The organism is Ochrobactrum sp. PL_is501, assembly GCF_055816895.1.
In genome coordinates this window covers 169,671-226,201 of the sequence record NZ_JBVPGR010000036.1, presented here as the reverse complement: position 1 = coordinate 226,201, position 56,531 = coordinate 169,671, and the positions used below count along the sequence as shown (strand labels likewise).

General features: G+C 58.5%; 54 protein-coding genes (2 of these 54 cut by a window edge). 29 read left to right on the top strand and 25 right to left on the bottom strand.

Features of this window, described 5'->3' with window-relative positions; genetic code table 11:
• Positions 1-1,187, top strand: the 3' portion of a protein-coding gene (locus AC0TOF_RS14485; protein WP_473768780.1) for an MATE family efflux transporter. 229 nt of this gene lie to the left of the window's left edge; only the last 1,187 of its 1,416 coding nucleotides appear in the window; its start codon lies off the left edge, out of view; it ends in the stop codon at positions 1,185-1,187.
• A gap of 526 nt (positions 1,188-1,713) precedes the next feature.
• On the opposite strand, the gene AC0TOF_RS14480 is transcribed toward AC0TOF_RS14485, so the two are convergent.
• The 3 genes from AC0TOF_RS14480 to AC0TOF_RS14470 form a co-directional block, all read right to left on the bottom strand.
• Entirely contained in the window at positions 1,714-2,490 is a 777-nt protein-coding gene (locus AC0TOF_RS14480; RefSeq protein ID WP_473768779.1) for a hypothetical protein, read from the bottom strand.
• A 595-nt stretch (positions 2,491-3,085) separates the two neighbouring features.
• Entirely contained in the window at positions 3,086-3,604 is a 519-nt protein-coding gene (locus tag AC0TOF_RS14475; RefSeq protein ID WP_473768778.1) for an invasion associated locus B family protein, read from the bottom strand.
• Positions 3,605-4,047: 443 nt separating this feature from the next.
• Positions 4,048-4,584: a cupin domain-containing protein gene (locus AC0TOF_RS14470; protein WP_473768777.1), complete on the bottom strand. Its 537-nt coding sequence runs from the start codon at positions 4,582-4,584 to the stop codon at positions 4,048-4,050.
• A gap of 148 nt (positions 4,585-4,732) precedes the next feature.
• Between AC0TOF_RS14470 and mctS the strand changes: the two genes are divergently transcribed.
• The 6 genes from mctS to AC0TOF_RS14440 all read left to right on the top strand — a co-directional run bounded on the left by mctS (position 4,733) and on the right by AC0TOF_RS14440 (position 11,695).
• Positions 4,733-6,112, top strand: a complete 1,380-nt coding sequence (mctS, locus tag AC0TOF_RS14465; protein WP_473768776.1) for a two-component system sensor histidine kinase MctS — start codon at positions 4,733-4,735, stop codon at positions 6,110-6,112.
• Positions 6,109-6,750: a two-component system response regulator MctR gene (gene mctR, locus AC0TOF_RS14460; RefSeq protein WP_473768775.1), complete on the top strand. Its 642-nt coding sequence runs from the start codon at positions 6,109-6,111 to the stop codon at positions 6,748-6,750. The genes mctS and mctR overlap by 4 nt, the downstream gene beginning before the upstream one ends.
• A 150-nt stretch (positions 6,751-6,900) precedes the next feature.
• Complete coding sequence (locus tag AC0TOF_RS14455; protein WP_122000605.1) at positions 6,901-7,449, top strand: TRAP transporter small permease subunit; 549 nt, start codon at positions 6,901-6,903, stop codon at positions 7,447-7,449.
• A 10-nt stretch (positions 7,450-7,459) separates the two neighbouring features.
• The gene (locus AC0TOF_RS14450; protein WP_473768774.1) at positions 7,460-9,040 is read left to right on the top strand and encodes a TRAP transporter large permease; all 1,581 of its coding nucleotides are present in this window, start codon (positions 7,460-7,462) and stop codon (positions 9,038-9,040) included.
• A gap of 59 nt (positions 9,041-9,099) precedes the next feature.
• On the top strand, positions 9,100-10,218 hold the full coding sequence (locus AC0TOF_RS14445) for a TRAP transporter substrate-binding protein (RefSeq protein WP_473768773.1): 1,119 nt from the start codon (positions 9,100-9,102) through the stop codon (positions 10,216-10,218).
• A gap of 337 nt (positions 10,219-10,555) precedes the next feature.
• Entirely contained in the window at positions 10,556-11,695 is a 1,140-nt protein-coding gene (locus AC0TOF_RS14440; protein WP_473768772.1) for a porin, read from the top strand.
• Between the two features lie 619 nt (positions 11,696-12,314).
• On the opposite strand, the gene AC0TOF_RS14435 is transcribed toward AC0TOF_RS14440, so the two are convergent.
• On the bottom strand, positions 12,315-13,151 hold the full coding sequence (locus AC0TOF_RS14435) for a bifunctional allantoicase/(S)-ureidoglycine aminohydrolase (RefSeq protein WP_473768771.1): 837 nt from the start codon (positions 13,149-13,151) through the stop codon (positions 12,315-12,317).
• 105 nt (positions 13,152-13,256) lie between these two features.
• A complete protein-coding gene (gene puuE, locus AC0TOF_RS14430; RefSeq protein WP_473768770.1) occupies positions 13,257-14,684 on the bottom strand; it encodes an allantoinase PuuE in 1,428 nt (475 codons plus the stop codon).
• Between the two features lie 267 nt (positions 14,685-14,951).
• Here puuE and uraH point away from each other — a divergent pair, with 267 nt between their 5' ends.
• Genes uraH through xdhC form a run of 4 tightly spaced genes read left to right on the top strand, consistent with a single transcriptional unit; the run spans position 14,952 to position 20,025 of the window.
• The gene (gene uraH / locus AC0TOF_RS14425; RefSeq protein WP_122000599.1) at positions 14,952-15,317 is read left to right on the top strand and encodes a hydroxyisourate hydrolase; all 366 of its coding nucleotides are present in this window, start codon (positions 14,952-14,954) and stop codon (positions 15,315-15,317) included.
• A 17-nt stretch (positions 15,318-15,334) separates the two neighbouring features.
• On the top strand, positions 15,335-16,813 hold the full coding sequence (gene xdhA / locus AC0TOF_RS14420) for a xanthine dehydrogenase small subunit (RefSeq protein ID WP_473768966.1): 1,479 nt from the start codon (positions 15,335-15,337) through the stop codon (positions 16,811-16,813).
• Between the two features lie 10 nt (positions 16,814-16,823).
• Positions 16,824-19,178, top strand: a complete 2,355-nt coding sequence (xdhB, locus tag AC0TOF_RS14415; RefSeq protein WP_473768769.1) for a xanthine dehydrogenase molybdopterin binding subunit — start codon at positions 16,824-16,826, stop codon at positions 19,176-19,178.
• A gap of 4 nt (positions 19,179-19,182) precedes the next feature.
• Positions 19,183-20,025, top strand: coding sequence for a xanthine dehydrogenase accessory protein XdhC (gene xdhC / locus AC0TOF_RS14410; RefSeq protein WP_473768768.1), 843 nt, complete (start codon positions 19,183-19,185; stop codon positions 20,023-20,025).
• A gap of 43 nt (positions 20,026-20,068) precedes the next feature.
• On the opposite strand, the gene AC0TOF_RS14405 is transcribed toward xdhC, so the two are convergent.
• Complete coding sequence (locus AC0TOF_RS14405) at positions 20,069-20,983, bottom strand: LysR family transcriptional regulator (protein ID WP_473768767.1); 915 nt, start codon at positions 20,981-20,983, stop codon at positions 20,069-20,071.
• A gap of 136 nt (positions 20,984-21,119) precedes the next feature.
• Between AC0TOF_RS14405 and AC0TOF_RS14400 the strand changes: the two genes are divergently transcribed.
• Positions 21,120-22,355 carry a urate hydroxylase PuuD gene (locus AC0TOF_RS14400; protein WP_121980637.1) on the top strand — a complete coding sequence of 412 codons (1,236 nt, stop codon included), beginning with the start codon at positions 21,120-21,122 and terminating at the stop codon, positions 22,353-22,355.
• A gap of 11 nt (positions 22,356-22,366) precedes the next feature.
• Positions 22,367-23,668 carry a guanine deaminase gene (gene guaD / locus AC0TOF_RS14395; protein WP_473768766.1) on the top strand — a complete coding sequence of 434 codons (1,302 nt, stop codon included), beginning with the start codon at positions 22,367-22,369 and terminating at the stop codon, positions 23,666-23,668.
• A 17-nt stretch (positions 23,669-23,685) separates the two neighbouring features.
• On the opposite strand, the gene AC0TOF_RS14390 is transcribed toward guaD, so the two are convergent.
• Positions 23,686-24,504 carry an IclR family transcriptional regulator gene (locus AC0TOF_RS14390; RefSeq protein WP_473768765.1) on the bottom strand — a complete coding sequence of 273 codons (819 nt, stop codon included), beginning with the start codon at positions 24,502-24,504 and terminating at the stop codon, positions 23,686-23,688.
• A 183-nt stretch (positions 24,505-24,687) separates the two neighbouring features.
• Here AC0TOF_RS14390 and gcl point away from each other — a divergent pair, with 183 nt between their 5' ends.
• The 4 genes from gcl (at position 24,688) to AC0TOF_RS14370 (ending at position 29,826) form a co-directional block, all read left to right on the top strand.
• Entirely contained in the window at positions 24,688-26,472 is a 1,785-nt protein-coding gene (gcl, locus tag AC0TOF_RS14385) for a glyoxylate carboligase (RefSeq protein ID WP_473768764.1), read from the top strand.
• A 239-nt stretch (positions 26,473-26,711) separates the two neighbouring features.
• Positions 26,712-27,506 (top strand): hydroxypyruvate isomerase, encoded by a 795-nt coding sequence (gene hyi / locus AC0TOF_RS14380; protein ID WP_473768763.1) that lies wholly within the window; start codon positions 26,712-26,714, stop codon positions 27,504-27,506.
• A gap of 22 nt (positions 27,507-27,528) precedes the next feature.
• On the top strand, positions 27,529-28,413 hold the full coding sequence (locus AC0TOF_RS14375) for a 2-hydroxy-3-oxopropionate reductase (protein WP_473768762.1): 885 nt from the start codon (positions 27,529-27,531) through the stop codon (positions 28,411-28,413).
• Between the two features lie 126 nt (positions 28,414-28,539).
• Complete coding sequence (locus AC0TOF_RS14370) at positions 28,540-29,826, top strand: glycerate kinase type-2 family protein (protein WP_473768761.1); 1,287 nt, start codon at positions 28,540-28,542, stop codon at positions 29,824-29,826.
• Here the strand turns inward: AC0TOF_RS14370 and ccoS are convergent.
• The 10 genes from ccoS to AC0TOF_RS14320 form a co-directional block, all read right to left on the bottom strand.
• Positions 29,792-29,965 (bottom strand): cbb3-type cytochrome oxidase assembly protein CcoS, encoded by a 174-nt coding sequence (gene ccoS / locus AC0TOF_RS14365; protein WP_473768760.1) that lies wholly within the window; start codon positions 29,963-29,965, stop codon positions 29,792-29,794. The two genes, AC0TOF_RS14370 and ccoS, sit on opposite strands and share 35 nt — an antisense overlap.
• Entirely contained in the window at positions 29,962-32,220 is a 2,259-nt protein-coding gene (locus AC0TOF_RS14360; RefSeq protein WP_473768759.1) for a cation-translocating P-type ATPase, read from the bottom strand. The genes ccoS and AC0TOF_RS14360 overlap by 4 nt, the downstream gene beginning before the upstream one ends.
• Positions 32,217-32,714, bottom strand: coding sequence for a FixH family protein (locus AC0TOF_RS14355; protein WP_473768758.1), 498 nt, complete (start codon positions 32,712-32,714; stop codon positions 32,217-32,219). Before AC0TOF_RS14355 ends, AC0TOF_RS14360 begins: the two co-directional genes overlap by 4 nt.
• Positions 32,714-34,264 carry a cytochrome c oxidase accessory protein CcoG gene (ccoG, locus tag AC0TOF_RS14350; protein ID WP_473768757.1) on the bottom strand — a complete coding sequence of 517 codons (1,551 nt, stop codon included), beginning with the start codon at positions 34,262-34,264 and terminating at the stop codon, positions 32,714-32,716. The genes AC0TOF_RS14355 and ccoG overlap by 1 nt, the downstream gene beginning before the upstream one ends.
• A 150-nt stretch (positions 34,265-34,414) precedes the next feature.
• Positions 34,415-35,278: a cytochrome-c oxidase, cbb3-type subunit III gene (gene ccoP / locus AC0TOF_RS14345; protein ID WP_473768756.1), complete on the bottom strand. Its 864-nt coding sequence runs from the start codon at positions 35,276-35,278 to the stop codon at positions 34,415-34,417.
• Complete coding sequence (locus AC0TOF_RS14340) at positions 35,271-35,429, bottom strand: cbb3-type cytochrome c oxidase subunit 3 (RefSeq protein ID WP_121980627.1); 159 nt, start codon at positions 35,427-35,429, stop codon at positions 35,271-35,273. Before AC0TOF_RS14340 ends, ccoP begins: the two co-directional genes overlap by 8 nt.
• 15 nt (positions 35,430-35,444) lie before the next feature.
• Positions 35,445-36,176 carry a cytochrome-c oxidase, cbb3-type subunit II gene (gene ccoO, locus AC0TOF_RS14335; protein WP_473768755.1) on the bottom strand — a complete coding sequence of 244 codons (732 nt, stop codon included), beginning with the start codon at positions 36,174-36,176 and terminating at the stop codon, positions 35,445-35,447.
• Positions 36,177-36,190: 14 nt separating this feature from the next.
• The gene (ccoN, locus tag AC0TOF_RS14330; RefSeq protein WP_122000583.1) at positions 36,191-37,816 is read right to left on the bottom strand and encodes a cytochrome-c oxidase, cbb3-type subunit I; all 1,626 of its coding nucleotides are present in this window, start codon (positions 37,814-37,816) and stop codon (positions 36,191-36,193) included.
• A gap of 164 nt (positions 37,817-37,980) precedes the next feature.
• A complete protein-coding gene (locus AC0TOF_RS14325; RefSeq protein ID WP_122000582.1) occupies positions 37,981-39,342 on the bottom strand; it encodes an ATP-binding protein in 1,362 nt (453 codons plus the stop codon).
• Positions 39,339-40,004 (bottom strand): response regulator, encoded by a 666-nt coding sequence (locus AC0TOF_RS14320; RefSeq protein ID WP_473768754.1) that lies wholly within the window; start codon positions 40,002-40,004, stop codon positions 39,339-39,341. Before AC0TOF_RS14320 ends, AC0TOF_RS14325 begins: the two co-directional genes overlap by 4 nt.
• 145 nt (positions 40,005-40,149) lie before the next feature.
• On the opposite strand from AC0TOF_RS14320, the gene dsbD reads away from it, so the two are divergent.
• The 8 genes from dsbD (at position 40,150) to ant(9)-Ic (ending at position 46,182) form a co-directional block, all read left to right on the top strand.
• Positions 40,150-41,949 (top strand): protein-disulfide reductase DsbD, encoded by a 1,800-nt coding sequence (gene dsbD, locus AC0TOF_RS14315; RefSeq protein ID WP_473768753.1) that lies wholly within the window; start codon positions 40,150-40,152, stop codon positions 41,947-41,949.
• Positions 41,950-41,983: 34 nt separating this feature from the next.
• Entirely contained in the window at positions 41,984-42,769 is a 786-nt protein-coding gene (locus tag AC0TOF_RS14310) for a L,D-transpeptidase (protein ID WP_473768752.1), read from the top strand.
• Positions 42,766-43,380: a DsbA family protein gene (locus AC0TOF_RS14305; protein WP_473768751.1), complete on the top strand. Its 615-nt coding sequence runs from the start codon at positions 42,766-42,768 to the stop codon at positions 43,378-43,380. Before AC0TOF_RS14310 ends, AC0TOF_RS14305 begins: the two co-directional genes overlap by 4 nt.
• A gap of 114 nt (positions 43,381-43,494) precedes the next feature.
• Complete coding sequence (locus tag AC0TOF_RS14300) at positions 43,495-43,845, top strand: SH3 domain-containing protein (protein ID WP_473768750.1); 351 nt, start codon at positions 43,495-43,497, stop codon at positions 43,843-43,845.
• A 65-nt stretch (positions 43,846-43,910) separates the two neighbouring features.
• Positions 43,911-44,237, top strand: a complete 327-nt coding sequence (locus AC0TOF_RS14295; RefSeq protein ID WP_473768749.1) for an ArsR/SmtB family transcription factor — start codon at positions 43,911-43,913, stop codon at positions 44,235-44,237.
• Positions 44,234-44,593 (top strand): SRPBCC family protein, encoded by a 360-nt coding sequence (locus AC0TOF_RS14290; protein ID WP_473768748.1) that lies wholly within the window; start codon positions 44,234-44,236, stop codon positions 44,591-44,593. Before AC0TOF_RS14295 ends, AC0TOF_RS14290 begins: the two co-directional genes overlap by 4 nt.
• Before the next feature lie 38 nt (positions 44,594-44,631).
• Positions 44,632-45,231, top strand: a complete 600-nt coding sequence (locus AC0TOF_RS14285; RefSeq protein ID WP_112590509.1) for an ATP-dependent Clp protease proteolytic subunit — start codon at positions 44,632-44,634, stop codon at positions 45,229-45,231.
• Positions 45,232-45,402: 171 nt separating this feature from the next.
• Positions 45,403-46,182 carry an aminoglycoside nucleotidyltransferase ANT(9)-Ic gene (gene ant(9)-Ic, locus AC0TOF_RS14280; protein WP_473768747.1) on the top strand — a complete coding sequence of 260 codons (780 nt, stop codon included), beginning with the start codon at positions 45,403-45,405 and terminating at the stop codon, positions 46,180-46,182.
• Between the two features lie 6 nt (positions 46,183-46,188).
• On the opposite strand, the gene AC0TOF_RS14275 is transcribed toward ant(9)-Ic, so the two are convergent.
• The 5 genes from AC0TOF_RS14275 to AC0TOF_RS14255 form a co-directional block, all read right to left on the bottom strand.
• Positions 46,189-47,226 carry an FUSC family protein gene (locus AC0TOF_RS14275; RefSeq protein ID WP_473768746.1) on the bottom strand — a complete coding sequence of 346 codons (1,038 nt, stop codon included), beginning with the start codon at positions 47,224-47,226 and terminating at the stop codon, positions 46,189-46,191.
• Between the two features lie 150 nt (positions 47,227-47,376).
• Complete coding sequence (locus AC0TOF_RS14270; protein WP_473768745.1) at positions 47,377-47,727, bottom strand: ArsC family reductase; 351 nt, start codon at positions 47,725-47,727, stop codon at positions 47,377-47,379.
• Between the two features lie 60 nt (positions 47,728-47,787).
• Entirely contained in the window at positions 47,788-48,486 is a 699-nt protein-coding gene (locus AC0TOF_RS14265) for a 2OG-Fe(II) oxygenase (RefSeq protein ID WP_473768744.1), read from the bottom strand.
• The gene (ada, locus tag AC0TOF_RS14260; protein WP_473768743.1) at positions 48,483-49,568 is read right to left on the bottom strand and encodes a bifunctional DNA-binding transcriptional regulator/O6-methylguanine-DNA methyltransferase Ada; all 1,086 of its coding nucleotides are present in this window, start codon (positions 49,566-49,568) and stop codon (positions 48,483-48,485) included. Before ada ends, AC0TOF_RS14265 begins: the two co-directional genes overlap by 4 nt.
• Positions 49,569-49,602: 34 nt before the next feature.
• The gene (locus tag AC0TOF_RS14255; RefSeq protein ID WP_473768742.1) at positions 49,603-49,887 is read right to left on the bottom strand and encodes a hypothetical protein; all 285 of its coding nucleotides are present in this window, start codon (positions 49,885-49,887) and stop codon (positions 49,603-49,605) included.
• Between AC0TOF_RS14255 and AC0TOF_RS14250 the strand changes: the two genes are divergently transcribed.
• Together AC0TOF_RS14250 and sbmA are read left to right on the top strand one after the other, a co-directional pair.
• Complete coding sequence (locus tag AC0TOF_RS14250; RefSeq protein ID WP_473768741.1) at positions 49,876-51,057, top strand: YbfB/YjiJ family MFS transporter; 1,182 nt, start codon at positions 49,876-49,878, stop codon at positions 51,055-51,057. The genes AC0TOF_RS14255 and AC0TOF_RS14250 overlap by 12 nt on opposite strands.
• 82 nt (positions 51,058-51,139) lie before the next feature.
• Positions 51,140-52,390: a peptide antibiotic transporter SbmA gene (sbmA, locus tag AC0TOF_RS14245; RefSeq protein ID WP_473768740.1), complete on the top strand. Its 1,251-nt coding sequence runs from the start codon at positions 51,140-51,142 to the stop codon at positions 52,388-52,390.
• A 2-nt stretch (positions 52,391-52,392) separates the two neighbouring features.
• Here sbmA and AC0TOF_RS14240 read toward each other — a convergent pair whose 3' ends face one another.
• On the bottom strand, positions 52,393-53,388 hold the full coding sequence (locus tag AC0TOF_RS14240) for a polysaccharide deacetylase family protein (RefSeq protein WP_473768739.1): 996 nt from the start codon (positions 53,386-53,388) through the stop codon (positions 52,393-52,395).
• A gap of 305 nt (positions 53,389-53,693) precedes the next feature.
• Between AC0TOF_RS14240 and AC0TOF_RS14235 the strand changes: the two genes are divergently transcribed.
• Complete coding sequence (locus tag AC0TOF_RS14235) at positions 53,694-54,377, top strand: tetratricopeptide repeat protein (RefSeq protein ID WP_122000567.1); 684 nt, start codon at positions 53,694-53,696, stop codon at positions 54,375-54,377.
• Between the two features lie 30 nt (positions 54,378-54,407).
• A complete protein-coding gene (gene der, locus AC0TOF_RS14230; protein WP_473768738.1) occupies positions 54,408-55,859 on the top strand; it encodes a ribosome biogenesis GTPase Der in 1,452 nt (483 codons plus the stop codon).
• 51 nt (positions 55,860-55,910) lie between these two features.
• On the opposite strand, the gene AC0TOF_RS14225 is transcribed toward der, so the two are convergent.
• Together AC0TOF_RS14225 and AC0TOF_RS14220 are read right to left on the bottom strand one after the other, a co-directional pair.
• Positions 55,911-56,513, bottom strand: a complete 603-nt coding sequence (locus tag AC0TOF_RS14225; protein ID WP_473768737.1) for an OmpA family protein — start codon at positions 56,511-56,513, stop codon at positions 55,911-55,913.
• 9 nt (positions 56,514-56,522) lie between these two features.
• Positions 56,523-56,531: the end of a hypothetical protein gene (locus AC0TOF_RS14220; protein WP_473768736.1), read on the bottom strand. Its footprint extends 465 nt past the window's final position; only the last 9 of its 474 coding nucleotides appear in the window; its start codon lies beyond the right edge, outside the window — the gene reads right to left on this strand; it ends in the stop codon at positions 56,523-56,525.

Here is a 56,531-nt window from a genome sequence, read left to right as displayed (position 1 = left end):
CGATGGGGCTTGTCTCGGCTGTGATGCCGATGATCGCCATCGCGCTGGGCAAGAACCGCCACTCGGTGCGCGATGTGCGGCGCACGGTGCGTCAGGGTTTCTGGACAGCAATCATGATCGCGGTGCCGATCTGGATCGTTCTTTGGTACTGCGAGGAAATTTTTCTTTTCCTCGGCCAGCGGCCTGATATTGCCGCGCGTTCAACGGATTTCATGCACACGCTGCAATGGGCGCTGTTGCCCTATCTTTTCTACATCATCCTGCGGTCTTTCTTCGCCGCCATGGAAAAGCCGATGTGGACCCTGCTGGTTGCCGCGCTCGCCATCGGTTTCAACGCGCTGGCTGGCTGGACGCTCATTTTCGGCCATTTCGGCTTTCCGCGCATGGAGCTGCACGGCGCCGGCATCGCCACGACACTGTCGAGCACAATGATGTTCCTCGGCCTGGCGGTGATCACGCTGCGGCATCGCCGCTTTCGCCGCTATCACCTGTTTGGGCGTTTCTGGCGTCCAGACTGGCCGCGCCTGCTTGAACTCTGGCGCATCGGCATTCCGATGGCGCTGACCTTCGTGTTCGAGACTTCCATCTTTTATGCTGCCGTGGTCATGATGGGCCGCATCGGACCAACGGCGATGGCTGCTCATGCCGTGGCGATCCAGATTGCATCGCTCAGCTTCATGGTGCCGCTCGGTTTCGGACAGGTGGCGACCGTGCGCGTGGGCCGTGCCTATGGTGCGGGAAATCCAAAGGCGATTGCCTATGCGGGCTGGAGCGCCTATTTCCTCGGCGTCGGTTTCATGGCCGTGACGGGGCTCTTGATGATCCTGATTCCGCGCCTGTTCATCGGGGTTTTCCTCGATCTGCACGATCCGCAGAACATCCCGGTGATGGAGCTGGCGGTCAGCTTCCTCGCGCTGGCGGCGTTGTTCCAGACGGTTGACGGTGCCCAAGCCGTCGCGGCGGGCATGTTGCGTGGCCTGCGCGACACGCGCATACCGATGTATCTTGCCCTGCTCGGCTACTGGGGCGTCGGGCTGCCGCTCGGCGCGGTGCTGGCCTTCTATTTCGAAATGGGCGGGCAGGGAATCTGGCTCGGCCTTGCTGCGGGTCTCGGCATCGTTGCAGTGTTGATGACGCTGCGCTGGCGCAAACATCTGGCGCATATTTCGGCCCTGCATTCGGCCTGAATAAGAAAGCCATGCGATCCTGCGATCGCATGGCTTTTTTAACGAGGTATTCCTATCAGAAATAGGAACGAAGTTAGCAATATCAGCGCGAACCAGAGAAATGGGGTAAGCCAGTCAATCAATCTGCGAGGATGCGAACTGTCCAGACTATCTTCGCAAGGCGCTGTAGCCTGCATCTTGTCCCCAAGGGTCATTTGCGTCATGCGCTCGACATGCTGAATAGTATAATCTGAAATTACTTTAAATGTTCTTGTTTCAAGCCCAATATAGTATCCAATTATTCGGTGATAATGGTTGAATCTATAATTGTAGTTAAGTGGACTAATGTCGATATATGAAAATTCATCCAGAACTATCCGGGGAATGGATTTCTGATCCTGAAATAATTCGGCATTTATATAAAAGTTGTGCCGAAGATTGCTCTCCAGTTCAACCAGTCGCATCATGAGGCTGGTATCGATCCATTCTGAGTGTATCGACATGATCGGACGAGACCGCGTCTGCCCTTTCTGTGCATTGTCATACATCAGAGCTCCTTGCGGTAGTTTTCGACCGCCAATGTCTGATGTATCGCTGGAAAGCCCTCGAAATTTAACCGCTGTGTCTTCAACTCATCAAGGATCGTGTTGAAAATACTGACATCGAGAGAAAGGTGAGCGATACGGTTGGCGAGCTCATGTGGAACGCCATATTCGTCAAGTATAACTTCATGACGCGAAAGCTCCAGCTCGTCACTTAAAAGCATGAGGAGCAGCGTCGACAGGCGGTTCATGTTGTTGCTGTTTTCCCTTAGCGGCAACACGCCGTAGAAATCCAGGCCTTCGCGTTGCAGCAGATTTGACGCGAAAAGAACAGAACCAGCCATGGCGGCGATGAAACCGTCCTGAATTTCCGAAACCCGTTCAAATTCATATGGCTCCGTGCAGAGAGTTATAAACTTCCCTCCCGATCGAGCTATCATGGAGGGGGCCATCATCTGCACAATACGCCCGAAGCGGATAACGGTGTCGAAGTAGAGCTTCAACGTATCTGAATTGCCGCTTCTTGGATCGTCTGGCATTTCGAGGCAATTGACTACAAAATCAAAGGGACCCGCTATGTTGAAAATATTACGCAGTCCTCCCATGCCCTTTAATCCGCGCCGCAACAGGCTGGCCCGTGCGGCGGAATCCTCACCGTCCGTCGATGGAAAATGATAGCGAACGACACGATAACCGGCGTTCTGAAATAAGCGGGTCAAACAATCCAGAGACCTATTTGTCTCGTCGCCAATAAGTAGTAATATCTTAGGAATGCGAACCATTAATATTCTTTCAAAATAAATATACATAAATAATGGCACGTCGAATGCATCTGTATTCTTAAACGGATGCATTATTGAAATAAGAATTTCAGATTTCTGCGTAATTATATGGGTTGTGTTTAATTTCAGGTGAGATTTGATGAAGATGTATTATTATTAATTGTATTAATGCGATTTTTATTAAATATTTATTACCGAATATATTATCTCCAGAAAAAATATAGGGCGAAATATATATAAATTCTAAAAATAGACTTGTTGGTGCTCGATAGTGTTTCCAGAAAAGACGCAAAGCGGATTCGCGTGAGATAATGCGAAGTACAAATAGTTGAGCGATTCCATTGGTTCGGTTCGGAGTGATGATCTGATCTGATCGAAGCGGGACCGGAAATCAGTCGATGGACTGATTTCCTTGCGTCGGCATTTCACATTCTTCGGGATGCGTCCTAACCGTGGCCGCTCCGGAGAGGGTTGTTTGCGTCTGTTCCAAAGGCCGTCATGCTGGTCAGCAAACGGCGGCCCCCGGTTTACTGGTGGCTGAAAATCGCTACTTCCGCCGAGGCCCGCGGCTTTTGCCTCAGGCGCTCGGAGCCGATCACTTTGTCAGTGCGGCGATGCGGTCGAGAGCGGCGCCAAAGCCCTTCAGGGAAATCTTGAAGGCGACCGGCTGGCTTGGGCTCAATGCCGTCGTGGTGATGTTGATATTGGTGCCCGACTTGAGAGCCGCGACCTGCTTTGCGTCAAACGCGACCGGCGCCAGGCAGCCTTGCGGCAGGCAGGTGGAGAAAGCGAGATTGGGTCCGGCAGTCTCATCGATCTTGAGCGAAGCGCCCTTGGCGAGATCGAGACCAAACGGCATCAGCAAGACGCCTTCCACCTTTCCTTCAACATTGCGAAGCTCTGCCGTCAGCACGCGCTGGCCGGTCTGGGAACTGCTCTGTTCCTGCCGGATTGCGCAGATGGTGGCTTCCTTCTGCGACTGGCACGAAACGGTCCAGTCCTGATAGGTTTCCTGCAACGTGCTCGCTCCTCCCGGCAGCGGTGCCGCGAGCGCCGATGCGCTGGAAATGGCGGCAAAGGTAAATGCGAGGCAAATTGCGCGGTAGGTTTTCATAAATTGGATCTCTCTAAATTTAATAAAGGCATTCTGTATGTTCTATGTTTTCTTAGGGAAAATCATTTTTGAAATCAATACCATTGTTTTATTGGTTTTATTAAGAATATTCTATAAGTATAATATATTATACAATGATGGTTTCCGGGATGGTTTCCGGGATGGTTTCCGGCCAAGATAGCGCTCGGAAGTTGGTCATCTGGTTCTGGAGCGTGTTTCCATCTGATTGGATCAGATCGGCGCTCTAACTATTTATTTTACCGCCCATTTTTCCGAAAACCATTTCACACTTTTCGGAATGCGCTCCAATATGCAGGAGCCTCCCGAAAGCGGTAATCGCTTTCGGGAGGCTCGCATTAAGACAAATAGTCAAAACGCCGATCTCATTCAGTCGGACGAGGCATCACCTTGCGGCTCCCGTTTCACTTCGGTCAGATCGCGTCCTATTGCTTCAATATGACGTTATTCTTGCCCTTCTCGACCTGATCGATAACGAGCAGTTTTACGGGCTCCGAACCGATATTGGTGCCTTTGTGCCATTGATCGATGGATTCGATGCCGAAGTCTCCGACCTTGAGCGTGGTCGTTTTACCCGTCACTTCATTGAAAACGCTCAGCGTGCCGGAAAACACATAGGCATATCTGGGATAAGGATGCTTGTGCACGGGCAAACTTGCTCCGGGCGCGATTTCGTATTGGGAAACAATGACTTCCACATCGCCTTGCGGCAGGGCAATCTTGCCGCCGCCGAGAGTCCGGTCGGTCTTCAAAATGGGTGTCACTGTTGCAGCCTTGCCGGTGTTCGGTTCTTTTGCCTGAAGCGGGGAGGAAAGCAATGTCAGTGCCGTTGCAATACATGCAATCCTGGCAAGAGTAGCTGTTGATATAGTCCGGTGCTTGGAGTCACCTTTTATCATTATTTGAATATCCTTCGAATTTTTAATATAAAAAACCGAGTAATATGCCTGCGTATTCTTCAATATATCGAATCTTTTGACGTGAATACTCCCAACAAGTCAGGAGCATGTTTATGCCGGGCCTGGCTGGTTGCCTCCGCTCGAAAACGTTTCGCACTTTTTGGCGCGCGCGTTAAAGTCACGGCCAGGGTTGGAGGTTGGAGGTTGGGACTTGACGCTACGCTATCAGATCGTTGCACTGGCAATCGTGCCGCTTATCGTGGCCATTCTGACGGTCACGGCCTTCATTACCTGGCAGTCCGCCAATCTCGTCCAGAGCAGCATTGCCACCTTCGAGAAGAACATGCTCAAGGCGAAGGAAACGGAACTGCTGAATCTCACCAATCTTGCGCTTTCCTCCATCCAGCAGATTTACGATGAGGCCGGTCCCAACGATACCGCTGCCATGGAGAAGGTGCGGGAGGTTCTGACTTCGCTCGATTATGGTCGCGACGGCTATTTCTTTGTCTATGACTATAACGGCAACAATGTCGTTCATCCGCGCCAGACTTTTCGGCCCGGCCACAACTGGCTGGACCTCGTCGATCCCGATGGAGATCGCGTTATCGCCAATCTGATCGGCAAGGCCAAGGAAGGCGGAGGGCTGCACCAGTATAAATGGGAAAAGCCGTCCAGCGGCGAAATGGCTGACAAGCTCTCTTTTGCCGTTGGCCTGGATAAGTGGAAGTGGATGCTGGGAACGGGCGTGTATCTTGACGATGTCTACGCGCAGACTGCCGCCGCAAACGCCGATTTCCGTGCCAATATCCGCACGACGTTTCTGATTGTCAGTCTGATCGCCGTGCCGGCTGTGATGCTTGTCTTTGCCACTTGCATGCTGCTTAACCTGCGTGAGCGGCGCATGGCCGACACCAAGCTGAAGGAACTGGCGCAGCGCATCATCGACACACAGGAAGAAGAAAGAGCGCGTCTGGCACGGGAGCTTCATGACGGTATTTCCCAAAATCTCGTCGGGGTTCGCTATGCTATCGATCTTGCAAGCCGTCAGGTGAGAATGGGCAGCGGAGGCGCGCCGCTTGCGATCGAGAAAGCATCGGATGCGCTTAATGGCGCAATCAAGGAAGTGCGGCGGCTGTCGCATGATCTGCGTCCGCGCATTCTGGACGATCTTGGCCTGACGGTGGCACTCAAGGCCCTGTGCGAGCATTTTTCGGAGCGAACCGGCATTGAAACACGGCTGGAAGCAAATGGGCTGAACGAGACGCTGAAGCCGGAGGCAAGCACCGCGCTTTATCGTGTCGTGCAGGAAGCGCTTACCAATGTGGAGCGGCATTCCGGTGCAAGCCATGTCGAAATCCGGCTCTGGGGTTCCAGTGGCAAGGTTACCATGACGGTCGCCGACAATGGCAATGGCTTCACGGCGCGCGACCTGAAAGATCAGTTATCGGGATTGGGCTTGCGCAATATGCAGGAACGGATGGCACATTTCGGCGGGGTGCTCTTGGTTGAAACCGGCGCAGATGGTACGCAGCTCACCGCGCGCTTGCCAAAATCGGCAACAGAAAGAAAGCGGGAACCGGAAGTCGCATGACGAATGAATGCAAGATTCGCGTATTGCTCGTGGATAATCATCCGCTGGTGCTGGATGGGCTGCGGGCCGTACTCGAAACCTATGACGATATCGAAATAGCCGGGGCGGCTTCCAATGCGCGGAGCGCTCTGGAACTGGCGCTTTCCGTCAATCCCGATGTGGTTCTGATGGATATCAATATGCCGCTTCTCAACGGTATTGACGCTATCGAACTGTTCAAGAAGCAGTTGCCGGGAATTCGCATTCTCATGCTTTCCATGCATGATAGCCGCGAATATATCTCGACCTCCATCATGCGCGGCGCCTCCGGCTATGTGCTGAAGGACGTCTCCACGACTGAAATTGTTGCCGCCATCCATGCGGTGGCGTCGGGCAGCACCTATTTCTCCTCCGGTGTTTCGGAAGCGCTGCTCGACAGCGGCGACAGAAAATCGGAAGGTCTGTCCGTTCGCGAAAACGACGTGCTGGTGCTGGTGGCCGAAGGCGGCAGCAATCGTGAGATTGCAACGCGGCTCGGTATCTCCGAAGCAACCGTTGAAACCCACCGCAAGAACATCAAGAAGAAGCTCGGAATTGCCAGCACAGCCGGGCTGACGCGCTATGCCATCGAAAATCGGCTGCGCCTTTCTTCGCAGTAAAGGATATTCAGCCCGCTTCGCGATATCGGCTTACCCACTAATGGGTAGCGGTTTGTTTCTTGGAACTTTCGTCTGCTTGCGGCGCGGAATCGCCGGTCTTATCATTCGCTCCAAAACCGCTTGAGGAGGCGGAACAGGAGGGGAGGAGCGATGTCAGTTCTGCTGGCGTTGTCGCGCGCTATTGACGCGGCCAATAATTTCATCGGGAAATCCATATCGTGGCTGATACTGGTGGCCGTGCTCATCAGCGCCGTCAATGCGGTTTCGCGCAAGCTGTTCAACGTCAGCTCAAATGCGTGGCTGGAAGCGCAATGGTATCTGTTCTCGGCGGTGTTTCTCATCGCAGCCGGTTACACGCTTCTGCATAGCGAGCATGTGAAGGTCGATCTTCTCTACAGCCGCTATTCGCGTCGTACCCAGCTTCTGGTCGAGATTTTCGGCACGATCTTTTTCCTCCTGCCTTTCTGCCTCATCACGATCTATCTCTCCTGGCCCATCGTGGAAGCCAAGATCGCCAGCGGTGAAACCTCCAACAATACGGGCGGGCTGGTTCTCTGGCCGGTCTGGGTGCTCATCCCCATCGGCTTCGGGCTGCTGGCGTTGCAAGGCGTTTCCGAACTCATCAAGCGCATCGCCATTCTTCAAGGCCGCATACCGGACACGGTCGCTCTTGAAGATGCGGAAGCCAAGGCGCTCTGAGGGGGAAGATATGATTGCTTTTATCGCGGAAAACCTGGCTCCCCTCATGTTTCTGTCGCTGGTGGTCGTGCTGTTGCTCGGCTACCCGGTGGCATTTGCGCTGGCCTTTGTCGGTTTTGGCTTCGGCTTCATCGGCATCGAAATGGGGCTTCTGCCGGTCAACCTGTTCGGTGCCATACCGGACCGCATCTTCGGCCAGATGTCGAATGAGACCTTGCTTGCCATTCCTTTCTTCACCTTCATGGGGCTGATACTGGAGCGAAGCGGCATGGCGGAAGAACTGCTCGATACGATCGGGCAGCTTTTCGGTCCCGTGCGTGGCGGTCTCGCCTTTGCAGTTATCGTGGTCGGTGCGCTTCTTGCCGCGACGACAGGCGTGGTTGCCGCTTCGGTCATTTCCATGGGGCTGATTTCGCTCCCGATCATGCTGCGCTACGGCTATGATCGCAAAGTGGCGAGCGGCACGATTGCCGCCTCCGGCACGCTGGCGCAGATCATCCCTCCAAGCCTCGTTCTGATCGTGCTTGCCGATCAGCTGGGCCGTTCGGTCGGCGATATGTACAAGGGCGCGCTGGTCCCCGGCCTCCTGCTGGTCGGCTTTTATTGCGCCTTCATCATCGGCATGGCGATCATGCGGCCTGATTCAGTGCCAGCCCTGCCGCCGCAAGCCCGCACGCTGAAGGGCTGGAAGCTGCTGCAGCGCGTGGTGATATCGCTCGTGCCGCCGCTAGTCCTGATCTTCCTCGTGCTTGGAACGATTTTCATCGGCGTCGCAACGCCAACGGAAGGCGGCGCCATGGGTGCGGTCGGCGCACTGCTTCTTGCCATCATCAACCGCCGTCTCAACATGACGATGCTGACTTCGGCACTTTATGCAACGGCAAAACTGTCATCCTTCGTCATCTTCATTCTGCTCGGCGCGCGCGTGTTTTCGCTCACCTTTTATGGCGTCAACGGCCACGTCTGGGTCGAGCATCTGATGACGTCGATCCCCGGCGGCGAAGTCGGCTTCCTGATTGTCGCCAATATTCTGGTGTTCTTCCTGGCCTTCTTCCTCGATTATTTCGAGCTGGCCTTCATCATCATCCCGCTTCTGGCGCCGGTGGCCGACAGTCTTGGCATCGATCTGGTCTGGTTCGGCGTCATGCTGGCGGTCAACATGCAGACATCGTTCATGCATCCGCCCTTCGGCTTCTCGCTCTTCTATCTGCGTTCGGTCGCGCCATCCCGGCCTTACAAGGACAAGGTGACGGGTGCTACCATCCAGCCGGTGACGTCCGGGCAGATCTACATGGGATCGATCCCGTTCCTGATAATCCAGCTGGTCATGGTCGGCATCATCATCACCTTCCCGGGCATTGTGACCCATTACAAGAGCGGCCATCCGCAGGCCGATCCGGCGTCCATCCAGATCAATGTGCCAATGCCGGAATTGGGGCCGGATTCTGGCGGCGGCAATCCATTCGGCGCAGCTCCCGCACCTTTTGGGGCGCCAGCGCCATCGAATGAGCCTTTGCCGGCACCATCGTTCGGCTCGCCGCAGCCGAGTTTCGGGCAGGACAAGGATCAGCAGCAAAAACCTGCGCAATGAGGGGAAAACGAGCATTCCGCAGGCCGTAAAATAACCGGAACAATCTCAGGAGGAGAGACATGAAACAGGATTTGAACCGCCGCACATTTCTGACAAAAGGTGCTGCAATCGGCGCCGCTGCAGCGACGAGCGGAGCGGCGCTCGCAACCCCTGCGATCGCGCAGGAATTGCCGACATTGCGCTGGCGTCTGACTTCGGGCTTCCCGAACAATCTGGATACTATCTATGGCGGCGCGGTTTTCATGGCGAATGCCGTGTCGAAAATGACCGACGGCAAGTTCCAGATTCAGGTGTTTCAGGCTGGTGAAATCGTGCCGGGCCCTCAGGCCATCGATGCGGTTCAGGCCAATACGGTCGAAATGGCCCATACATGCGGCTATTATTTCACCGGCAAGAACCCGGCTTTCGCGATCGGTACTGCTATTCCCTTCGGCATGAACACGCGCCTGCAGAATGCCTGGCTTTATCATGGCGGCGGCAACGAACTCTATAACCAGTTCTTGTCGGACTACGGTATCGTCGGCATCGTCGGCGGCAACACCGCTGCACAGATGGGCGGCTGGTATCGCAAGGAAATCAAGAGCCTCGCGGACCTCAAGGGCTTGAAGATGCGTATTGCGGGTGTGGCTGGCGAAGTCATGTCGCGTCTTGGCGTCGTCCCGCAGCAGCTTCCGGGCGGCGACATCTATCCGTCGCTGGAGCGTGGCACGATCGATGCGGCGGAGTGGGTCGGCCCTTACGACGATGAAAAGCTCGGCTTCTATCAGATCGCGCCGTATTACTATTACCCGGCCTTCTGGGAAGGCGGCGCCTCGGTGCATTTCTTCATCAACAAGCAGCAATATGAAAGCCTGCCGGAGGCCTACAAGGTTGCACTGAATTCAGCCGCCGAAGCCGCGACCCAGAACATGATTGCGCTTTACGATGTGAAGAACACCGCTGCCATCCGTTCGCTGGTGTCCAAGGGCGTGAAGCTCCAGCCGCTCCCGCGCGACGTGCTTGACGCCGCCTATAAGGTCGCTTTCGAACTTTACGCGGAATACAACGAGAAAAATCCCGCATGGGCGAAGATCTATCCGTCGTGGAAAAAATTCCGTGACGAGGGCTTCGAATGGTTCCGCGTCGCTGAATATACCTATGACAGCTATGTCTATGCCCAGCAGGCGGCAGGCAAGTAGTCACGTGCGGGATAGGGCGCCGATCTGGTTCAATCGGATCGAAAACGCGCTCGGGATGAGAAACGCTTTTAGACGGGGCCTTCGGGTCCCGTTTTTTGTTTCCCGTCATGCAACAGCATAATAAATTACATAAAAGTTGCTAGCGTGAATATATTACAAATATTAATTGGGAAAAATATTATAAATAGTTTATTGTTACTAAGTAAAGTAATTCATAATTAGTGTCAGAATAGACACATATGCTTTCATAAAGCGCTATTTATTCTAAAATTGGAATTGATGATTTTGAATAATTCATTCTATCACGTCTCGTCTGAAAAATTCTGGAGACAGTGAAATGAAAATCAAGAGCTTGTTGTTCGGCTCGACCGCAGCGCTGGTTGCTACCACGGGGGCATATGCTGCGGATGCTATTGTAGCGCCGGAGCCTGAATCCGTTGAATATGTTCGCGTTTGCGATGCCTATGGCGCGGGATTTTTCTACATTCCGGGCACAGAAACCTGCCTGCGCATATCCGGCTATGTCCGCTACGACTTGAAGGGCGGCGATAATGTCTATGGTCGCGGCTTTGTCGATGATAAGGGTAAGGTCGATACGGGCCGTGATACCTGGGAGAACAAGGCCCGCTTTACGCTGCGTCTCTCCACGGCTTCGGAAACCGAGCTCGGCACCCTGAAGACCTATGCCGAAACCCGATATGATTGGGCCGATGGTGTTGATGGTTCGACCGGTTCTCTGCGCTTTGCCTATATCCAGCTTGGCGGCCTGCGTCTCGGTCTCGATGAATCAGCTTTCGTTACCTTTCCGGGTTATCTCGGCGACGTCAAGAACGATGACGTGATCCTCGCTGGCGGTTATCGCACCAATCTGATCAGCTATACGTTCACCGGCGGCAACGGTTTCTCCGCCATCCTGTCGCTCGAACAGGGCAACAATGAAGATACGGACAATAAATACGGCTTCAACGGCGTCATCAAGGATTACACGCCGCATGTTGTCGGTGGCCTGAAATACGAAGGTGGTTGGGGCAAGATCGCAGGCGTCGCCGCCTATGATGCCCGCAACGAAGAGTGGGCAGGCAAGGTTCGCGCCGACGTGAACATTACGGACCGTTTCTCGGTTTGGGCAATGGGCGGCTACAAGTCCAACAAGGACGAATACATCACGCAGACCGACAGCAGCGGCAACGTGCTTGGCTCGGTTCGCGCGATCAGCAGCTTCTACGGCACCTGGGGCGGCGATTGGGCTGTCTGGGGTGGTGCAGCATTCAAGGCGACCGATAAGGCCGTCATCAATGCGCAGGTCGCCTATGATGGCACCAGCACTTTCGCCGCCAGTGCCAACGTAGCCTATGAAATGGTTCCGGGCTTCACGGTTACGCCGGAAGTTTCCTATACCAAGTGGCAGGACAGCAAGTCCTACCTCAACGGCAAGGATGCCGTTCAGGGCATGGTCCGCTTCCAGCGCTCCTTCTGATGTTGATATGGGAGGCCGGAGTGGCCTCCCATTTTGCCTGAGCATTTCCGAGCCAAAAGTGTGAAACGGTTTGCGTTCGCAAATGCGGAGAAATCCACTAGGTGTGCGGTCCCCACGATTCCGTTAAAACAGGAACCGCTCCAAGCAATAAATTTATCTGCTCGCTCCGATGTGACAGCCTGGGAATACTTTAAAAATTTATTGCCTCGATAAAATATCGAGTTGAATAGAATATTATTGAAAAACGAAATGAAATAACGATCAGGCCATTTTTAGTATGGAAAAATTGTAATTTGCATTTTTATGTTCTTATACTATGTTTGATGAGCCATTCGATAGCGTAGAAGGACTGCGCTGTTTACAATTCTGATCTCCAGTCGGATGAATGGTACGGCGAGCTTCGGCTCGCCGTTTTTGTTTCCGGCGCATTGGAGCACGAGAAATGGAAAAGGCCGGACTGATCCGGCCTTTCCACTGTGTGGCTGCGTTGGAGATACTATGGACTGACTGGCACGTCCTAGAGCATTTCCAGCAAAAGTGTGAAACGGTTTGCGTTCGGAAATGCGGAGAAAAAAATAGATAGAGCGGTTCTGACGATTCCGTTAAAATAGGAACCGCTCTATCGCGAGAGCTTCATATGCCGGTTGACGTCCTTATAGAGCAGGTAGCGGAACTTGCCCGGACCGCCTGCGTAACAGGCCTGCGGACAGAAGGCGCGCAACCACATGAAGTCGCCGGCTTCCACTTCCACCCAGTCCTGATTGAGCCGATAGACCGCCTTGCCTTCCAGCACGTAAAGCCCGTGTTCCATCACATGGGTTTCGGCAAAGGGAATGACGCCGCCCGGCTCGAGCGTGACGATGGTTACATGCATGTCATGGCGCAGATCGTTCGGGTCGACAAAGCGCGTCGTCGCCCACGCACCATTGGTATCCGGCATGGGATTGGGGGCGATGTCCTTTTCGTTGAGGAAGAGCGGCTCTGGAACGTCGAGGCCGTCGACATATTCATACGCCTTGCGCACCCAGTGGAAACGGGCCGTGGCCGCGCCGTTGTTGCGCAACGTCCAGCCGCTCTTCGGCGGCAGATAGGCATAGCCGCCCTCGGTCAGCGTGTGGGTCTTGCCTGCAACCGTTACCGAAACCTCGCCTTCCACCACGAACAGCACGCCTTCCGCGCCTTCATCCAGCTCGGCGCGGTCGCTGCCGCCGCCCGGCTGCACTTCCATGATGTATTGCGAGAAGGTCTCGGCAAAGCCGGAGAGGGGACGCGCGATCACCCAGGCCCGTGTCTTGTCCCAGAAGGGCAGGAAACTGGTCACGATGTCGCTGAACGTACCCTTGGGGATGATCGCATAGGCTTCGGTGAACATGGCGCGATCGGTGAGAAGCTGGGTCTGCGGCGGCAGTCCGCCCGTCGGTGCATAATAGGTGCGAGTGTTCTTGTCGTTGCCCATGGGGAATTCCTTATGTGAGAAGCTGGCATTCGCGGCGCGTCAAAAGGCCAGTCATGAAATCGTAGATTGAAAGCGCCCGGAAGCGAACCTTCCGGGCGGCGGGGATCAGTAGAGCGCTTCAGGCAGAATATCCTTGAGGCGCAGGTGAGCGATGCGTTCCACCTGGGCGCAGGCCGTTTCAAATTCCGTATCGCGGTCATTGGAAACGCGGCGCTGGAACGTGTCGAGGATTTCCTTCTTGTTGCGTCCCCTTACAGCGATAATGAAGGGAAAGCCGAATTTCGCGGTATAGGCGTCGTTCAGTTCGGTGAATGCCTGCTTCTCCGCGTCGGTCAGCGCGTCGAGACCGGCCCCGGCCTGCTCGGCGGTGGATTCCGCAGTCAGCCGCTTTGCCTGCGCCAGCTTGCCCGCAAGGTCGGGGTGCGCTTTCAGCACAGCCAGCCGTTCTTCAGACGTGGCGGCGCGGAACACCTTGGTCATGGCTGCGGCGAGGCCAGAAGCGGTATCTTCCTCAAGGGTAAAGCCCGCATCATAGGCGCGTTCCGCGATCCATGGCGAATGCTCGAAAATGCTGCCATAGCGCGCGACGAATTCATCTTTACCGGCCTTTGACGGCACGACATCGGCAGTGACAGGCTTGTAGTTTTCGTGCCAGTGGCGGGCAATATCGACGCGCTTGGCGACCCATACCTTGTCATGGCTCTGCACGTAATCAAGGAACCGTTCGAGCGCTGCGACGCGGCCAGGGCGCCCGACAAGGCGGCAGTGCAGGCCGATGGACATCATCTTCGGCGCGCCTTCCGCGCCTTCGCGGTAAAGCACGTCGAACGTGTCTTTCAGATAGGTGAAGAACTGGTCGCCGGAGTTGAAGCCCTGCGGCGTTGCAAAACGCATGTCATTGGCGTCCAGCGTATAGGGCACGATCAGATGCGGGGCTTTCGGCCCTTGCACCCAGTAGGGCAGTTCATCGGCATAGGAATCGGCGGAATAAAGGAAGCCGCCTTCTTCCATCACGAGCTTCAGCGTATTGTCGGAAGGCTTGCCCTGATAGATGCCGAGCGGACGCGAGCCGGTGAGTTCCGTGTGAAGGCGAACGGCTTCGCGGATATGTTCGCGCTCGATCTCTTCGGGAACATCCTTATATTCCCACCAGCGCAAGCCGTGGCTGGCGATTTCCCAGTCGGCTTCCTTCATGGCGGCGACGGCTTCCGGATTGCGCGCCATGGCAAGCGTCACGCCATAGACGGTAACGGGCATGTTGCGGCGGGTGAAGGCGCGCCACAGGCGCCAGAAGCCGGAACGGGCGCCATACTCGTAGATGGATTCCATGTTGAGGTTGCGCTGGTCTTTCCAGGCTTGCGCGCCGACAATCTCGGACAGGAGGCATTCGGAGGCAGGATCGCCGTCGAGAACGCAGGATTCGCCGCCTTCCTCATAGTTGACGACGAATTGAACAGCGATATTGGCTCCTCCCGGCCAGCGCGGATCTGGCGTGTTGCGCCCGTAGCCGACGAGATTGCGCGGATATTTCATTGCAAATCTTCCCTCATTTCGTTCATTTCGCCTATGATAATAAAGATTTACCGCTCTTATTCCCCTTCAAAAATTTGAAAGACATCCAACGATACCCATCTTCCCCTATGCAGCAGATAGCGAAATACTGAATGCTGGGAACATGGTGTGGTTTGCGGCCCCCATAGCCAGCGGCGACGTTGGGCAGAAATAAACCACCAGAAATCAAAAGCTTGCAACATTTTCCAGTGTTCGTCACGAGAGAATCAGCAAGCTGTAGGAGTGCAAATGGGTCAGGAAAAGAGCGGTAGTGGCCGGTTGACGACGCATGTCCTCGATACGGTAAGCGGCAAACCGGCGGCAAATCTGCGCATCGAATTGCGCCGCGTCGGGAATCAACAGGCAGAGACCATCCGGGAAATCCGCACCAATGACGACGGCCGTTGCGGCGAGCCGCTGCTGTCGGGCGAGAATTTGCGGACAGGGTCCTACGAGCTTCTCTTCCATGTCGGCGAATATTTCGGCAAGACCGAAGGTGTCGTGCCGTTCCTCGATGTCGTTCCCCTGCGCTTTGGCATTTCCGATGAAAAGGCGCATTATCATGTGCCGCTTCTCGTTTCGCCCTTTTCCTATTCCACCTATCGCGGGAGCTAAGCGCCATGAACCAGCCGGTGCATCAGTCTGTGCGACACACCATCCGCTTTCTTCTGAACGGTGAAAAGATCGAACTCGACCGTGTTTCGCCGACCGAAACGCTGCTTGACTATTTGCGCCTGTCCGCCAAGCTGCGTGGCACCAAGGAAGGTTGCGGCGAAGGCGATTGTGGCGCGTGCACGGTGCTGGTCGGCAAGATTTGCGATGGCAAGCTCGTTTATGAAAGCGTCAATGCCTGCATCCGCTTCATGGGTTCGCTCGATGGCTGCCATGTGGTGACAATCGAGCATCTGCGCGGCAGCGACGGCGGCCTGCATCCGGTGCAAAAGGCTATGATCGAGTTTCACGGCTCGCAATGCGGCTTCTGCACGCCGGGCTTCGTCATGTCGCTCTATGCTTTGTGGATGCGCGAACCGAAGCCTGCCGATGCGCAGATTGAAAAGGCCTTGCAGGGCAATCTTTGCCGCTGCACGGGCTATGAGGCCATCATGCGTGCCGCCCGCGCCATTTCCGACTATGGCACGGCCATGGAAGACCCGCTCGCAGCCGAGCGCGCCCATGTTCTTCAACAATTGACGACGATGCGTGACGGCGTGCGGGTGGAAGTGGGCGAAGGCAAGGATCGGTTGATCGTGCCTGCCGATCTCGACGATTTTGCCACCATTCTGGCGGCCGAGCCAAAGGCGACCATCGTTGCGGGTTCGACCGATGTGGGCCTGTGGGTCACGAAGATGATGCGCGACATTTCCCCGGTCGTCTTCATCGGCCATCTGGAGGAACTGCGCTCCATCCGCGAGGACAATGGCGTTGTCACCATCGGCGCAGGCGTGACCTATACGGAAGCGTTCGGTTTTCTCGCAAAGCGCATTCCCCAGCTTGGGCAACTCATTAATCGCATCGGCGGCGAGCAGGTGCGCAATATGGGCACGATCGGCGGCAATATCGCCAATGGTTCGCCGATTGGCGACACCCCGCCACCCCTGATCGCACTCAATGCTACGCTGACCTTGCGCAAAGGGGCGGAGCGCCGCACCATACCGCTGGAAGAGTTCTTCATCGCCTATGGCAAGCAGGATCGGCAGCCGGGCGAATTCGTCGAAGCCGTGCATGTTCCGGTTCCGGCGAAAGGCAGCCATTTTGCCATTTACAAAGTGTCGAAGCGTTTTGAGGAAGACATTACCGCGACGCTGGGTAGCTTCCACCTGACGCTCGACGCAGCGGGCAATGTAGAAACAATTCGCATCGCCTATGGCGGCATGGCGGCCACGCCGAAGCGCGCCAGCGCGGTGGAAGCGGCACTGATGGGTAAACCATGGACCGAGGCCACGGTAGAAGCGGCATTGGAAGCCTATTCGCAAGATTATACGCCCTTGAGCGATATGCGCGCGACGGCGGATTACCGGCTGCTCGCGGCGCGCAATCTGTTGCGGCGTTTCTTCGCCGAAACGGAAGGCAGTTACACGCCGCTGCGCGCGGCGGAAATCGCTGTGGCGTGAGGAGGCAATCATGAACAAGCATCCTGCAAGTGAATTGAAAGCTGCCCGCATTGTCGGCGGCGTTGCGACCGACCAGAAGCATGACTCCGCCCACAAGCATGTGACGGGAACGGCCGTCTATATCGATGATATTCCGGAGCCCGAAGGCACGTTGCATATCGGGATCGGCTATTCCTCCGTCGCACACGGCGCTTTCAAGTGGATTGATTTGTCGGCAGTGCGTGCGGCTCCCGGCGTGATCGACGTGCTGACCTATAAGGACGTACCCGGCGAAAACGACGTCTCGCCCTCGGGCATGCATGATGATCCGATCTTTGCCGTCGACAAGGTCGAGTTCCACGGCCAGCCGATCTTTGCGGTGATCGCCAAGACCCGCGATCAGGCACGCCGCGCCGCGCGTCTGGCGAAAATCGAATATGAGGAAACGCCGGGTATCTATTCCATCAGCGCGCTGGACGGTCTGAAGGACAGGCTCGTCACCACGCCGCTGACACTGAAGCGCGGCGACGCACGCGCGGCCATCGACGCCGCGCCGCATCGCATCAAGAACCGCATGTATCTCGGCGGGCAGGATCACTTTTATCTGGAAGGCCAGGTTTCGCTGGCCGTCCCCGGCGAGGACGAGGACGTCACCGTCTATTGTTCCACGCAGGGACCGACCGAAACCCAGCATCTGGTGGCGCACGCGCTCGGCGTTCCGAGCCATTCCGTGACGGTGGAAGTGCGCCGCATGGGCGGTGGCTTCGGCGGCAAGGAAACGCAGGCCAACCAGTGGGCGGCGATTGCGGCGATTGCCGCCAAGAAGCACAAGCGCGCCATGAAGATCAGGCTTGACCGCGACGAGGACATGACCTCGACTGGCAAGCGTCACGATTTCATCATCGACTATGAAGTCGGCTTCGACGACGACGGCAATATTCTGGGCATCGACTATCTGTTTGCGCTGAATGCCGGTTTCTCGGCAGACCTTTCCGGGCCGGTCGGCGACCGCGCCCTGTTTCACTGTGACAATGCCTATTTCTTCCCGGCGGTGCATGCGCAGTCGGCGCCGCTCTATACGAACACGGTTTCCAACACGGCGTTTCGCGGCTTTGGCGGCCCGCAGGGCATGGTCGGCGCGGAACGCGTGATCGATGAGGTGGCGTTCGCCGTCGGCAAGGACCCGCTCGAAATCCGCAAGCGCAATTTCTACGACGAGATGGGGAAGGATGGCACGCGCAATGTCACGCCCTACCACCAGAAGGTCGAGGATTGCATCATCCAGCGCATCGTTGCGGAACTGGAGGAAAGCGCGGATTACGCAAAGCGCCGCGAGGCGATCCGCGAATTCAACGCGAAAAGCCGCTATGTGAAACGCGGTATCGCACTGACGCCGGTGAAATTCGGCATTTCCTTCACCAAGACGGAGTCCAATCAGGCTGGCGCTCTGGTGCATGTCTATAATGACGGCTCGGTGCATATGAACCATGGCGGCACGGAAATGGGGCAGGGGCTTCATATGAAGGTGGCGCAGGTCGTGGCCGAGGAATTCCAGATCGACATCGACCGGGTGAAGATCACTGCGACGACGACCGCCAAGGTGCCCAACACGGCGCCGACGGCGGCTTCTTCCGGTGCCGATTTGAACGGCATGGCCGCACAGGATGCCGCCCGCCAGATCAAGAAGCGCCTCATCCATTTTGCGGCACAGCAATATCAGGTGCCGGAAGACCAGATCGTCTTTCTTCCCAACCGCGTTCGCGTCGGCAATCAGGAAATCAGCTTCAACGATCTTGTGAAGCAGGCTTTTATCGGTCGCGTGCAGCTTTCGGCGGCAGGTCATTACAAGACCCCGAAAATTCACTGGGACCGCGCCAAGGGCCGAGGCCACGCCTTCTATTACTATGCTTACGGAGCGGCCTGTTCCGAAGTTTCCGTCGATACTCTGACTGGCGAATATGTGGTGGAGCGCACCGATATTCTGCATGATACCGGGCGTTCCCTGAACCGCGCCATCGATATCGGCCAGGTTGAAGGCGGCTTCGTGCAGGGCATGGGCTGGCTGACGACCGAGGAGCTTGTTTGGGACGACAAGGGGCGGCTTCGCACCCATGCGCCTTCCACCTACAAGATCCCGCTGGCTTCCGACCGGCCCAAGATCTTCAATGTCGCGCTGACCGACTGGTCGGAGGCCTATGAGCCGACGATCCATCGCTCCAAGGCCGTCGGCGAGCCGCCGCTGCCGCTCGGCCTGTCGGTGCTGCATGCTCTGGCCGACGCGGTCGCCAGCGTTGCCGATCACAAGGTCTGCCCGCGTCTTGATGCGCCTGCGACGCCGGAACGTGTGCTGATGGCCATCGAACGGCTCCGCAAGCACAAGGGCTAGAAAAATGCCGGGCGCACGCGACGATATCCGGGCTTTTCTCAACCGGCGTCCAGACAGTGTGCTGGTTGAAGTCTCGGATGTGAAAGGTTCCGCACCCCGCAATGCGGGGGCGTGGATGCTGGTGGCCCGCGACATAATCTTCCGGACTATCGGCGGCGGCCAGCTTGAATATATGGCGATCGACCATGCCCGGAAAATCCTGGCTGGCGGCAGGGATACCCCCATGGACGTTCCACCCATGAATGTGGCATTGGGCCCGGAAATTGGCCAGTGCTGCGGCGGAAGGGTGGGCTTGAGCTTCAGGCGGGTGAACCGCGGGCTGACGGATGAACTTGTCAGCAAGGTGGATGCTGAAATAGCAACCCGTCCGCATGTCTATATCTTCGGTGCGGGCCATGTCGGTAATGCGCTGGCCCATGCGCTTTCGCTTACACCCGTCCGGGTCGTTCTGGTGGATACACGGGAAGCGGAGCTGATGGCCTGCGATGTGCCGGGGGTCGAAACCTGTCTTTCGGCCATGCCCGAGCAGGTGGTGCGTTCCGCGCCGCCGGGCAGTGCCTTCATCATCCTCACCCACGACCATGCGCTGGATTTCCTGATCGCCGCCGAAGCACTGCAGCGGCGCGATGCGGTCTATGTCGGCATGATCGGTTCGAAGACCAAGAAGGCCACTTTCAAAAATTGGTTGAAACGCGAGGTCGCAGACGAAGATTTATTTGAAAATCTCGTGTGTCCGGTCGGCGGTGCGGTCGTGAAGGATAAAAGACCGGAAGTAATCGCGGCGCTGGCCGCAGCCGAAGTCCTGACCGCTGTTCTGGCATCCACCCGTATAGCGCAGCCCGCCTGATCCGGCGGGCTTTTTCAACTGCATTAGAGCGGTTTGAACCGCCCTATGCCAAAGCCTCGCGGATCAGCCGCTGGCACCGTTCCGTCATGAAATCGATGATGAGGCGCACCTTCGGGTCCTGAAAGCGCTTGTGCGGATAGATCGCAGCAAGCTGGATCGGGGCCGGTGGCGTGCTTTCGAGGATGGGGACCAGCCGTCCGTCGCGGATATACTCCTTCACTTCGAACAGCGGCTTGTTGATGATGCCCCGCCCGCCGAGCGCCCATTGCGTCAGCACGTCGCCATCGTCCGAGTCGTAAGGCCCGGTGACTTCGAACTTGCGCAACCCTTCCGGCGTTTGCAGCGACCAGTAATATTCCTTTGAGCCCGGAAAGCGCAGCAGAAGACAATCGTGCTTGTCGCCAAGCAACTCGTCCGGCGACTGCGGAACCCCGTGTTTCTCCAGATATTCAGGCGCCGCGCAGATCACGCGTTCGCAATTCATGATGCCGCGCATGCGCAGGTTCGAGTTTTCCAGAACGCCGAGCTTGAAGGCCACATCGACACCTTCGCTCATGATGTCCACTTCATGATCCGACAGGCGAAGCCGCACTTCGATATCCGGATATTTGTCGTGAAACTCCGGAATGCCGGATGCAATCAGCCGTCTGCCGAAGCCGAGCGGCGCGGTGATGCGAATCGATCCCTTCGGATTTTTCGCCAGTTCCGCCACGGCCGCTTCCGCTTCATCCACGGCTTCGAGGATTTTCAATGCGCCGTCATAGAATACGCGGCCATGTTCGGTCGGCGTGAGTTTGCGCGTCGTCCTGTTGAAGAGCCTCACTCCCAGATGCTTCTCCAACTCCTTGATTCGATTGCTTGCAACTGCCGGCGATGCGCGCTGGTCGCGCCCCGCCGCAGATAGATTTCCCAATTCGACAACGCGCACAAAAACGCGCAGATTATCAAGATATGACATGCGGACTTCCACCAATTGTATATTTTTTTTTGAAAGTGCTGGTCGTGATGTGACGTTCCCTGAACCTGATTCCTTTGGCACATAATGCAACAACGAACAATGGGCTAAGAATTGGCTCAAGAAATGGGAGTCCCTGATGTATGATTTCGCCGTAGCCTGGGACTGGCTGGGCTTCGCAGCGCGGTGGCTGCACGTGATTACCGCGATTGCGTGGATCGGCTCGTCCTTTTATTTCATCGCGCTCGATCTGGGCTTGCGCCAGCGTCCCGGCTTGCCGGAAGGTGCGCATGGCGAGGAATGGCAGGTCCATGGCGGTGGTTTCTACCACATCCAGAAATATCTCGTCGCGCCCGCGCAGATGCCGGAACACCTGACCTGGTTCAAATGGGAATCCTACGCCACCTGGCTGTCGGGTTTCACGCTGCTCTGCATCGTCTACTATGCTGGCGCTGATCTCTACCTGATCGATCCGAATGTTCTCGATGTTTCGCGCCCTGTCGCCATCGGCATTTCGATTGCTTCGCTGGCCTTCGGCTGGATCGCCTACAACACGATCTGCAAGCTCATGCTCGGCAAGAGCGACACGCTTTTGATGGTGCTTCTCTATGTCATCCTCGTGCTGGTGGCCTGGGGCTATACGCACCTGTTCACCGGACGCGCAGCCTTCCTGCATCTGGGCGCATTCACCGCGACGATCATGTCCGCCAACGTGTTCATGATCATCATTCCGAACCAGAAGATCGTGGTGGCCGATCTGATCGCTGGCCGCAAGCCGGACCCGAAATACGGCAAGATCGCCAAGCAGCGCTCCACGCATAACAACTATCTGACGCTGCCGGTTCTGTTCCTGATGCTGTCGAACCACTATCCGCTGGCTTTCGGGACCGAGTTCAACTGGATCATCGCTTCGCTGGTGTTCCTGATGGGCGTCACGATCCGCCACTGGTTCAACACGCAGCACGCTCGCAAGGGCAGCCCGACCTGGACCTGGCTCGTCACGGTCATCCTGTTCATCGTCATCATCTGGCTCTCGACGGTGCCGAAGGTGCTGACCGGCGAGCCGGAAGAACAGAAGGTCTCGGCCTTGCAGCAGTCTTTCATCTCGGACCCGCACTTTGGAAAAGTGCGGGATACCGTTCTGGGGCGCTGCGCCATGTGCCACGCCAAGGAGCCGGGCTGGGAAGGCATTATCGCGCCGCCGAAGGGCGTCGTACTGGAAACCGACCGGGACATTGCGGCACATGCGCGTGAAATCTATTTGCAGGCAGGCCGCTCTCATGCCATGCCGCCCGCCAATGTGACCGGCGTGAGCGCTGAAGAGCGCCAGCTTCTTGCCTCCTGGTATCAGTCCGCCACGCAAGGCCAGAAATAAGGACCAATTTGATGACCAAGCTTCTGATCCGCGGCCGCGTGCTGACCTTTCGTGACGAGCCGCAAAGCCTCGATGACAACGCCGCCTACCGCTATATCGAAGACGGCGCCGTTCTGGTCGAAGATGGCCGTATCCAGCGTCTTGGGGATTATGCTGACGTAAGTCGCGAGGCAGGCAGCGACGTAAAAGTCGCCGACCATCGCCCGCACCTGATCCTGCCGGGCTTCATTGATACGCATATCCATTATCCGCAGACGCAGGTCGTCGCTTCCTATGCAGCCAATCTGCTGGAATGGCTCAACACCTATACGTTCGTGGCCGAGCAGAAATTTGCCGACGAGCAGCATGCCGAATTTATCGCGGAGCGCTTTCTTGACGAGTTGATCCGCCACGGCACCACCACGGCGGTTGCCTATTGCTCCGTGCATCCGCAGAGCGTCGATGCTTATTTCCGCGCCTCGCAGCATCGCAACATGCGCATGCTCGGCGGCAAGGTGATGATGGACCGCAATGCGCCGCCTGCACTTTGCGATACGGCGCAGTCCGGCTATGACGATACGAAAGCGCTGATCGCACGCTGGCAGGGCAAGGGCCGCCTCGATTATGTGATAACGCCGCGCTTCGCCATCACTTCCACGCCGGAACAGCTTGAAGCAAGCCAGGCGCTTGTCCGGGAGCACCCCGGCAGCTACATCCAAACGCATCTGTCGGAAAACCACGACGAGATCACCTTCACCAAGTCGCTCTACCCGGATGCGCCGGATTACCTCGGCATTTACGAGCATTACGGCCTTCTGGGAAACAAGACCCTGCTCGGCCATTCCATCCATCTGGAAGAACGCGAAGTGCGCGTCATGGCGGAAACCGGCTCGATTGCCGTCTTCTGCCCGACCTCGAACCTGTTCCTCGGCTCTGGCCTCTTCGACCGTGATCGCCTGAAAGCATCGGGCGTGCGCATGGCGGTGGCGACCGATGTCGGCGGCGGCACCAGTTTTTCCATGCTACGCACCATGGATGAGGGCTACAAGGTCCTGCAATTGCGCGAACAGCGCCTGAACCCGTTCCAGTCCTTCTATATGATGACGCTTGGCAATGCCCGCGCGCTTTCGATGGAAGACAGGATCGGCACGCTGGATGAAGGCACGGAAGCCGATATCGTCGTGCTGGATTCATCCGCCACGTCACCGATGCGGCTGCGCATGGCGGCTGGCGCGACGCTGGAGCAGGAACTCTTCCTGTTGCAGACGCTGGGCGATGACCGCGCCGTCGTTGAAACCTATGTGGCGGGAAAGCCGCTCAAGGCCGAACTGTAAAGCTTCATCGCTGCGCTTTAAAACTCTTCCGGTCGCTTGCCGCCGATAGCTCTTGTCAGCTCGTCGGCGGTGGAGCGGATCAGCGGCCCGAATTCCTCAAGCTTCTTCTTCGGTAGGCGCACGGCAGGGCCGGAAACGGAAATGCCGGCAATCGCCTCGCCATATTCGTTGAAGATTGGCGCGGCGATGCAGCACATGCCGAGTGTATGCTCTTCATCGTCGATTGACCAGCCGCGGGTACGGGTTGCCTGAATGTCTTTCAGGAGCGCGGGCAGGCTGTCGAGCGTGCGCTGCGTGAAATGTTCCAGCGCGCGCCCCGAAAGCGCGTGCGCGATTTCCTTGTCCGACCAGGTGGACACTATGGCCTTGCCGATGCCGGATGCGTGGATCGGTCCGCGCCGTCCGGGCCGGAAAAAGGCGCGCATCGGCGCATGGCTTTCAATCTGCGAGATAAACACCACATCGCCGCCGTCCTCGACGCCGATATTGGCGGTCTCGCCTGTCGTTTCCATCAATGTCTTGAGATAGGGCCGCGAAAGAATGCCGAGCTTGCGGAACCGGCGAAAGGCATTGCCGATTTCAAAAGCCTTCACGCCGATGGTCCAGTCTCCGCTTTCCAGATCGTGGGAAACCATCCCATGATTTGCCAGCGACGACAGTAGCCGGTGCACGGTCGAAGGGGCCATGCCGCTTTCCTCGGCGAGGTCGGTCAGCGTTGAACCGTCATTTTCAGCAATCAGCGCCAAAAGCTTCAGGCTTCGGTCGAGAACCTGCACAGACGAGGGCGCTGCGTTTTCCGCCGCCTTGCGACCCCGCTTTACCTTTGCCTGCTCCATCGACTGTCTCCGAATCCCGCCTCAACTCAGAAAATATCACTATCGCATCCATTGCCGATCGGAAAGGGAGCTGCGGATTATCTCCATTCCGTTGAAAATCTTTATTTCCATATAATGGTATGCATTTCCATTTTTTGATAATAGCATTGGTAAATGGATTAGAGTTCCATAGGAGGAATGGCCATGGCCAGAATGCGTGCAGTCGATGCAGCCGTGCTTGTGCTGGAAAAAGAAGGGATCAATTGTGCCTTCGGTGTACCGGGCGCAGCGATCAATCCATTTTATTCGGCGATGAAGGCGCGCGGCTCGATCCGCCACATACTGGCGCGTCATGTCGAGGGCGCTTCGCATATGGCCGAAGGCTATACGCGCGCCAAGCATGGCAATATCGGCCTGTGCATCGGCACCTCCGGCCCCGCCGGAACGGATATGATTACGGGTCTCTATTCGGCTTCTGCCGACTCGATCCCGATCCTCTGCATCACAGGGCAGGCCCCGCGCGCACGTCTCGACAAGGAAGACTTTCAGGCGGTCGATATCGCCAAGATCGCAGCGCCGGTCACCAAGTGGGCGGTCACGGTCATGGAACCGGCATTGGTGCCTTACGTCTTCCAGAAGGCGTTCCACATCATGAAGTCGGGCCGTCCCGGTCCGGTCCTGATCGACCTGCCGATTGACGTTCAGCTTGCCGAAATCGAATTCGACATCGACACCTATCAGCCGATGGAAGCCTACAAGCCTTCCGCAACGCGGGCGCAGGCTGAAAAGGCGCTCGCCATGCTGAACGAGGCGGAGCGTCCGTTGATCGTCGCAGGCGGCGGCATCATCAACGCCGATGCATCGGATCTTCTGGTCGAATTCGCCGAAATCACCGGCATTCCGGTCATCCCGACCCTGATGGGCTGGGGCGTCATCCCTGACGATCATCGCCTGATGGCGGGCATGTGCGGCCTCCAGACCTCGCACCGCTATGGCAATGCCAATCTGCTGGCCTCCGACGTCGTCATCGGCATCGGCAACCGCTGGGCGAACCGTCATACGGGCAATGTCGACACCTACCGGAAGGACCGCAAGTTCATCCATATCGACATCGAGCCGACCCAGATCGGCCGTGTCTTCGCGCCGGATTTCGGCATCGTTTCGGATGCGGGCAAGGCGCTGAAGCTACTGCTCGACATTGCGACGGAATGGAAGTCGGCAGGCAAGCTGCGCGACTGGTCGGGCTGGGCGAAGGAATGCCAGGAGCGCAAGCGCACCATGCTGCGCAAGACGCATTTCGACCAGACGCCGCTGAAGCCGCAGCGTGTTTATGAAGAGATGAACAAGGCGTTCGGCCGCGACACTTGCTATGTCACGACTATCGGCCTCAGCCAGATTGCGGGCGCGCAGTTCCTGCATGTCTATCGCCCGCGCAACTGGATCAATTGCGGTCAGGCCGGTCCGCTCGGCTGGACGCTGCCTGCGGCGCTCGGTGTGCGTGCCGCCGATCCCGATCGCCCGATTGTTGCGCTTTCCGGCGACTATGATTTCCAGTTCCTGATCGAAGAACTGGCGGTCGGGGCACAGCACAAGCTGCCTTACATCCATGTGGTTGTGAACAATTCCTATCTCGGCCTCATCCGGCAGGCGCAGCGCGGCTTCAACATGGATTTCGAAGTGAGCCTAGCCTTCGACAACATCAATGCCGATGGCGATGCGGAAAAGGGCTATGGCGTCGATCACGTGGCGGTTGCCGAAGGTCTCGGCTGCAAGGCGATCCGGGTGCGCAGCCCCAACCAGTTCGCCGAGAGTTTTGAACAGGCAAAAGCGCTGATGGCCGAGCATCAGGTGCCGGTTGTTCTGGAATTCATCCTCGAACGCGTTACCAATATTTCCATGGGTGTCGACATCGATCAGGTTGTCGAATTCGAGGAACTGGCCGAACGTGGCGAAGATGCGCCGACTGCGATTGCGGCATTGTTGGACTAACGTGAAGCCGATCTACTCCTTCGTTTCTCCCTCATCCTGAGGTGCGGAGCGTAGCGAAGCCTCGAAGGACGAGGGCAGGCGCGGTGCATTTTCCCTCGCCCTTCGAGACGCCTCCCCCTCGACAAGCTCGGGAGGCTCCTCAGGATGAGGGAAAAGAACAACGTTGAAGGCGATTCTAGGAAAACTGCGAAACGACTTTTTCCAGAATTGCGCAAATAGAGAATTACAAGGAGGCGGAAATGCCGAGATTTGCAGCCAATCTCACCATGCTTTTCAACGAAGTGCCTTTCATGGACCGCTTTGCGCTGGCCGCAAAGGCCGGGTTCACCGGGGTGGAATATCTCTTCCCCTATGAGTTCAACCGGCATGAGCTGAAGGCAGCACTGACCAAACATAACCTGGCGCAAGTCCTGCACAATCTGCCTGCGGGCAACTGGGCTGGCGGCGAGCGCGGCATTGCGGTTCTGCCGGATCGTATAGACGATTTCCGGCGCGGCGTGGCCGATGCCATCGATTACGCCACGACGCTCAACTGTTCGCAGGTCAATTGTCTTTCCGGCATTGCGCCGCAGGGCGTGGACCCGGATGTGCTGCGCGCCACTTTCGTCAGCAATCTGCGCCTGGCCGCGAAGGAACTGGGCAAGCATGGCATTCGCCTGCTGATCGAGCCGATCAATCACTACGACATTCCCGGCTTCTACCTCAACACGGTGGAGCAGGCGGTTTCGATCATCGATGAAGTGGGCAGCAACAATCTGTTCATCCAGTATGACCTTTACCACCAGCAGCGCACGCGCGGCGAACTCGTCGCCACTTACGAACGCTACAAGCCGCTCATCGCCCATATCCAGCTTGCCGACAATCCGGGCCGCAATGAGCCGGGCACCGGCGAGATCAATTATCCGAACGTGTTCGAAGCGCTGAAAAACGCTGGATACAAGGGCTGGATCGGCTGCGAATACAAGCCGAAGACCACCACTGAGGAAGGTCTGGGCTGGTTCAAGCAGTATGAAGCCGAACGGCTGACTGCATAATTTTGATTAGGGAGTAAACGACATGGCCAAGATAGGCTTCATCGGACTGGGGATCATGGGTACGCCGATGGCGCGTCATTTGCAGGATGCGGGGCACCAGATCTTCACCTCACGGTTTAATCCTCCGCCGCGTCAGGAGCTGATCGATAACGGCCTGCACATTGTGGAAACGCCAAAGGCCGTTGCCGAAGAATGCGACACGATTATTCTCATGCTTCCCGATACGCCGCAGGTGGCCGAAGTCATCTTCGGGGAGGGCGGCGCAATTGGCGGTCTTGGCCAGGGCAAGCTGCTCATCGACATGAGCTCGATTTCGCCCATCGAAACGAAGGAATTTGCAAAGAAAGTCCGCGCCACCGGTGCGGAATATATCGATGCGCCGGTTTCTGGCGGCGAGGTCGGCGCGAAGAACGCAAGCCTTTCCATCATGGCGGGTGGTTCGCAGGAATCGTTCGACCGCGCCCTGCCGCTCCTGAAGCTCATGGGCAAGAACATCACCCTCGTCGGCGATTGCGGCGACGGCCAGACAACCAAGGTTGCAAACCAGATCATCGTCGCACTCAATATCGAGGCGGTTGCCGAAGCGCTGGTTTTTGCTTCCAAGGCGGGCGCTGACCCGGCAAAGGTGCGCGAAGCCCTGATGGGCGGCTTTGCATCGTCCCGCATTCTGGAAGTTCACGGCGAACGCATGATCAAGCGCACTTTCGATCCGGGTTTCCGCATTTCGCTGCACCAGAAGGACTTGAACCTCGCGCTGCAAGGCGCAAAGGCGCTCGGTGTTTCGCTGCCGAACACGGCCACGGCACAGGAACTGTTCAATTCCTGCGCGGCGCATGGCGATGACGGTCTCGACCATTCGGGTCTGGTGCGTGCACTGGAGAGGATGGCGAACCACGACGTCGCTTGACGTCTCAGGCGAACTCTCTGGAGGGAGAGGGCGGAGCTGGCTGCTTGGAGGAGGTGGCCGGCTCCATTGATTTTATATCTCGGGCGGGGAATAGTGCCGCCGCAACATGCCAGCATCGGGAAACTCATGACTGCCATCACCGATCCCAAGAAGTTTCTGACCAGCCTGTTCGACGCTGCCGTTGCGGCTGCCGATCCTGAGCTGGTGATTCGCGCCAATCTTCCGGCCAAGCCGAAAGGGCGCACGATTGTCATCGGCGCGGGCAAGGGCTCGGCGCAGATGGCGGCGGCTTTCGAGCGGGCGTGGGCCGAAAAATATGACGCTCCATTGGAGGGCGTGGTGGTCACGCGCTATGGCTATGGCGCCCCCTGTGAGCGCATCGAGATCATTGAGGCGGCGCATCCGGTCCCCGATGAAGCGGGGCTTGTCGCCTCCAGGCGGCTGTTCGATGCCGTGTCGAACCTGACCGAAGATGACCTCGTGGTGGCGCTCATCTCCGGCGGAGGGTCCGCACTGTTGCCGTCGCCCCCTGACGGGCTGACGCTGGAAGACGAAATCACCGTCAACAAGGCATTGCTTGCCTCTGGCGCGCCGATTTCGGCAATGAATGCTGTTCGCAAGCACTTGTCCACCATCAAGGGCGGCAGGCTTGCCGCCGCCGCGCATCCGGCAGCGGTGTTCTCGCTCGTTGTCTCGGATATTCCGGGCGATAATCCGGCCTTCGTGGCTTCCGGCCCGACCGTGCCGGACTCCACCAGCCGCGACGAGGCTTTGAAAATCATCGAACGCTACCGGCTGGATTTGCCCGAAGCCGTTCTTGCCCATATCAGGAGCGAAGCCGCCCACGCGCCGAAGCCGGACGATAAAGTTTTCGCCCGAAACGAAGTGCGCGTGATTGCATCTGCCGCCGTTTCGCTGGAAGCGGCGGTGAAGGAGGCGGCGCGCCACGGTGTGGAAGCGGTGATCCTGTCGGATGCAATGGAAGGTGAGGCGCGGGAAGTGGCGCATGTCCACGCGGCGATTGCCCGTGAGGTGGCCGACCGCGACCGTCCGTTCAAAAAGCCGGTGGTCATTCTGTCAGGCGGCGAAACCACCGTCACCATTCGTGGGAAAGGCGGCAAGGGCGGACGCAACAGCGAGTTCCTGCTGTCCTTCGCCCTCGATATCGATGGCTATGACAATATCCATGCGCTTGCCGCCGACACGGATGGCATCGATGGATCGGAAGACAATGCGGGCGCTTATGCCGATGGTTCCACGGTTTCGCGCCTGCAAAAAGCGGGCGAGGATGGCGCGGCGCGTCTCGCCAACAACGATGCATGGACAGCATTCGACTCTATCGGCGATCTTTTCGTGCCGGGACCGACCGGCACGAATGTTAATGACCTGCGCGCGATTTTGATAACGGGCTAGTTTCGTCATCAAGGAGAATGCGGTTTGCCGCTCCGTCGAGGTCCTCATACTGGCCGTTTTTCAACGACCAGAGAAAGGCGACAAGGCCGAGCAGGCCCAGAAACAGCGCGATGGGGATGAGAAAGATAAGTCCGCTCATTTGTGCGCTTCCTTGATGGCGGCAACAGGCGCGATTGCTTTCTGCGTCTGCTGCTTTTGTTTTCCGGCCCGCAACCGCAATGCGTTGCTGACGACCACGATGGACGACAGCGACATGGAAAGCGCTGCCACGAGCGGGGTGACATAGCCGAAAATCGCAATCGGCACGGCGATTATATTATAGCCGATGGAAAGCGCAAAGTTCTGGCTGATCAACCGGCCCGCTTCCTTCGATACGGCAAAGGCAAGCGGCACTGCCGACAGGCTTTCACGCAGGAAGACGAAATCGGCTGCATTGCGGCCAATGTCGGCAGCGGTGGCAGGCGCCATGGAAACATGGGCGGCAACAAGGGCCGGAGCGTCGTTCAAGCCGTCGCCGACCATCAGCACCTTGCTTCCTTCCGCCGACAGTTTCTGCACCAGTTCCGACTTGTCGGCAGGCAGCACCTCCGCGCGGAAATTGTCGACGCCAAGATAAGCTGCAAGCCTCTCGACGGCAGGCAGCCGGTCACCGGAAATGATGCCGAGCTTCAGCCCGTTTCGCTTCAGCGTGGCGATGGCGCCCGCAGCGTCTTCACGCGGCTGATCCTCAAAACGGAAGGTCTGGACCAGCTTGCCATCGATGGAAAGACAGGTTTCAGGGCCATCAGCATGAGGCAGGGCGGCGCTCTTGTCCGCCCAGTCGCGCTTGCCAAGCCGATAGACGGCACCGTTCAGCTCGGCTTCGATACCGGCCCCCGGCACTTCCTCGATACGGGTAAAGGCCGTCATCGGCTTTGCGCCGGAGAACAGCGCCAGCGCCCGCGACAGCGGATGGCGCGAATAAAGCGACAGTTCGGCGGCGATTTCCAGATTGTTGGGATCGATGGCGTCGGCATCGATCAGCCGAGGCTGGCCGAGGGTCAACGTACCGGTCTTGTCGAAAATGGCGGTGTCGACTTCGGCCATCCGCTCCATGGCGGAGCCGTCCTTGATCATGATGCCGTTTTCGAACAGGCGGCGCGCCGCGACCACCTGAACGATCGGCACTGCGAGGGCAAGCGCACAGGGACAGGTTATGATGAGGGTGCAGATCGCGATATAGATCGAGCGATACCAGTCGCCGCCGGTGTAGAACATCCAGCCGACAAAGGCCGCGAAAGCGATGGTATGGACCATCGGCACGTAAAGCTCGGAAGCGCGGTCGGCAAGGCGACGGTAGTAGGCGCGCCCGCCTTCCGCCACATCCATCAGCCGCACCATTTCAGCCAGGAAGGAATCTTTGGCTTCCGCCGTCGCGCGAATGACGAGCGGCGTGGAAAGATTGAGCGTGCCGGCGCGGATATCCGAGCCGGGGCCGACAGGCACCGCATCGCTTTCACCCGATGCAATGGCGCAATCGAGTTCCGAACGGCCTTCCTCCACCTTGGCATCGACCGGAACCCGCTCGCCTGCTGCAAGGATGATGCGCATTCCGGGGCGGATTTCGTTGACCGGCAGGTAATTGCGTTCGTCATTTTCGCCGATCACCACCGCGCCGCGAGAGCCCAGTTGCGCCAGACCGCGCACGGCGGAACGGGCGCGGGCGCGCATCATATAGTCGAGCGTGCGGCCGATCAGCAGGAAGAACAGCAATGTCACCGACGCATCGAAATAGGCGTGCTGGCCGTGATGCAGGGTTTCATAAACGCTCATGCCGAAGGCAAGCGTGATGGCGAGCGCAATCGGCACATCCATGTTGACGCGTCCCGCGCGCAGCGCATTCCATGCGGAAACATAGAAAATGCGGCCCGAATAGATCAGTGTCGGCAGGGCGATAAGGCCGGAAATCCAGTGGAACATGTCGCGGGTCGCGGCATCCGCGCCCGACCAGACCGCAACGGACAAGAGCATCACATTGCTGGAAGCGAAGGCCGCGACGCCAAGCGCGATCAGAAGCCGCGTGAAGGTCGGGTCTTTCTCCTGCGCCATGTCGAAAATATGCGCCTCGTAACCGAGCCTGCGCAATGGGTCGACGACATTGGGCGGCGTCTCGCCGTCCTTCCAGCGCACGGTCACGCGGCGCGCCGTCAGGTTGACGCGGACATAGGCAACGCCCGAAATCTTGCCGAGCGTCTCCTCGATATTCTTGATGCACAGGCCGCAGTGAACGCCGGGAACCGACAGGTCGAGCTGGCGCAGGCCATCGCCGAGCGCACGGCTTGCGACCTGCATTTCATCTGTCGAAACGGCCTGAACGACGGTCGCTATCTGTGCATTCTCGACGCAGCAGCTCATAGTATCCTCCCATCCTTCACCAGAACGCGGATGATATGGCGATAAGGGTCTTCAAGACCGGCATCGGCATTCACTTCCATGATCCACGCGCCTTCGCCAAGTTCCAGCGGCGCGGTCAGCACGCCGGGTTCGCGAACGGTCAGCGTGACCTTGGTGTCGTGCTCATCACCGACCGGGCGCTTGAATTCCACGGTGCCGCCGGTCATGGCGACCGCCTTGCCGTCGCGGTCGGCCAGCTGCCAGGCAAAGACGCCGTTTTCATAAGAAGGCTTCGACTGCCAGTTCAGCGCGGCCTGTTCCTTGCCGGTCTCAGCCTTGTCGTTGAATTCCTGGCTGGCGACATAGGTGTTCTGCACGACCAACCCGCTCCAGCTATGGATCGCGTTATAGGCCATGGTCAGGTTGACGGCGATAATGACACCGAAGAAGGCAACCATGATGCCCATCATGTGCCAGCCGGTGAACGTGCCTGCGGTTTTCGACTTGATCGACATTATCTGCCCTCCGGTGCCATGAAAGTTGCCTTGTAGCGTGCATGTTCCGCGCCGTCCGCGTCACGCACTTCGATTTCATAGTCGTGGCGATGTTCGGTAATCGCATCATGCGGCATGGTGACGAACACGCGCAATGTCTTCAGGCGGTCCGGTTCGACCGGAATATCGTAATTGCCGCCCGCATCTGCGGTTTCATCCTGAACGGTCAGCGTTGCCCCCGGCAGTCCTTCTATGGAAAGACGGAAGGTGCGCGGCGTCGGGATCATGTTGAGCAGCTTGACTGTATAGCCGTTGCGGATCGATCCGTCCGACAGAAGCACATATTGCGGATTGCGGTCATGCAGCACGTTGATGCCGATGCGCTGGCGCGTCGACAGCGAGATGACGAGCGTCAGGCCGATCAAGGCCCATATGGCGAAATAGAACATGCTGCGCGGGCGCAGCACCTTCTTCCACGACAGGCTCTGCACCTTGTCAGAAAAGCTGTTCGGCGCGTTGTAGACCCGGGCGGGATCGATAGAAGCCGTGCCGTTATTGGTCGCGAGCGCCATGTTTGCATTGTAATCGGCAAGCGTCGCATAGGAGATGAGGCCGCGCGGCTTGTCGATCTTGTCCATCACCGAATTGCAGGCGTCGATGCACAGCGCGCAGGTGATGCATTCAAGCTGCTGGCCGTCGCGAATGTCGATGCCCATCGGGCAGGCGGCGACACAGGCATTGCAATCAACGCAATCGCCCACAGTTTCGCCCGCCGCAATGGCCTTTTTGGAGTGGCGTGAACGCGGCTCGCCGCGCCAGTCATTATAGGTGACGGTGAGAGAATTTTCATCCAGCATCGCGGCCTGAATGCGCGGCCACGGGCACATATAGGTGCAGACCTGCTCGCGCATCAGCCCGCCGAAAACATAGGTGGTGGCGGTGAGGATGGCGACGGTGAAATAGGCGACGGGCGCCGCTTTTCCGGTCACAAAATCCATGAGCAGCTGCGGCGCGTCGGCAAAATAGAAAATCCATGCACCGCCCGTCAGCACGCCGATCAGCAGCCAGATGGAATGTTTCGTCACGCGCTTCCAGAGCTTGTCGAAGGTCCAAGGCGCCTTGTCGAGCTTCATGCGGGCGTTGCGGTCGCCTTCGATGGCGCGCTCGACGACGAGATAAAGATCGACCCAGACGGTTTGCGGGCAGGTATAGCCGCACCAGGCGCGGCCCGCGACGGAGGTCACGAGAAACAGGCCGAGGCCCGCCATGATGAGCAGGCCCGCGACGTAGTAGAATTCCTGCGGCCAGATTTCGATGAAGAAGAAATAGAAGCGGCGGTTGGCGAGATCAATCAGCACTGCCTGATCGGGCGCATAGGGACCGCGATCCCAGCGCAGCCATGGCGTCAGATAGTAGATGCCGAGCGTAATGAGCATGACAATCCACTTGAAGCGCCGGAACTCGCCCTGCACGCGCTTCGGAAACACTTTCACCCGCGCCGCATAAAGCGATTGGCGGGTCTTGGGGGAATTGACTGCCTGAACGTCAATGCGTTCGACATCGTCTGACATTTTTCGCTCCTTTGGAGCAGGGCAGTAGGGCAGTAAGGCAATAGGGCAGTATGTGATGGCCGCGATCAATACAGTCCCAGATTCCTTATTTTCCCTACTGCCTTACTGCCCTATTGCCTTACTGCCCTGTAGTCAGGCTTCGCAGCCTGACTACTCACCGCCGCCCAACGAATGGACGAAGATGGCAAGCTGCTTGACGGTGGCATCGCCAAGGCGCGTCTCCCATGCAGGCATGACGCCATGCTTGGGATGCGAGACCTGACGCGCGATGGCGTCCTCGCCGGAACCATAGAACCAGATGGCGTCGGTGAGGTCCGGTGCGCCGAACTCACGCAGTCCCTTGGCGTCCGCGCCATGGCAGACAGCGCAGTTTTCAGTGAAAACCTTCTTGCCTTCCGGCACCATGTCGGGATTGTGCGGCGTGCCCGACAGGCTCACCACATAGGCGGCGACATCGCGGATCTGCTGCGGTTCCAGCACGTCGACAAAAGCCGGCATTTCGGAAACGCGGGTGTCGGCATCGTCCTTCGAACGCACGCCATGACGGATGGTCGTCACGATGTCGTCGATGGAACCGCCCCACAGCCAGTCGTCGTCGTTGAGGTTCGGATAGCCGGGCGCCCCTTGCGCGCCGGAGCCGTGACATTGCACGCAATTGACGCGGAAGGCAGCAGCGCCACCGGCAACCGCATATTGGCGCAGGTTTTCATCCGCCAGAATCTCGTGCACGTCCTTGGCCTTGATCTGGTCGATGATGCCCTGCTTTTCTGCGGCAACCTGCTGCATTTCCTGATGCAGCGCACCACGGCTCGACCAGCCGAGCATGCCGCCGGTTGAACTGGAAATCAGCGGCCATGCCGGATAGGCGATCACATAGGCAAGCGCCCAGAAGATGGTCGCGTAGAATGTCCACAGCCACCAGCGGGGCATTGGATTGTCGAGTTCCTTGATGCCGTCCCATTCGTGGCCGGTGGTCGCGACGCCGGTTACTTCGTCGATTTGCTTGTCAGTCATTTGCGTCATCCTTGAAAGGAATGTCCTTCGCGTGGTCGGCTAGCTGCTTGCTGCCTGGCCGGAAGGCGTAGAGAACGACGAAGAGAAAAAAGAGCGCCATGCCGAGCAGACCCCAGCTATCGGCGAAAGTGCGCATGGTATTGTAATCCATCGCTAAATCTCCGCTTTATCTCGCTTTGGGGGACTGGTCGTAGGTCGAGAAATCGACCAGCGTGCCGAGCATCTGGAGATAGGCGATGAGTGCGTCCATCTCCGAGATCATCTGCGGGTTGCCGTCGAAATCACCGACCTTGGCCTTGGGATAGCGTGCCTCGACGCCGGACGTGTCGGCATCCGGCGTGGCCTGTGCCTTCAGATCGTCAAGCGCGTTGTCGATCATTTCCTGGCTGTAGGGCACGCCAACCGCCACATTGGCCTTCAGATTGGCCGCAATGTTGGAAGCCTCCAGCGGACGGTCCTTCAGGAAGGCATAGCTTGGCATGACCGATTCCGGCACCACGTCGCGCGGTCGGACGAGATGCTGCACGTGCCACTCGTTCGAATAGCGGCCGCCGACGCGCGCGAGGTCAGGCCCCGTGCGCTTGGAGCCCCACTGGAACGAATGGTCGTACATGGATTCCGCCGCAAGGCTGTAATGGCCATAGCGCTCGACCTCGTCACGGAAAGGACGGATCATCTGGCTGTGGCAGAGATAGCAGCCTTCACGCACATAGACGTCGCGGCCCGCCAGTTCCAGCGGTGAATAGGGGCGCATGCCCTCCACCTTCTCGATGGTGTTTTCGAGATAGAAGAGCGGTGCGATTTCAACGATGCCACCGACCGTGACCACGGCGAGCGATGCGATCAGCAGCAGCGTTGCATTTTTCTCCAGCTTGGAGTGGTTCTTTAGTATCGACATAAATCACACGCTCCTTATTCGGCAGGCTGCATGACCGCACCGGCAACAGTCCGGGTGCCGCCCATCGGCGCTTCGTTGCGCAGATTGCCGCGAATGGTCTGATAGACGTTCCATGCCATCACGAGGCCACCGGCGAGGTAGAGCACGCCGCCAAGCGTACGGATGACGTAGTAGGGGAACATGGCGAGCACGGTTTCCGCGAAGGAATAGACGAGGAAGCCCTGATCGTCGTATTCGCGCCACATCAGGCCCTGCTGGATACCGGCAACCCACATGGCCGCCGCATAGAGGACGATGCCGAGCGTCGCCAGCCAGAAGTGCCAGTTGACCATGCGGATCGAATAGAGCCGCTGACGGTTCCACAGCTTCGGCGCCAGATAGTATACGGCGGCGAACGAAATCATGCCGTTCCAGCCGAGCGCGCCAGCATGAACGTGACCGATGGTCCAGTCCGTATAGTGCGACAGCGAGTTGACAGCCTTGATCGACAGCATCGGGCCTTCAAAGGTCGCCATGCCGTAGAAGGCGATGGCCGCAACCATCAGGCGGATGATCGGATCGGTGCGGACCTTGTCCCATGCGCCCGAAAGCGTCATCAGGCCGTTGATCATGCCACCCCAGGACGGCATCCACAGCATGATGGAGAAGACCATGCCGAGCGTCTGCGCCCAGTCGGGAACAGCGGTGTAGTGCAGATGGTGCGGGCCAGCCCAGATATAGAGGAAGATGATCGACCAGAAGTGCACGATGGACAGGCGGTAGGAATAGACCGGACGCTCTGCCTGCTTCGGCACGAAATAGTACATCATGGCCAGGAAGGGCACCGTCAGGAAGAAGGCGACGGCGTTGTGGCCATACCACCACTGGGTCACCGCATCCTGCACGCCCGCGAAGGCGGAATAGCTCTTCACGCCGAGGAACGAGACCGGGATCGCCAGGTTATTGACGATGTGCAGCATGGCGATGGTGATGATGAAGGACAGGTAGAACCAGTTCGCCACATAGATATGCGGCTCCTTGCGCTTCAGGATCGTGCCGAGGAAGACGACCAGATAGGCGACCCAGACGATGGTGAGCCAGATGTCGACATACCATTCCGGTTCCGCATATTCACGGCTCTGCGTGATGCCGAGCAGGTAGCCGGTCGCGGCCATCACGATGAAGAGCTGGTAGCCCCAGAACACGAACCATGCGAGGTCGCCGCCGATAAGGCGGGCGCGGCAGGTACGCTGCACGACATAGAAGGACGATGCGATCAGCGCATTGCCGCCGAAGGCGAAGATCACCGCAGAAGTGTGCAGCGGACGCAGACGGCCGAAGTTCAGATAGGGTTCCAGATTGAGATCGGGAAAGGCGAGCTGCGCGGCGATAACCACACCGACCAGAAAACCGGCCACACCCCAGAAAACCGTTGCGATGACACCATAGCGGATCGGGCCGTCCATATAGGTGGACTGGTCGACCTTTTTGGGCGTCAGGCCGTAATTGGCGTTCCGCATCAGAAGAATGGTGAAGATGGCCAGTGTAGCGAACAGAATCCACATATGGTTTCTGAACAGCTCATCATGGGAAAATCCGGCCAGAAGCACGGCAAAAAGTGCTCCCAGACCGGAAAGGACTGTTCCAGCGGCGTAGTTCATGAAATCCCCTCGCAGCGCATGACAAGAGCTGCCTCGGATGAGACAGCAATAGCGATAGGTTTCCTATCTGCGCCCGGGGGGCGGGTGTCATTGATCTAAATCAAAGAGCGGCGGAAAGAATTGTGGCAGCGCAGAAGGCGGTCGTGTTTCCGCCTTCCGGCAGATCAGCCGATCGGGATGCCGGGAACGACGAATTCCGCCCGAAGACCGCCCTCGGGACGGTTTTGCAGCTGAAATTCACCGCTCATCCGCTCAACTGCCATCTTCACGATGGCGAGGCCAAGGCCGCTGCCGGTCTCGTTGCGGTGCGTGCCGCGGAAGAAGCGTTCGGTCACATGCGGCATTTCGCCTTCGGGAATGCCGGGGCCGCCATCCTCCACGACAAGCCGCAGCTTTCCGTTTTCCGTCTCGATGCGGCAATGCACGGTTCCGTCCTTCGGCGAGTGATTGACTGCATTTTCAATCAGGTTGCGCGCCGCAAGCGTGAAGAGATGCGGGGAGGGCAGTTGCACCAGAGGCATGTTTTGCGGCAGTTCGATGGAAACGCCGCGCTGCGCCGCGAGCATCCGCATGTCGGTGGAAACCGCGACCAGAAGCTGGCACGCCGGTTCATATGCGGATGTTTCCAATTCCTCGCCGGTTTCGAGTGCTGCCAGATCGAGCAACTGGTTGACAAGGCGGCTGGTGCGGTCGACGCCCGCCGCGATCTGACGCACCGCATTGGCGCGCATGGTGTCATCCTTTGCGCTTTCGGCAATCTGCGCCTGTGTCTTCAGCCCGGCCAGCGGCGTCTTCAACTCATGCGCGGCGAAGATCGCAAAGTTGCGCTCGCGCTCGCGCGCTTCTTCAACGCGATGGAAAAGCCCGTTCAGCGCCGTGACGGCAGGCGCAATTTCGCTTGGCAAATTCTGTTCGGGAAGCGGCCGCAAATCCTCCGCCCGCCGCTTGGAAAGCACCGACGCAAGGCGGCTCAGCGGGTTGAGGCCGCGCCGCACGCACAGCCAGATCATGAGCGCCAGAACGGGCAGCATCAAGAGGGCGGGCAGGACAAGGCCGGTCACGACATTCCGCACCAGCCTTTCGCGAACGCTCAGGCTGTCGCCCACCATGACGCGCAGGCCAAGCTGGGTATTTTCCACCGCGAATACCCGCCAGCGGTCGCCCGCAACTTCGGTATTGGAAAAGCCGTTCGCCACATTGGTAAGCCGCACGCCGGGCGCGCTTTCGGAGCGGCCCACCAGCTTGCCGTCGAGCGCCCATATCTGGCAGAACAGCTGCCGGTCATAGAGCGGAAAATCCGGCATCGGCTTCAGCGAGAGCTGCCCGCCATCGCCTTCCGGTCCCACCTCCACCCGATGCTCGGTCAGAAGCGAATTGACCATGCGCGCGGCCTCCATCAGGCGTGCATCGAGCACTTTTTCAAGCTGCGACTGGGTGCTGATATGAATCCACACCACCGCGAAAAGCCAGACAAGGCATGTCACGCCGATCAGTATGCCGGTCAGGCGGCTGCGAATGGAATTCATGCGTTTTTCCCTGCCAGACGGTAGCCGACCCCGCGCACCGTTTCGATGAAATCAGAACCGAGTTTCGAGCGCAGATGGTGGATATGCACTTCCACCGCATTGCTTTCCACTTCCTCCTGCCAGCCATAAAGCGCCTCTTCCAGCGAGGATTTGGAGAAGGTGGCGGCGGGCCGCTCCAACAAGGCGCGCAGGATCGAGAATTCGCGCCGGGTCAGCCGGACGGGTTCGCCATGGAAACGCACCGACATTTCCGCCGGGTCGAGCTCGACGCCGCGCCACTCAAGCAGGGCATTGGCGCGTCCGGCGCCGCGGCGCGCAACTGCGCGCACGCGGGCCGCAAGCTCGTGCAGATCGAAGGGCTTGCCGACATAATCGTCCGCACCCGCATCAAGGCCCGCAATGCGCTCGGGCACCTGATCGCGCGCGGTCAGCAGCAGAACCGGCGTCTCGTCGCGGGCGCGCCGCATGGCTTTCAGAATATCGAGGCCGGAACCATCCGGCAGCATCAGGTCGAGCACCACGGCATTGTAATTCTGGGCGGCAAGGGCTGCTTCCGCATCGCCGCAACTGGACACGGCATCCACGGTGAACCCGGCAAGCCCCAGCCCGACGGTCAGTCCGTCGAGAAGGATTATGTCGTCTTCCACCACGAGTATGCGCATGAATTCCCGTTTCCGCCTTTATTGATGTTTAACCCGGCACGGGCTTTTCCCCGCGTCACCTTAAGGCTGCCTTAAGGTGACGGGCACATTCGGCTCTTGCAACATGATAAATTTGTCCCGAATCGAATTTGTGCGGAAAATCATAATGCGTTTCCTTGCGAGCCTTGCCGGCTTCTTCATCAGTTTGTTTCTCGCGTTTGGCCCGGCATTGGCCGCGAACCCCCTGCCGGTCGATCAGGCTTTCCGCCTGAGCGTAACGAGGGATACGGATGGCCGTCTTGTGCTCAACTGGCAGATTGCAAACGGTTATTATCTTTATCGCGACCACATAGAGGCGAAGGACGGGCAGGGAAACGCGCTTGCCGTCGATACGCAACCCGGCCTGCCGAAAGACGACCCGAATTTTGGGCGGTTGGAAGTCTATTACACCCACGCCACAGCAAGCGTGAAGGCGGATGGCAAGCCGCTGGAACTGACCTATCAGGGCTGTCAGGAAGACGGCATCTGCTACCGTCCGGAAACGAGGACCATTGATCCGGTCACGCTCGCAATATCAAGCGAAATGGGGCAGAAGGCCAAGGCGTTGACGCAGGCATCGATATTTGCTCCGGCTGCATCGCAACCAACCCCGCAAGACATGGCCTTCGCCCTCGCACCCGAAAAGGGCATGGTCGAAGGGCTGCTTGACCGGGGCGGCACCGGGCTGGTGATCGCGGCATTTCTGGCTTTCGGCGTGCTGCTTGCCTTCACCCCTTGCGTCTTTCCCATCTATCCCATCCTGGCCGGAACGCTGGCGCGGGAAGGGGAGAAACTGACAGCAAAGCGCGGCTTCGTGCTTTCGTCCGTCTATGTCGTCAGCCTGGCGCTGGGCTTCGCCGTGGTCGGCGCAATCGCAGGCTGGTCGGGGCAGAACCTGCAAATGGTGCTGCAATCGAAATGGACTGCCCTTGCCCTCGCCGGAATCTTCACGCTTCTGGCGCTCTCCATGTTCGGCCTGTTCCATATCCAGCTTCCCAATTCATGGGTCAGCGCGATTTCGTCGCGGACCGGCCAGCGCACGGGTTCAAAACGCTCGGCAGCGATTCTCGGCTTCTCGTCCGTGCTGATTGTCGGCCCGTGCGTGACGGCGCCGCTCGCGGGGGCGCTGCTCTATATCGCGCAGACCGCCAATGTTGCGCTCGGCGCTTCCGCCCTCTTTGCGCTCGGCATCGGCAAGGGATTGCCGCTCATTGCTTTCGCAACGCTCGGCGCAGGCACGCTGCCGCGCGCAGGCGCATGGATGGAAACGGTGAAGCAGGTTTTCGGCTTCGGTTTTCTCGCCACCGCAATCTTCATGGCCGCGCCGCTGTTGCCGCCCGGCGTGGACATGGTGCTGTGGGCGCTTCTGCTTTTCGGGGCTGCAAGTTTCGCATTCCTCAAAATTCCGGGGCGCAGCGTTGTCGCCCGCACCATCGGCACGGCAGCCTTCGTTTACGGTGTCATTTTGATGCTTGGCGTGGCTTCTGGCGGAAAAGACCCGTTGCAACCGCTGGCCGCATTCGGTAACCGTGGCGGCAATCAGAATCTGGCCGCGCTGCAATTTGCGCCGGTCGAGACTGTTTCTTCCCTTCAGGAGAAACTTGGCAAGGCGCGCGGCGACAAGCCGACGCTTGTCTATTTCACGGCGGATTGGTGCGTGAGCTGTTCCACCGTGGAGCGCCGGGTTTTGCCCGATGCTGATGTGAAGAAGGCGCTGGAAGGCTATCAGCTGGTCAAGGCAGATATTTCTGAATTGACCCAAGGCAATGCCGACCTGATGGCAAAGCTTGGTGTAGCCGGTCCGCCGACGATGATCTTCTTCGATCGCATCAGCAAGGAAGCGGAAGGGACCAGATTGGTGGGCGATGTCACGGCCGCCTCTATCGAACGTTCGGTCGGCCTTGTGAGCGCGGGCCGGAAGCAATGATCACTGTATTGAAACTGGCCTGGGGGCTTTGAAATTGACTGTATCTGATGAAAAGCGGGGTGCCCGGGCATCCCTGGTGCGGATCGCGCTTGTGGCCTGCTTGCCATTTGTTGCCGCGGCATGCACGACCGCGTCCGCGGACCGGCCCATTGCCGTCACCATGCCGCAGCCGGCGGCCGCCACGCCCGAACCTGTTGCAGCCGAGCCGGTGAGCCAGCCTGCGCCGGAAGTGAAAACGGCAAGAAGCGAGTACGCCTCCATGTATGGCGCGGTGAACGATCGAGGCAATCTCATCCCGGCGCTCGATGTCAACAAGATCTCGGAGCGCAATCTGCGCCGCGAAGTCGACTATGCCACGAATGAACCTGTCGGCACCATCGTCGTTGATCCCTATGCGCGCTATCTCTACCTCGTGCAGCCGGGCGGCAAGGCGATCCGTTATTCGGTGGGCGTTGGCCGCGCGGGCCTGACTTTCTCGGGCGATGCCAAGGTCGCCTACAAGGCGCAGTGGCCGCGCTGGACGCCGACCGCCAACATGATCAAGCGCAATCCGGAGCATTACGCAAAATACGCGAAGGGCCTTGAGGGCGGCATCCGCAACCCGCTCGGTGCCCGCGCGCTTTATCTCTATCGCGATGGCAAGGACACGCTTTACCGCATCCATGGCACCAACGAGCCCTGGTCTGTGGGCAAAGCCGCATCGTCCGGCTGCATCCGCCTCTATAATCAGGACATCCTCGATCTCTACAAGCGCGCCAATTCCGGTGCGCGTGTCGTCGTGTTGGATAAATCCCAATCGGGCAAAGGAGCAAGCTCATGATGAACCGTCGTCAGATACTGGCCGCAACGGCGGCAGGCGCCGCAACGATTGCCATTTCGGGCGGCGAAAGCCTCGCACAGCGCGTGCCGACGGTTGCGGAAGTACTCTACGACAAGGAAATCCCGGTTCTGGGCAACCCGAACGGCAATGTCACCATCGTGGAATATTTCGACTACCAATGCCCCTACTGCAAGAAGGGGCATGGCGAGTTGATGCGCGTGGTCAAGAACGACGGCAATGTCCGCCTCGTCATGAAGGACTGGATCATCTTCGGCGACACCTCGGCCTATGCCGCGCGTCTGGTTCTGGCTGCGGAAAAGTCCGGCAACTATGTGAAGGCCATGGAAGCGCTGATGGCAACGCCGGGCCGCCTCACGCCGGAACAGGTGGACGCGGCGCTGAAGAAGGGTGGGCTTGATCCGGTAAAGCTGAACGCTGCCTATAAGGCCGATTCCAAGCGCATCAATGCCATTCTTGAGCGCAATATGGATCAGGGCGAAGCCTTCAATTTTGGCGGCACGCCATCCTTCGTCATCGGCACCAAGCTTTATGGCGGTGTCATGAAAGAGCCGGAACTGCTCGAAGCGATCAAGGAAGCGCGGAAGTCCTGAACTCGGATGATTGACGAAAGGGCGGAGTAAAATTCCGCCCTTTTTGATTCAGGCTCCAAGCGAAGGCGCCGGCGGCAATATCTTCACCAATTGTTGGCAACGGAAGTGCAATCGATGTCCGAAAAGCCTGTTTCCAAACGTCTGCTGGAAGATCACGTTGCGCCCTACGATGATCCCATTGCCTTTAGCCAGGGGCAGGCCGTATCCCTGACCGGGAAAGCTGAAATCTGGGACGGCTACCGTTGGCTATGGGCTGTCGGACCCGATGGCCGCGCGGGATGGATTCCCGATGATTGCATCACCTTTGTAGATGGCCGGGCCGTCACCCTGCGCGACTATTCCGCCATGGAACTGACCTGCAACAAAGGTGCTACGCTCTTTGTTATCGAGGAAACGCATGGATGGGCATGGTGCCGCGCGCCCAATGGGGTCTGCGGCTGGGTGCCGTTGAACAAGCTTGGCTGACTTTTCTCGCGGGCTGACAACAGATTTCGCTTGCGAATCGCATAAGTGTACGCTTATGTGTCCGTATGAATGAGAGCGATATATTCAATGATATATTTCGGGCGCTTGCCGACCCGACCCGCCGGATGATCTTCGAGAAGCTGGCAGCGGGCAGCATGAATGCCAGCACGTTGCGGGAAGGCATGACAATCAGCCAGCCTGCCATGTCGCAGCATCTGGCGGTGTTGCGCGGCGCGGGGCTGGTGCGCGAGGAACGCGAAGGGCGCTTCGTCAATTATGAAGTCGATCCGAACGGGCTCACCCTCATCGCCAACTGGCTTGCGAAATACCGCGCCTACTGGCCGGAACGTATCGACGCTCTCAAAACCTTGCTGAAGGATATGGACCAATGACCGACCGGCAGGAAGAACACCGCGAAAATGGCATCGAGCTGGAATATGAGCTGGATGCCGCGCCGCAGAAAGTCTGGCGCGCGATCAGCATTCCGGAGTTTCGCGAAAACTGGCTCCCATCCGAGGCATTGGCCGATCCCGAACCTGCTTCCTGCAAGCCCGGTGAGGAGATCAGCTATCGGATGCGGGAAAGCCAGCCGCCCTTTCTGGAAAGCATGGTCACGTTCCGCATCGTGCCGGGCATTGCCGGTGGCACCTGCCTGCGCGTCATCCATGAATTGAACGATGCGCGGGTGAAACATGCCGCACCGGTTGCCGCCAACAGCAACCGGATGCCGGTCATGCGCGCCGCCTGAAGCACCCACATCCTGATTTTGGAAGAGAGGAGTTCGCCATGCGCGAAACGATGCAACTCGTCCCTATGGTCGTCGAACAGTCGAGCCGTGGCGAACGGTCGTTCGATATCTATTCACGCCTGCTGCGCGAGCGGATCATCTTTCTCAACGGCGAGGTAAACGACACCGTATCCGCGCTGATCTGCGCGCAATTGCTGTTTCTGGAAGCGGAAAATTCCAAGCAGCCGATCAATCTCTATATCAACTCGCCGGGTGGCGTCGTGACCAGCGGCCTCGCCATCTATGACACGATGCGCTATGTCCGCGCGCCGGTGCACACGCTCTGCATGGGGACGGCGCGTTCCATGGGTTCCTTCCTGCTGATGGCGGGCGAGCCCGGCCATCGCGCCGCCCTTCCCAATGCGAACCTGCTGGTTCACCAGCCTTCCGGCGGCTTTCAGGGGCAGGCATCGGACATTTTCATCCATGCCGAGGAAGCCCAGCGAACCAAGCGGCTGATGACGCGGCTTTATGCAGAACATTGCGGGCGCACCTATGAAGAGGTGGAACGCGCGCTTGACCGCGATAATTTCATGACCGCCGAGCAAGGGCTCGAATGGGGATTGATCGACCGCATTCTTGAGCACCGATCTGAGTGAATTGGACCGGTGCTCAAGTTATTGTCTTCAAGCGAATCCTGTCCGAAAACCGCTTTGCACTTTTCGGGAAGCGCCTTGGAACGGCGAGAAGTTGCTGCGGCCTGAAAAAGCGACGGCCTTCTGTCGTCGGCTGCCGTTGTATATGTCCGTCGGGGACAGTATCAACGCAGGATGGATAGAAATCGCGCAGCAATCCCCGAAGAAGCGGCAAAGGCCCTGACCGTTCTGCAAGAATGTCTGGGGCCGTCCTTGCAGGCCGTATATCTGCATGGCTCCGCCGTGAATGGCGGTCTTCGCCCCAACAGCGATATCGATCTGCTGGCGGTCAGCGACCAGCCACTGGCACCTGAAACCGGGGCGCTTCTCGTTGACCGTCTGATGCAGATTTCTGGCCGGCACCCGGCCAGGCCCGGCATGCCACGATGCCTGGAAGTGATGATCTTTCTGCGGCAGGATCTTGCTGAACCCGGCTATCCCGCGCGTTGCGCCTTCATTTATGGAGAATGGCTGCGCGACGAATTCGAGGCGGGAACCGTGCCGCAGCCGCACACCGATCCCGAATATACGCTGGTGCTGGCGCAAGCCGCTCAGGAAGCCATAAGCCTCGTTGGCCCCGTGCGCGAACATCTTCTGCCGCCCATGCCGCACGAAGATGTTCGGCGGGCGATTGCCGATGCCCTGCCTGCCCTCGTCGGCAATCTTTCAGGTGACGAGCGCAACGTCCTGCTGACGCTTGCCCGCATGTGGTACACGCTCGAAACCGGAAAATTTGCGCCGAAAGATGCCGCTGCCGAATGGGCGCTGCCGCGTGTTTCGCCCGAAACCGCCTCGGTCCTTGCGCTCGCGCAGGCGGCCTATCGCGGCGCTGCCCTGGACGACTGGCGGAACCGCCCGGCGCTCACACGACAGGCCGCGGACGAGCTGGCGCAGCATGTGCGGTCTCTGGCCTGAAAACTGTCAGGCCGCAGTTTGCTTTTGCCGCCGTTCGGGTACGGGAAGGCTGTCGGGAATATCGGAATGCAGGAAGTGCAGAAGCGTGTCCTGAACCGATGACAGCCGGTGCGCGCAATCGCGCCAGCCGAACGGAATGTCCTTGGGCATGGGCGGTATCCTGCGCGGTTGCTCCCCTTCCTCCAGCTCGCAATTGGCGATGACCACCTGCAAGGCTTCCGCCAGCCATGGCGGCGGCGGGGCTTCCTTCTTGCGCAGCGCGTTGCCCAGCGCTTCGCCGAACAGCAGCGCCGATGCGTAGAGGCGGATGCCGCGGCGGTCGTAGCGGCCTGCCATTTCCGTAACCTCGCGCGCCACCAGCCGCCCCCGCAGAGACCAGCGCGCGTTGCTGCGCGCCAGCGCAATGCCGTCGCCGAGTGCGATCACCGCCCGGTGCGCCGATGTAAACTGGTTGATCGCACTTTGCGCCCGCACCGGGTCCTGCTTTTCCAGCGCGATAGCCGACTGCTTGAGCCCGTTTGCAAGACGGTCGATCAGGCCGCGAGCCGCCTTGTCGATCAGAAGCAGCGGGCTCGGCGTCATCAAAATCTGGCTGAACAGCAAGCCCACGCCCGCGCCCACCAGAACATCCACCAGCCGTGTCACGCCAGCAACCTGCGGCCCCATGGCAAGAACCAGGATCGCCGAAACGCCCGACTGGATGGCAATTGCAGGCGCCATGCCAAAAGAGGTTGCCAGCACCATGGCAACGAAAGTCACGATGCTTGTGTGGAAGACCGGAACCGTTTCCGGCAAGAGCAGCGAAAGCTCGCCCACCAGCACGCCGGTCGTGACCCCGACGATCACGCCAATCGCCTGCTTGCCATGGTTGGGCAGGTTCGGCGCCAGACAGATCACCGCCGTTACCATGGCAAAGACGGGTTTCGGCTGGTTCAGAAGCAGCTGGCAGATCAGCCAGGCGACCCCGCCCGCGAAGGAAGCGATCAGGGAATCGCGCCAGCTCGCGGACCATTGCTGAACGACCTTCTTCGCGCGCTGCCGCATCGGTTTCTCCATCCGGCACATCCCGAAAAGTGTGAAGCGGTTTTCGGACAAGATGTGCCTAAAAACAAATAAATAGAGCGCCGATCCGATTCAATCAGATCGAAACGCGCTCTTATTATCGGCAGCTATCTATAGCAGCGTTTTCCCGCCTCAAGGCTTGAAGAAGTTTTCATACTGGTCCGGCTTGAAACCGACCGTCAGCGTTCCATCCTTGTCGAGCACCGGGCGCTTGACCATGGACGGCTGCGCCAGCATTAGCGCCCGCGCCTTGGCGGCATCGACGTTCTGGCGTTCTTCCTCGGGCAGTTTGCGAAATGTCGTTCCGGCCCGGTTGAGCAATTGCTCCCACGGAACGCTTTTCAGAAAGCGGTCGAGCGTTTCACCGTCGAGCCCTTCCTTCTTGTAATCGTGAAACGCGTAGTCGATGCCGTGGTCTTCAAGCCAGGTGCGCGCCTTCTTCATGGTGTCGCAGTTCTTGATACCGTAGATGGTCACGCTCATATCCGACTCCTTCGATCATTTTGTTGCGATCAAAGGCCATCGAAACCTCGGTTTCAACCTCTATCTGGAATCGTGAAAGATTATGCCCAGCGTATGCCGCTTGCCGGAGCGGATGCGGCTGACGCCGTGCCGCATCTTGACGCGATAATCGCCGCGTGTTCCCTGCATCGGGCGGTCATTGACCGCGAAGACCACGCCGTCTCCCTGTCGCAGCGGCACGACTTCGGCCCGGCTTTGCATGCGCGGACGTTGTTCGGTCAGGACGAACTCCCCACCCGTGAAATCCTTTTCCGGCTCGGACAGCAAAATCGCCACCTGCAACGGAAAAGCGATATCGCCGTAAATGTCCTGATGCAGGCAATTATAATCGCCCTCCACATATTGCAGGATGAGCGGTGTCGGCCGGGTCTGTCCCGCCGCGTGGCAGCGTTCCAGAAACGCGTCATGGGTCGGCGGAAAACGGACATCCGATCCCAGCCTTTCGCTCCACCGATTGGCGATGGGGGCAAGCTGCGGATAGAGCTTCTGACGCAGATTCAAAATTAAGGCAGGAATGGGATTTGCGTAGTATTTGTATTCTCCGCGCCCAAAACCGTGTTTTCGCATCGAAATAACGCTTCGAAATGCGGCCAAATTGTAGTAGCCGGCGGCTATTTCGCGGCAATCCTGTGGCGAAATTATGTTTTTGAGGATTGAGGCACCGAACTCGTCCAGTTCGGCACCGATTTTTTGCCAGTCATAGGCAGGGATATCACTCACGCCTGACCCTCCCGCTTGAGAAGATCGCGCTTGCGCTCAATGCCCCAGCGATAGCCGGAAAGACCGCCATCGTTGCGCACTACGCGGTGGCACGGGACCGCGACGGCGATCTTGTTGGCGGCGCAGGCCTGCGCCACCGCCCGCACCGATTTCGGCGCGCCGATGCGCTCGGCAATTTCGGTGTAACTCACTGTTTTACCGACAGGAATTTCCCGCAAGGCCTGCCACACCCGCTGCTGGAACGCGGTTCCCTGTAGATCGAGCGGCAGGTCGAGACCGATGCGGGGCGCTTCGACGAAGCCCACCACTTTGGCCACCATATCCTCGAAATCGCGGTCCGCGCCGATGAGATTTGCCTGCGGAAAGCGCCTTTCCAGATCGCGGATCAGCTCTTCCGGGTCGTCGCCCATCAAAATCGCGCACACACCCCTGTCGCTCGCAGCCACCAGTACCGCGCCGAGCGTTGACTGGCCGATGGCAAAACGAATATCCGCATTCTTGCCGCCTTGCTTGTAAGCCTTTGGAGTCATTCCCAAAATTCCGTCCGAAGCCTCATAGAAGCGGCTGCTGGAATTGTAACCGGCATCATAGATTGCATCGGTTACGCGGATTTCCGGCGCATCGAGTGCTGCCCGCATCTTCTTCGCGCGGTGCGCATCGGCATAGGCTTTCGGGGTCAGCCCCGTGAACTCCTTGAAAATGCGGTGAAAATGGGCGGGGCTCGCTTTCACCGAAGCCGCTATTTCTTCAAGGGAAGGCACTTCTTCCGCCGTCTCGATGAAGCGGCAGGCACTCGCGACCATATCGGCATAGCGGGTGCTGTTCTGCGTCGCCAGTGTTTCGGAGAGATGCGGCTTGCAGCGCATGCAGGGCCGGAAGCCTGCGCGTTCCGCACCCTCGCAACCATCGAAAAACTGTACGTTTTCGCGCTTTCCGCGCCGCGACGGGCATGACGGGCGGCAATAGACGCCGGTGGTGCGGACAGCATAGACAAATGCCCCGTCCGACGCCTTGTCACGGTCGAGCACCTTCTGCCAGCGATTTTCGTCAGGGTCGTGGGTCTTCATGGTCATAAGGTTCATGTCCGTATTCCTTCAATATGAGCATGAAGGAAGGTTAGTACCAGCGCGCCGAGGCTACACTCCGCTGCTTGCTTTCAAATTCGAAACAGTGACGTTGCCCCATCTGCTTCCAGCTTTTATGCCACGCGGTAAACCCGCAGGCAAAGACCAGCAGGCTATTGGCGCGCCGCCCCCAATGGCCGGGCAGCGGCAAAAGGCGGGAAACGGTTTCAGCGTCATTCCAGGTGATCGATCCGATCAGAAAAATTGAATTGTCCCGCCGGGCGCGAGGTTTATGTTCCTGGCGAACAACAGAGACCTCCCTCGAATGAACCAGCAAATTTTTCCCCGACGCAACACTGCCGTCCGCTATGCCTTCGGCGGTTTTCTCGCCATGGCCGCCGCCATGGGGATCGGGCGCTTCATCTATACGCCGATCCTGCCCGGAATGATGGCCGATATCGGCTTCACCGCCGCCGATGCCGGTTTTATCGCGTCTGCAAACTACATCGGCTATCTGCTGGGGGCGGTCGTCGCCGGCTACGGCTGGTCTGCGGGCATCGAACGGGCAAGCGTGATCGCGGGCCTGATAATCAGCGGTTTGCTGTGTGCGGCCATGGCGCTTTTTGACGGCGTATGGCTGTTTTCCATCATCCGCTTTGCGGCGGGCTTCATAAGCGCGGTGACGATGATCCTGTGCACGGCAATCGTGCTGAGCCACGTAACGGCGGCGGAAAAGGCGGGGCTTGGAGCCTTGCATTTCGGCGGCGTCGGCAGCGGCATAGCGCTTTCCGCCGTTATGGTGGCGCTGATCCGCTTTGCCGGACTTGATTGGCGCGCAGACTGGATCGGCGCTGCGGCCCTGACCATCGTGATGGTTGTTCTGGTTGCGGCTTTCGTGAAGGAAGGTCCGGTCGGCGGAAACAGCGGCACGCGTGAGCCGCCGCTCCCCAAAAGCCTCGCCTTCAACGCGCTGGCGCTGGCCTATGGGATTTTCGGCTTCGGCTATGTCATCACGGCGACGTTCCTGATTGCAATCGTGCGCGCGACCGATGGCGGTCCGCTTATGGAAGCCTCCGTGTGGGTGGTGACCGGCCTGACGGCTGCGCCCTCGATCTGGCTTTGGGGTCCGGCTGCGAAGAAGTTCGGTCTTTTCCACGCATTTGCCCTGACCGCCATTCTGGAGGCCATCGGTGTTGCCGCGAGCGTGGTTCTGGCACCGCCGCTTGGGCCGCTTGTGGGCGGCGCGCTTCTCGGCATCACCTTCATGGCATTGACCGCATTCGGATTGCAGATAGCCCGCATGCTCGCACCGGCGTCACCGAAACGCGCTCTGGCGCGAATGACCGTCTGCTTCAGCATCGGCCAGATCGTCGGTCCGCTGGTGGCAGGCTTCATGGCGCAGCGCTCCGGTTCGTTTACCTCGGCAAGCCTGGCCGCAGCGCTCTCGCTGGTGGTCGTCGCGGTGCTAGGCATCGTGGCGGGACGCGCTGCCGGAACAAGGGGCTGAAAACCTTACAGGAATTTAACTGGTAAAGGCGCAAGGACCGGCTTCTTATGAGGATAGTTCCTCAGGAGTTGGATGTAATCCGGTGTTTGTGTCGTTCTTTCCCCGCCCGAAACTGTTCTTCTGGTCCGCTCTCGGCTGGTGCCTGCTGGCGATAATCGGTTGGTACGAGGGAGGAGAAAGGCTGGGCGCAACATTCGGCCTGCCGCCGCTGGCGCATGACGCTGCGCCGATCATCGGCGCAAGCGTCTTCTGGTCGGCGCCGTTTCTCTGGTTCTATATCTATTTCGCGGTGGCGGTGTTCGCGTTCTATCTGTTCTGGGCGTGGTTCTCTCCGCATCCGTGGCAGCGCTGGTCGATACTCGGATCGGCGCTGATCCTGTTCACCACCTATTTCGGCGTGCAGGTCAGCGTGGCGGTCAATGCCTGGTATGGGCCGTTCTACGACATGATACAGAAGGCGCTGACAACACCCGGCGCCGTAAGCGCGTCCGATTTCTACTGGGGGCTGGTCACTTTTGCCAAGATTGCTTTTATTAGCGTTACGATCAGCGTTTTGAGCCTCTTCTTCGTCAGCCATTATATCTTCCGATGGCGCACGGCGATGAATGACTATTATGTCAGGTACTGGCCGAAACTGCGTTCCATCGAAGGCGCTGCACAGCGTGTGCAGGAAGATACGATGCGCTTTTCAACGACGCTGGAACAGCTCGGTGTCAATCTGGTGAAAGCTATTCTGACGCTGATCGCCTTTCTGCCGGTCCTGTTCAGCTTTTCCGAGAAAATCACCGAGTTGCCGGTTATCGGCACAATACCACATGCGCTTGTATGGGCGGCTGTTTTCTGGGCTGCCTTCGGGACCGGTCTGCTGGCGCTGGTCGGCATCAAGCTGCCTGGGCTGGAGTTCAACAACCAGCGCGTGGAAGCGGCTTACCGCAAGGAACTCGTCTATGGTGAAGATCATGACGATCGCGCCGGGCCAGTCACAATGGCCGAATTGTTCCGCAACGTCCGGCACAATTATTTCCGGCTCTATTTCCACTATGTCTATTTCAACGTGGCCCGCATTTTCTATCTGCAGGCCGACAATATTTTCGCGACCCTGATCCTCATACCGTCCATCGTGGCTGGAAAGCTGACGCTTGGCCTGATGAACCAGATCATCAATGTATTTTCGCAGGTACAAGAATCGTTCCAGTATCTCGTCAAATCGTGGACGACGATCATCGAGCTGTTGTCGATCTACAAGCGCCTGAGAGCTTTTGAGGCAACTATCCGCGACGAGCCGCTACCCGCGCTGGATCTCGAAAATCTGGAAACACTGCCTTCGGCCTGAAGTCAGGACCTGTTCTGGCCTGCGTGGACCGTCTCCCTGTCGAGACTGTCCAGATAATCGCCATAGGTCGTGCATTTGACATCCGGCTTGGTGCAGACTTCCGTCACCAGCCGTTCCATGGCGCGCCAGTAGGCGCCGTCATTCATCAGCACGAAATGAAAGCCAAGCTGAAGCGGAATGCGCTCGCCCGCATATTGCCTGTCGAAGGCTGCCCGGAAAGCCTTGTAGGCCCGCTCCTCGAACGCCGCCGATTGCAGCACGGCTTCCTTGCCCTTCGAGTGGCGGACATAGAGATTATAGTCCATCGCCACGATGGGACGCTGCGACGGACCTTCCGGGATAAGCGGCAATCCGAACGAGGCGAACCGGCCGGCAATTATCGGCTCTTCCGGGCCGCGGGTGACGGACGACGCCTGATAGCGAAAGCCGTTCGCCTTCAGCGCATCCTGCACCGGCTTCGATGCGGCGAGATAGGGCGCGCGGAAACCGTCAATGCCCTTCAGCGCCAGATCGCGCCAGCCTTCCGGCTCGCCTTCGATGCCGTTATTCTTGTAGGCGTCAGCGGTGATGCGGCGGAATTCCCTGATCTCCTTGTCCCAATCGGCGGTCGACCAGTCGGTGCCGTCAAAATGGCCGCAGCCATGGCTGGCGATCTCGTTTCCTTCCAGATGCGCCTGCCAGATATTGCCAAGGCGGGCGACGACTTCATCGCGGCTGAGCGCGAAGCCGACATTGGACGATCCCGCCCGCTTGCGAGGCGGCTGGTAATCCCGCCGGTTCTGCTTGGTCATCAGGAAGACGCAGGACAGGAAATAGGTGAAATGCGCGTTGTTTTTCTTCGCCAATTCGCGCGAGCGGGTCCACAGCGCATTGTCATGCGCGCCATCGAAGGAGATCAGCACATATTGCGGCTTTGCGGGCGCCGGTTCCGCCTGCGCGGTGCAGGTGGAAAGAGCCAGGGCTGAAAGAAGAACAGGGCGGGGGGACAGAAAGCGCATGGACCACTAAACGAGGGGGGAGGAGGAAGGGTTCCGAAGAATTGTCACAAGAGCGGTTCCTATTTTTAATGAATCATCGGAATCGCTCTAACTATTTGTTTTGTCGCATTTTCCAACGCAAAACCGTTTCACACTTTTGCTGGAAATGCTCTATTCCTTGAATAAGGCTATTGTCGGACCGAAATGCACTTTGTGACACGTGTTTCGGCTTATTTCACAGACGGGTCTTACATATGGCGACAATTCCGACTAAAAGCGCCAGAACATCTATTTCGTAAACCAGTTTCAAGAACGATGGCAGGTCCATGGCAGACGACAGTTTCATTCGCGAGGTAAACGAGGAACTCCGTTCGGAACGGGCAAAGCAGGTCTGGAAGAATTTCGGCCCGGTCGTGATTGGTGCTGCCGTTGCGATCGTTCTGGGAACGGCTGGCTGGGTCGGCTATCAGCACTGGACCGACAGCAAGGCTTCCGCTTCCGGCGACAAGTTTCTGGCCGCGCTTGATCTCGCCTCGGCAGGCAAGAACGATGAGGCGCTTGCTGCGCTCGACGATCTGGAAAAGACCGGCTACGGCTCCTATCCGGTGCTGGCGCGTCTTCGCGCCGCTTCGGTGATCGCCGACAAGGGCGATGCCGCCGGTGCCGTGAAGGCTTTCGATGACGTTGCCGCCGACAACGCAGTACCCGCGCCGCTGCGCGATGTGGCGCGTTTGCGGGCAGGCTATCTGCTGGTCGACAGCGGTTCTTATGACGATGTGGCCAAGCGCGTGGAAACGCTGTCCGTCGACGGCAACCCGATGCGTTCAAGCGCGCGGGAAGCCTTGGGGCTGGCTGCTTGGAAGGCCGAGCGTTTCGATGATGCGGTCAAGCTGTTCCAGCAGATTGCCAATGACAGCCTTGCTCCGGCCAATACCCGCCAGCGTTCCAATACGATGCTCGATCTGATGCGCAGCGCGGGCGTCAAGGTGCCCGACGCGCAAAATACATAAACATTTTGATTTCTGGAGTTATCTTCTCCCATGGGTTTCACAGTCGCCATCGTCGGGCGTCCCAATGTCGGCAAGTCCACGCTGTTCAATCGCCTCGTCGGCCGCAAGCTGGCGCTGGTCGATGACCTGCCGGGCGTCACGCGCGACCGGCGCATCCACGATGCCAAGCTTTACGATCTGAAATTTCAGGTCATCGACACGGCCGGTCTGGAAGAAGCTGCCAATGACAGTCTGGAAGCGCGCATGCGCGCCCAGACCGAGGCCGCCATTCAGGAAGCGGACGTGATCCTGTTCGTCATCGATGCCAAGGCCGGTGTCACGCCGACCGACAGTACCTTTGCCGAAGTGGTGCGCCGTTCCGGCAAGCCGGTCGTGCTGGTGGCCAACAAGGCGGAAGCGCGCGGTGCGCAATCCGGCATGTATGACGCTTTCCAGCTTGGCCTTGGCGAACCGTGCCCGATCTCTGCCGAGCACGGCCAGGGCATGCCCGACCTGCGCGACGCGATTGTCGAGCTTTTGGGCGAAGAGCGCGTCTTTGCCGACGAGAAGGAAGAAGAAGCCGCCGATGAGGTTTTCACGCCGAAGGCTGTCGGCGAACTGATCGGCGACGACATCGAGGACCCGGACGAAGAAGAAATCCCGGCCTATGATGCCACCAAGCCGATGCGCATCGCCATTGTCGGACGCCCGAATGCTGGCAAGTCCACGATGATCAACACGATGCTCGGCGAAGACCGCCTGCTGACCGGACCGGAAGCAGGCATTACGCGTGACTCGATCTCGGTGGATTGGGAATGGCGGGGCCGCAAGATCAAGCTGTTCGACACGGCTGGCCTGCGCCGCAAGTCGCGCGTGCAGGAAAAGCTCGAAAAGCTGTCGGTCGCCGATGGCCTGCGTGCCATCCGGTTTGCGGAAGTCGTGATCATCGTGCTCGACGCGACGATCCCGTTCGAGAAGCAGGATTTGCAGATCGCCGATCTCATCATCCGTGAGGGCCGGGCGCCGATCATCGCATTCAACAAATGGGATTTGATCGAAGACCGCCAGATGGTTCTCGCCGATCTCTACGAAAAGACGGCCCGCCTGCTGCCGCAGGTGCGCGGGCTTCGCGCCGTGCCGATTTCCGGAGAGCGCGGACAGGGCATCGACAAGCTCATGGAGAATGTCGTCAAGACCCACGAAATCTGGAATCGCCGCATTTCGACCGGGCGCCTCAACCGCTGGCTGACGGGTGTCATCGCGCACCAGCCGCCACCGGCAGTTTCGGGTCGCCGCCTGAAGGTGAAATATATGACGCAGGTAAAGACCCGCCCGCCGGGCTTCGTCGTCTCCTGCTCGCGCCCCGATGCGATGCCGCAATCCTATGTGCGCTATCTCATCAACGGCCTGCGCGAAACTTTCGACATGCCGGGCGTGCCGATCAGGCTTTCCTTGCGCACCTCGGACAACCCGTTCGCAGGCCGCGCCAAAAAGAAGAAGTGACAAAAAGCCCGGAGCGATCCGGGCTTATTCTGTTTCCAACGGTGAGGCGTATCATGCTTTCGGCAGCACAAATTCGACACGCCGGTTTTGCGCCCGCCCGTCGGGATTGTCTTTGCCTTTGATTTCGTTGGGCGCGACAGGCTCGCTTTCGCCATGCCCCTCCGGTTTCAACCGCGCGGATTGAACGCCATTGCTGACGAGAAACCCGACCACGGCATCGGCGCGGTTTTTCGACAGTTTATCGTTGTAGCTGTCCGACCCTTTCGAATCCGTATGGCCGACAACGCGAACGGCAGAATCCGGCATGCTTTCCAATATTCTGGCAATATCGGTCAGTGTCGCCTTGGCTTTGCCCGTCAGTTTGGCACTGTCGAAATCGAACAAAATATCACTCGTCACGGAAAGGACGATGCTTTCGTCCGTTTCCCGCATGGTGATATTGCCGCTTTTCTCGACAATTTGTTGCGCAGCGCTGGACAGGCCCCGTGCTTTGCCATCGGTGCTGCCCGATGCTGAAACAAGATCGCGGATCTCCGGTACGAGATCACGGATATAGGCACTGTTATCGGTGCCCGTGTCTTGCGCGGATGCGATGGATGGCAGGCAAAGCGCGGCGAGGCCGAGAACGATGCTGCCCAGGGTAAGACTGGTCATGGCTCGCCCCTATTCGGC

What these genes read in the sequence shown, in the direction of transcription:
- ccoO (WP_473768755.1), bottom strand. Translation starts at nt 36,176, where the DNA reads ATGTCGATACTAAAGAACCACTCCAAGCTGGAGAAAAATGCAACGCTG.
- AC0TOF_RS14435 (WP_473768771.1), bottom strand. Translation starts at nt 13,151, where the DNA reads ATGGGCAACGACAAGAACACTCGCACCTATTATGCACCGACGGGCGGA.
- xdhB (WP_473768769.1), top strand. Translation starts at nt 16,824, where the DNA reads ATGAACAAGCATCCTGCAAGTGAATTGAAAGCTGCCCGCATTGTCGGC.
- AC0TOF_RS14480 (WP_473768779.1), bottom strand. Translation starts at nt 2,490, where the DNA reads ATGGTTCGCATTCCTAAGATATTACTACTTATTGGCGACGAGACAAAT.
- uraH (WP_122000599.1), top strand. Translation starts at nt 14,952, where the DNA reads ATGGGTCAGGAAAAGAGCGGTAGTGGCCGGTTGACGACGCATGTCCTC.
- guaD (WP_473768766.1), top strand. Translation starts at nt 22,367, where the DNA reads ATGACCAAGCTTCTGATCCGCGGCCGCGTGCTGACCTTTCGTGACGAG.
- gcl (WP_473768764.1), top strand. Translation starts at nt 24,688, where the DNA reads ATGGCCAGAATGCGTGCAGTCGATGCAGCCGTGCTTGTGCTGGAAAAA.
- AC0TOF_RS14290 (WP_473768748.1), top strand. Translation starts at nt 44,234, where the DNA reads ATGACCGACCGGCAGGAAGAACACCGCGAAAATGGCATCGAGCTGGAA.
- AC0TOF_RS14275 (WP_473768746.1), bottom strand. Translation starts at nt 47,226, where the DNA reads ATGCGGCAGCGCGCGAAGAAGGTCGTTCAGCAATGGTCCGCGAGCTGG.
- AC0TOF_RS14390 (WP_473768765.1), bottom strand. Translation starts at nt 24,504, where the DNA reads ATGGAGCAGGCAAAGGTAAAGCGGGGTCGCAAGGCGGCGGAAAACGCA.
- ccoG (WP_473768757.1), bottom strand. Translation starts at nt 34,264, where the DNA reads ATGTCAGACGATGTCGAACGCATTGACGTTCAGGCAGTCAATTCCCCC.
- der (WP_473768738.1), top strand. Translation starts at nt 54,408, where the DNA reads ATGGGTTTCACAGTCGCCATCGTCGGGCGTCCCAATGTCGGCAAGTCC.
- dsbD (WP_473768753.1), top strand. Translation starts at nt 40,150, where the DNA reads ATGCGTTTCCTTGCGAGCCTTGCCGGCTTCTTCATCAGTTTGTTTCTC.
- mctR (WP_473768775.1), top strand. Translation starts at nt 6,109, where the DNA reads ATGACGAATGAATGCAAGATTCGCGTATTGCTCGTGGATAATCATCCG.
- AC0TOF_RS14440 (WP_473768772.1), top strand. Translation starts at nt 10,556, where the DNA reads ATGAAAATCAAGAGCTTGTTGTTCGGCTCGACCGCAGCGCTGGTTGCT.
- AC0TOF_RS14445 (WP_473768773.1), top strand. Translation starts at nt 9,100, where the DNA reads ATGAAACAGGATTTGAACCGCCGCACATTTCTGACAAAAGGTGCTGCA.
- AC0TOF_RS14325 (WP_122000582.1), bottom strand. Translation starts at nt 39,342, where the DNA reads ATGAATTCCATTCGCAGCCGCCTGACCGGCATACTGATCGGCGTGACA.
- ccoN (WP_122000583.1), bottom strand. Translation starts at nt 37,816, where the DNA reads ATGAACTACGCCGCTGGAACAGTCCTTTCCGGTCTGGGAGCACTTTTT.
- AC0TOF_RS14340 (WP_121980627.1), bottom strand. Translation starts at nt 35,429, where the DNA reads ATGGATTACAATACCATGCGCACTTTCGCCGATAGCTGGGGTCTGCTC.
- AC0TOF_RS14400 (WP_121980637.1), top strand. Translation starts at nt 21,120, where the DNA reads ATGTATGATTTCGCCGTAGCCTGGGACTGGCTGGGCTTCGCAGCGCGG.
- AC0TOF_RS14360 (WP_473768759.1), bottom strand. Translation starts at nt 32,220, where the DNA reads ATGAGCTGCTGCGTCGAGAATGCACAGATAGCGACCGTCGTTCAGGCC.
- AC0TOF_RS14370 (WP_473768761.1), top strand. Translation starts at nt 28,540, where the DNA reads ATGACTGCCATCACCGATCCCAAGAAGTTTCTGACCAGCCTGTTCGAC.
- ccoP (WP_473768756.1), bottom strand. Translation starts at nt 35,278, where the DNA reads ATGACTGACAAGCAAATCGACGAAGTAACCGGCGTCGCGACCACCGGC.
- AC0TOF_RS14285 (WP_112590509.1), top strand. Translation starts at nt 44,632, where the DNA reads ATGCGCGAAACGATGCAACTCGTCCCTATGGTCGTCGAACAGTCGAGC.
- AC0TOF_RS14250 (WP_473768741.1), top strand. Translation starts at nt 49,876, where the DNA reads ATGAACCAGCAAATTTTTCCCCGACGCAACACTGCCGTCCGCTATGCC.
- AC0TOF_RS14225 (WP_473768737.1), bottom strand. Translation starts at nt 56,513, where the DNA reads ATGACCAGTCTTACCCTGGGCAGCATCGTTCTCGGCCTCGCCGCGCTT.
- AC0TOF_RS14305 (WP_473768751.1), top strand. Translation starts at nt 42,766, where the DNA reads ATGATGAACCGTCGTCAGATACTGGCCGCAACGGCGGCAGGCGCCGCA.
- AC0TOF_RS14450 (WP_473768774.1), top strand. Translation starts at nt 7,460, where the DNA reads ATGATTGCTTTTATCGCGGAAAACCTGGCTCCCCTCATGTTTCTGTCG.
- AC0TOF_RS14375 (WP_473768762.1), top strand. Translation starts at nt 27,529, where the DNA reads ATGGCCAAGATAGGCTTCATCGGACTGGGGATCATGGGTACGCCGATG.
- AC0TOF_RS14235 (WP_122000567.1), top strand. Translation starts at nt 53,694, where the DNA reads ATGGCAGACGACAGTTTCATTCGCGAGGTAAACGAGGAACTCCGTTCG.
- xdhC (WP_473768768.1), top strand. Translation starts at nt 19,183, where the DNA reads ATGCCGGGCGCACGCGACGATATCCGGGCTTTTCTCAACCGGCGTCCA.
- AC0TOF_RS14405 (WP_473768767.1), bottom strand. Translation starts at nt 20,983, where the DNA reads ATGTCATATCTTGATAATCTGCGCGTTTTTGTGCGCGTTGTCGAATTG.
- AC0TOF_RS14455 (WP_122000605.1), top strand. Translation starts at nt 6,901, where the DNA reads ATGTCAGTTCTGCTGGCGTTGTCGCGCGCTATTGACGCGGCCAATAAT.
- AC0TOF_RS14240 (WP_473768739.1), bottom strand. Translation starts at nt 53,388, where the DNA reads ATGCGCTTTCTGTCCCCCCGCCCTGTTCTTCTTTCAGCCCTGGCTCTT.
- ccoS (WP_473768760.1), bottom strand. Translation starts at nt 29,965, where the DNA reads ATGAGCGGACTTATCTTTCTCATCCCCATCGCGCTGTTTCTGGGCCTG.
- AC0TOF_RS14355 (WP_473768758.1), bottom strand. Translation starts at nt 32,714, where the DNA reads ATGTCGATCAAGTCGAAAACCGCAGGCACGTTCACCGGCTGGCACATG.
- AC0TOF_RS14475 (WP_473768778.1), bottom strand. Translation starts at nt 3,604, where the DNA reads ATGAAAACCTACCGCGCAATTTGCCTCGCATTTACCTTTGCCGCCATT.
- ada (WP_473768743.1), bottom strand. Translation starts at nt 49,568, where the DNA reads ATGAACCTTATGACCATGAAGACCCACGACCCTGACGAAAATCGCTGG.
- AC0TOF_RS14300 (WP_473768750.1), top strand. Translation starts at nt 43,495, where the DNA reads ATGTCCGAAAAGCCTGTTTCCAAACGTCTGCTGGAAGATCACGTTGCG.
- AC0TOF_RS14320 (WP_473768754.1), bottom strand. Translation starts at nt 40,004, where the DNA reads ATGCGCATACTCGTGGTGGAAGACGACATAATCCTTCTCGACGGACTG.
- AC0TOF_RS14270 (WP_473768745.1), bottom strand. Translation starts at nt 47,727, where the DNA reads ATGAGCGTGACCATCTACGGTATCAAGAACTGCGACACCATGAAGAAG.
- hyi (WP_473768763.1), top strand. Translation starts at nt 26,712, where the DNA reads ATGCCGAGATTTGCAGCCAATCTCACCATGCTTTTCAACGAAGTGCCT.
- AC0TOF_RS14295 (WP_473768749.1), top strand. Translation starts at nt 43,911, where the DNA reads ATGAATGAGAGCGATATATTCAATGATATATTTCGGGCGCTTGCCGAC.
- puuE (WP_473768770.1), bottom strand. Translation starts at nt 14,684, where the DNA reads ATGAAATATCCGCGCAATCTCGTCGGCTACGGGCGCAACACGCCAGAT.